Here is a 52,235-nt window from a genome sequence, read left to right as displayed (position 1 = left end):
TCATTAATCCTCTTAATACCAAGTTTGGCATGTTTTGAATGGCAGCAGCTAAAGCATCGAGTTGATCTGGCAATACACCTGATTTATTAACATCGTTATCAATGTTGACCTGAATACAAACATTTAATTTTTTGTGAGCGCTGCGCTGGTCATTAAGGCGTTGAGCTATTTTTAATCGGTCAACTGTGTGCATCCAATCAAAGTTTTCGGCCACTAAACGTGTTTTATTTGATTGCAAAGGGCCAATGAAATGCCAATCGATATCGGGTAAATATTTCAGTGCTTGTACCTTCTCTACGCCTTCTTGTACATAGTTTTCACCAAACAAACGTTGTCCAGCTTCATACGCTTGAACAATATCAGATACTGGTTTGGTTTTACTTACGGCTAGCAATCTCACCGAATTTAAAGGACGATTAGCTTCTAATGTAGATTGCTTAATCGTTGCAAGTGCGCTTTTGAGTCGTTCTGCTATTGTTTCCATATTGCATCAAGAATATACGGAGAATTTTGCGTGGATATTACCGAACTTTTGGCCTTTAGTGTACAAAATAAAGCCTCAGATTTACATCTTTCTGCTGGTTTACCCCCTATCATTCGTGTTGATGGTGAAATGCGAAAGCTAAATATACCCGCCTTAGAACACAAAGAAGTGCACAGTTTGATTTTTGAAATAATGAATGACAAACAGCGCAAAGAGTATGAAGAGAACTTAGAAACGGATTTTTCATTCGAAGTAAAAGATCTGTCTCGTTTTAGGGTAAACGCTTTTGTACAAAACCGAGGCGCGGCTGCGGTACTAAGAACCATCCCCAGTGACATTTTGAGTCTAGATGATTTAGGTGCACCGCAAATTTTCAAAGATATTATTAATCAACCTACAGGTATTGTATTGGTTACAGGGGCGACAGGCTCAGGTAAAAGTACTACCTTAGCGGCCATGATAGATCACATTAACAGCACAAAACGTGAACATATATTAACCATTGAAGATCCTATTGAATTTGTGCATCAAAATAAGCTCTGTGTGTTAAACCAAAGGGAAGTACATAGAGACACCCACAGTTTTAACAATGCTTTACGCTCTGCATTACGTGAAGATCCCGATATTATTCTGGTGGGTGAATTACGTGATTTAGAGACTATCCGTTTAGCGATATCAGCTGCAGAAACAGGCCATTTAGTGTTTGGTACTTTGCATACTAACTCTGCGCCTAAAACCATCGATAGATTAATTGATGTGTTCCCTGCTGCAGAAAAATCAATGATACGCTCCATGTTATCTGAATCTTTACGTGCCGTTATTTCCCAAACCTTATTGAAGAAAAATGGTGGGGGCCGAGTAGCTGCACACGAAATTATGTTGGGTATTCCCGCAATTCGAAATTTGATTCGTGAAGATAAAGTGCCGCAAATGTACTCTGTTATTCAAACAGGGCAGCAACATGGTATGCAGACTATGGATCAGTGTTTACAAAAGTTGGTGGCTGAAGGATTAATTTCCCCTCAAGATGCAGCAGCTAAGTCAATCGATAAAAAGCCATCTACAGGATTTTAAGGAGTAATTAATGGAACTTGGACCTTATTTAGAAGCCATGGAAGATGCTGGTGCATCTGATTTATTTGTAACTGTAGGTTTTCCCGTCAGTGCAAAAGTAAATGGCCAAATGACACCCATTGGTGACAGCTGTTTAACAGAAGAAGACGCTTTAGAATTAGTGCATGACGCTATGAACGACAAGCAAAAGAAAGAGTTTGAACAAACCAAAGAATGTAATTTTGCAATAGCTCGAGAGGATGTTGGCAGGTTCCGTTGTAGTGCGTTTTGGCAACGTGATATGGCTGGCATGGTAGTGAGGCGTATTGTCACGCAAATTCCACAAGTGGCAGAGCTAGGTTTACCTGAAATTCTCAAAGACGTGATCATGTCAAAACGAGGGCTTTTGTTATTTGTAGGTGCCACTGGTACTGGTAAATCTACGTCATTGGCAGCTTTAATGGGCCATAGAAATCAAAACTCTAAGGGGCATATTCTGACTATCGAAGACCCTATCGAATTTGTCCACGAACATGGAAATTGTGTGGTGACGCAAAGAGAAGTCGGAATTGATACTCAATCTTTTGATGACGCCTTAAAAAGCTCATTACGCCAGGCTCCCGATGTTATCTTGATTGGTGAGATCAGATCCATGGAAACCATGGAATATGCCATGTCGTTTGCTGACACTGGTCATTTATGTGTGGCAACCTTACACGCCAATAACGCTAACCAGGCTATCGAACGTATTATGCATTTGGCGCCGCCAGATCAACATGAAAAGTTACGTTTTGATTTGAGTTTAAATATGCGTGCTATCGTGGCACAACAATTAGTCCCCACACCTGATGGTAAAGGACGCGTGGCGGCAATTGAAATCTTACTCAATTCGCCCTTAGTGACTGATTTAATCCAGCGCAATGAAATTGGTGGTTTGAAAGAAGCCATGAGAAAAGGCAAGGAAATGGGCATGCAAAGCTTTGATATGGCTCTATATGACTTGTATCGTGCGGGGAGAATCACCCTAGATCATGCAATTCATCATGCTGATTCGCCGAATGACCTAAGGTTAATGATTAAGCTAGATTCGGATGAAGGTAACGCTTTGGGATCTCTATCTAATGTTTCTATTGATATGGATTAACGTGTCAGATGGAAAAAGTGTTTGATGATTTAGATCGGTTTAAGGTATTTCAAATAAAGCAGTTGCTTGAAGAAAAGGGCATTGATTGTTTTATCAAAAATGAATTTGCCATTGGTGCTATGGGGGAGCTGTCTCCATTAGACGCTGCTCCTGAAGTCTGGATATATGACGCAGATTGGTTACCTAAAGCAAATGTGTTCATTAAAGAGTTTTTAGCTCAACCAGTTGATTGCTCAGATTGGCAATGTTTGCAATGTAATGAGTCAAATGCAGCTAATTTTGAAGTTTGCTGGAAATGTGAGTCTGATAAGGCCTAAATAACAAAATTGCCTCATGAGTAATGAAACTTGATACCTATGCGAGATAAAATATAGTTTGTTAATAGTAGGCACTCTTACTTTGATTCGTTAAACTAGCGCTTAAATATGAAATTAAATGACTCGATTAGGGTCTTATCTTTAGTTAGATGAATTTAGGAAGTTTATGAACAAAGTAAAAATAGTATCGATTGCATTAATCGGTATGTTTCTGTTAACCGCATTTGTTGTATCAATCGACCGAAACATTGGTAGAGCAGTAGCTGCCGAATCCGTCAATACACAATCTGCGACCCCAAAATCGTTAACTAAATCAGTTGACTCTTCGTCAAAGGTTTCTGGCGCAGAGGATTACACCGCAGTAAAAAATAAAATTAGTCGTACTCTGCAACTTGAAGTGATGTCTGTCACCCCCGCGCCAATCGACGGTTTATTGCAGGTGATGACTGAAAGAGGTTTGTTTTATACTAGTTTAGACGGTGGTTATTTTGTTCAAGGTCGTATCTATAATTTAGATGAAGGTATGCGCAATGAAACGGAAGAGGCACTGACTGGAGCGCGATTAGCAGGTTTAGAAAGCTTTAAAGAGAGTGTAATTGAATATAAAGCTGATAACGAAAAATATGTTGTGAATGTATTTACAGACATAACGTGTGGTTATTGCCGTAAGTTTCACAATGAAATGCAAGATTACAATGATTTAGGCATAACGGTTCGTTATTTAGCCTTTCCTCGTGCAGGTCTAGGTGCAAAATCATTTTACGATATGGTTTCTGTTTGGTGTGCTGACAATCCAAATAAAGCAATGGATGATGCCAAAGGGGGGACAGAAGTCGCTTCAAAAACATGTAACTCTAAAATACCTGAGCAATATTCTTTTGCTCAACAAATGGGTGTAAACAGTACGCCTAATATTGTGCTTCCTAATGGCGCTTTGATTAAGGGCTACCAGCCTGCGGCTCAATTAGAGCAAGCGTTAAAAGAAATTATGTAATCAACTCCGTCCGCTAGTGATAAATCTAGCGGACTTTCCCCTTCCAACGGAACCTATTTATGCCAGCTGTGCAAATTAGTCGCAGAACTCACAAAAGTACTGAGCACCTTCCTGACTCATTGCATCCAAAGCTCAAACAAATTTATGCCGACCGTGGTATCGAAAATGCCGACCAATTAGCGCGAAGTGCTAATGCTTTATTACATTACGATAAGTTACAAGGTGTCGACCGGGCTGTTGAGTTGTTAGCTCAAGCCATAATGCAGAATCAAAAAATTGTCATTATTGGAGACTTTGATGCAGATGGTGCTACGAGTACAGCGCTAAGTATTTTGTCTTTACGCGCGATGGGCGTGAAAGACTGCGATTATTTGGTGCCGAATCGATTTGATTTTGGTTACGGATTAAGCCCTGAAATTGTAGAGGTCGCCGGTGAACAAAATGCACAGGTGTTGGTAACCGTCGATAATGGAATAAGTTGCATAGCCGGGGTAGAAAAAGCTAAATCCTTAGGTATGACTGTCATTATTACCGATCATCACCTAGCAGCAGAAACCTTGCCTAAAGCAGATGCTATCGTTAATCCTAATCAGCCCGGTTGCGACTTTTTGTCAAAAAATCTAGCTGGGGTTGGTGTGGCGTTTTATGTCTTGTTGGCATTGCGAGCAAAACTAAAGAATATAGGTTGGTTTGAGAAACAACAGATAAACGTTCCTAACTTAGCTGACTTCTTAGACTTAGTAGCCCTCGGCACAGTGGCTGATGTGGTGCCACTGGATGAAAATAATCGAATTTTAGTGCACCAGGGATTACAACGGATCCGCAGTGATAAATGCCGACCTGGTATCCAAGCCATGTTAGAAGTTGCGGGGCGCGATAAAAGTCGCTTAGTGGCTTCAGACTTGGGTTTTGTTGTTGGACCAAGATTAAATGCAGCGGGCCGTTTAGATGATATGGCGATGGGCATAGAGTGTTTGTTAACTGACCAAGCTAGTCGAGCCCGACAAATAGCGGTGCAACTTGATGGATTGAATCAAGAGCGGCGAGAAATTGAAAGCTCTATGCAACAAGAGGCAGTGAAGGCTCTTGAATCATTAAACATCGAGTCGAGTAAACTACCTTTTGGTTTGGTTTTATATCAAGCGGATTATCATCAAGGGGTAATAGGCATTTTAGCAGGGCGTATAAAAGATAAATATTACAGGCCTACTATTGCCTTTGCTCATCAAGACGACGATACCCTCAAAGGTTCTGCACGTTCTATCCCTGGTTTACATATTCGCGATTTACTTGAAGAGTTGAATAATCGATACCCAGATATTATTGGTAAATTTGGGGGGCATGCTATGGCGGCTGGTTTAAGTTTACCCGCTAAAAACTTGGCGGCGTTTGAACAAACATTTAATCAAATAGCACAGGAATACCTTAAAGATAAACCTTTAGCCGGTGAATTAATTACCGATGGTGAATTACAAACCGCTGACTTTTCTTTAGCATTTGCCCAAACGCTAAAAAATGCTGGGCCATGGGGACAAGGTTTTCCTGAGCCTCAATTTGATGGTGAGTTTGAGTTGGTCGATCAGAAGTTAGTGGGTAGCAAACATCTCAAAATGGTACTTAAACACGCTAGCGGTTTACTCATTGATGGCATTGCATTTAATGTGGATTTACAAGTTTGGCCAAACTTAGACTGTAAGTGGGTTAATCTGGCTTATAAACTGGACATAAATGAGTTTAGAGGGAGAACTAGTTTACAACTCATGGTGGAAGGAATTGTTGCGCATTAGCACAGCTCTGTGCAGAATTTCCTCTCTTGAAAGGAAAAAGATAGTTATATTTATTAAGTGCTTAGGTATTAATATTTATGTAATCAGTGATAAGTGCTAAACTAGTCTTTTTTAGGTAACTGGTAACTTAGCGATTATGGCAAAAAAGTCCGACGTCGAGAAACTTTTAGACAAACACGACAACCTTACTCATTCAGAAGATATGAAGGTGGCCTCTCACGTCCAGCGTAAAGACGACGATTGGTTCGCAAATACTTTGATGATAGAAGGTGTAGAAGTTCCATTTAAATTTCGCCGTCGCAAAGAGTACAAAAACCTTACCGGTTCATTAGTAAATTTAACTTATTATCCTATCACTGAAGAAGTTGCAGGCATGGAATTCGAAGCCATGAAAGTTGTACGGATAAAGGTTAGTTGATTTTAGTATTTTAATATCGGGTTGAACTAGTTGGCTTCAGAGCAAGTAAATGGTTTTTTGTTGCATAGACGTGAATACCGTGAGACTAGCTACTTAGCAGATTTTTTTACTTTAGAATTAGGTAAAGTGAGTGCCGTAATAAAAGGTGTTCGCGGTAGTAAAAGTGATAAAAAAAGCTTACTGCAATCTTTTCAACCTCTGTTACTACATATTTCTGGCAAACATGAGTTGCGAAACTTAAATCAGCTAGAAGCATCGGCAAGTATGTTGCGATTAACTGGTCATCAATTATTCTCAGCTATGTACCTCAACGAATTGTTGAATCGTTTATTGCCCAAAGAAGTACCCCATCCAGAAATATATGCCTTGTACCAAGAAAGCCTCATATCTTTACAAAGTACACAACTTATTGAACCGTGTTTACGCCAGTTTGAAACCAGTTTACTAAATGATTTAGGTTATGGTTTTGATATGCAAATGACTTACGATACGGGTGAGTATGTAGAACAAGATTTAGAATATTGTTTGGTGTTAGAGCAAGGAATTAAACAAGTACATAATCCAACTGAAACGGCCTATCGCTTTAGTGGCAAAGCTTTGTTACAAATGAATGAACACAATTGGACCCCAGCCAGTTTGCAATGTGCCAAAAGAATAAACAGAATGGCACTTAGCCATTTATTAGGACGAAAGCCGTTAAAAAGCCGGGAGCTTTTTCAACAAACTTGGTCCAAAAATGTCAACCGATCTAAGGATTGAAATGAAAGATGTATTACTCGGTGTGAATATTGATCACATTGCTACTCTAAGAAATGCTCGTGGTACTCAATACCCAGATCCAGTGCATGCCGCTGAAATTGCTGAAAGAGCCGGAGCAGACGGCATCACGATTCATTTACGTGAAGATAGACGACACATAAATGATCGTGATGTAGAAGTCCTTAAACAGACCATTCAAACTCGCATGAATCTGGAAATGGCTGTGACCGATGAAATGTTAGCTATTGCTGAAAAAACACAACCTGAATATTGTTGCTTAGTACCAGAAAAACGCGAAGAACTGACTACCGAAGGTGGGCTAGATGTTGCTAGCAACTTACCACGTATGACGGCTGCCTGTAGTCGACTAGCTAAAGCTGGCATTTTGGTTTCTTTGTTTATTGATGCTGACAAAAAACAAATTGATGCGGCGGTTGAAGCCGGGGCACCTTACATTGAGATACATACGGGGCAGTATGCAGAAGCTACCAATGCTATTAGCCAACAAAATGAATTGGCCATCTTAGTTGAAGGTATTCGTTACGCTCATAGTAAAGGCTTAAAGGTTAACGCAGGGCACGGTTTGCATTACCATAATGTGAAACCAATTGCGGCCATACCCGAATTGTATGAGTTAAATATTGGTCATGCCATCATTGCCAGAGCCGCATTTGACGGATTAGCTAAAGCGGTGAGTGATATGCGTGCTTTAATGTTAGAAGCTCGGGCTTAAAAATGATTGCCGGATTGGGAACGGATATAGTTGAAATTTCACGAATTGAAAAGCTTCTAGCTAACTCTCACCGTCTTGCTGAACGAATACTAACAACAGCAGAGTTAACCGTGTTTAAACAACATAAGTTTAAAGCTCGGTATTTGGCGAAACGTTTTGCGGCAAAAGAAGCTGCCGCTAAAGCCCTCGGCACGGGGATTGCTAATGGTGTTAGCTTTCAAGATATTGAAGTTGAAAACTTGTCCAGTGGGCAGCCTATCTTAAAGTTATCCGGCAAGTTTGCTCAAATATGTGAGCAAACCAGCATAAATCGGAGTTTTATATCTATTTCAGATGAACAACATTATGCAACAGCAACGGTGATTTTAGAGGTAGTTTGAGGTTATTTTGTTCGAAATGGTGCACTGTTATAGTGCTTAGTATGCGTAAATTAGTCGCAAGTATATCGTCACCAGCGTGATCCCTTTTATTATTGGCATATCAATTTTTATGTTTTGAAGGGTTATTTTTCAAACATTAGTAAGTATTAGGATAGTGTTAGATGGTTTCTATTCGTAAAGTGCATGACAAACAACGACCACCGTTTGATGAATGGTTGGCACAGTTGAATTTGCCCGACGCGACTAAACAAAAATTACGTGATGTGTCTGATACGCCAGAAATCTTGCTGATAGGGCAGGAAATGGTAGAAATACTACACGAATTGCACATGGATGATGAAACCTTACAAGCTGCTTTAGTCTACCCGTACTGCGAAGTTCATCAACTCAATGAAAAGCAAATTCAAGAGCAATTTGGCGAGGGTATTCAAAAGTTGATTATTGGTATACGTCGTATGGATGCCATTAAATCTTTGCATACACGAGCTAATAACGGCAAAAAGAACAGTGAAGCACAAATAGATAATGTGCGTAGAATGTTATTGGCAATGGTAGAAGACGTGCGAGCGGTAGTATTAAAACTAGCTGAACGAATTTGTAGCTTACAAAAAGTCAAAAATGAAGATGAAGAAACACGAGTTTTAGTGGCTCGTGAATGCGCCACTATATATGCCCCTTTGGCTAATCGTTTAGGCATTGGTCAGTTAAAATGGGAACTAGAAGACCATTCTTTTCGTTATTTGCATCCTATAACTTACAAAAAAATTGCCAAGTTATTAGATGAAAAACGCACCGCTCGAGAGTCGTACATTGAAGACTTTGTAACGGAGCTTCAAGGTGCTTTAGATAAACAAAATATCAAAGCCAAGGTATACGGGCGACCAAAACACATCTATAGCATCTGGAAAAAGATGCAGAATAAACATTTGGATTTTGATCAGCTCTACGATATTCGAGCCGTGCGAATTATTGCAGAACGTTTGCAAGACTGTTATGCCGCATTAGGCGTAGTGCACTCGCACTGGAAACACATTCCCAAAGAGTTTGATGATTATATTGCCACACCTAAGCCTAATGGATATCAATCTATTCATACCATTTGTTTGGGCAAACAAGGCAAAACCATTGAGATTCAAATTCGGACCAAACAAATGCACGATGATGCAGAACTAGGTGTAGCCGCTCATTGGCGATATAAAGAAGGTACTACACAAAGTCGTTCTGGTTATGAAGAGCGTATTAATTGGTTACGTAAAATCTTATTGTGGCAAGAAGAAGTTTCAGACAGCGGCGATATAGTAGAAGAGTTACGCAGCCAAGTATTTGATGATCGAGTTTACGTATTTACTCCTACTGGTGATGTAGTCGATTTACCTCTTGGCTCTACACCGTTAGATTTTGCTTATTATATCCACAGTAATGTCGGTCATAGATGTAATGGTGCAAAAGTAGGAGGGCGAATTGTACCTTTTACTTATCAACTACAAACCGGCGATCAAGTTGAAATCTTAACAGGGAAAAAATCAAACCCTAGTCGAGATTGGATGCACCAAGGGTTAGGATATGTTTACTCTTCTCGTGCGCGAGCCAAAATTCAAACTTACTTTAAGAAACAAGACAAAGATAAAAACTTATTGGCTGGTAAAGAAATACTCGATCGTGAGTTGTTTAAATTACACATAGATATAAAAGAAGCTAGCGAAGCTGTTGAACGTTTTAACATGCAAAGCTTAGATGATTTATATGCTGCCATTGGTGGTGGCGACATACGTATCATGCAAGTGGTACATTTTTTACAACAAAAACATGCACCAGAGCCAGAATCAGAACTCGATCCAAGAATTAAACCTCGCAAACCACAATCAGCTAAGTTAAAAAAAGACAGTATAGTGGTGGAAGGTGTCGGCAATTTAATGAACCAAATTGCGGGTTGTTGTCAGCCAATTCCAGGTGAAGAAATTATTGGTTATATTACCCAAGGTCGTGGGGTTAGTGTCCATAGAGAAGATTGTGAGCAACTCAATCACTTGTTAGATAGTCACCCAGAGCGGCAAATAGACGTTAATTGGGCTAGTGGTTTAGAAGCCGCTTTTCAAACCAAGTTACAGGTGTTAAGTACTGACAGAGCGGGCGTGCTGCGAGATGTAACCACGGTTTTGGCTAATGAAAAAGCCAGCTTACTCGGGGTAAACAGTAGCAGTGACATTCGCCAAAACACGGCCAAAATAGAACTCACACTTGAAGTGAAAAACCTAGCAAGTCTGTCTAAAACCATTTCTCGTATTCAGCAAGTAAAAGGTGTGTTAGACGTGTTTAAGGTAGATAAATAAGTGGCTGATTCTGATAATAAGCATCCAAAACTGCAAAATTTGCTCAATATTATGGAACAATTACGTGATCCTGTTGCAGGCTGTCCTTGGGATAACAAACAAACGTTTGAGTCTATTATTCCCCATACTATCGAAGAAACCTACGAAGTAGCGGATGCTATTTTGAATGGTGATGTGCTAGACATTAAGGATGAGTTAGGTGACTTACTATTCCAAATCGTATTTTATGCTCAACTGGCAAAAGAGCAAGGGGATTTTGAATTTGAAGATGTGGCAGAGGTTATTAGTGAAAAACTTGTTCGTCGCCATCCTCATGTTTTTTCTCATCAAAAAAGCACATCCAATGAATTATTGTCTGAACAATGGGAAGCTATAAAAACACAGGAGCGAGAAGCTCAAGGTAAAGCTAATGATTTAAGTGTTTTAGCCAATATACCAGCTGGATTAACACCGCTAATCCGAGCTAATAAATTACAAAAAAAATGTGCAAAAGTGGGGTTTGATTGGCCTGAATTACCTCCTGTAGTTGACAAAGTATATGAAGAAATCGATGAAGTGTTGGCAGAGCTAAATGTTCAAGAGGTGGACCAACAAGCCGTAGAAGAAGAAATTGGTGACTTGTTATTTGCCGTCGTCAATTTGTCTCGACACGCTAACGTTAATCCTGAAGTGGCTTTAATGAAAGCCAATAATAAATTTGAAAAACGTTTTAGGCAGGTAGAAAAATTGATGGCAGAACAGGGCTCGGATGTGAGCAAAGCAAGTTTGCAACAAATGGAAACTGCTTGGGTTAATGTTAAAGACAACGAATAAATTGAAACACTTTAAGTAAAAAACACTATATCAATAGGCAATGTACATGTATATTGCCTATTGATTAACGTATGTTGATACCTGAAACGGTGAACTCGGGTATTTTATGAGAAAAAATTTCACCAATAATTAAGAGTAACAAAAATGAGTAAAGGTACAGTTAAGTGGTTCAATGCTGATAAAGGTTTCGGATTCATCACTCCAGAAGACGGCGGCAAAGATTTGTTTGTTCACCATTCTGAAATTCAAGCAGGTGGCGGATACGCTTCTTTGAACGACGGTCAAGCTGTTGAGTTTGAAGTAGGCCAAGGCCAAAAAGGTCCTTGTGCAAATAAAGTCGTTCCACTTTAGACTTTAATTCAAAATTTAAAAAAGCAGCGAATGAGTTAATCATTCGCTGCTTTTTTATTTGTAATGAAAATAAATTTGAAAAACAGAATTTATTTTCATTACAAATAAACTTTTTCTAAATATGACTCGACTTATTAGTTATTAAGGTAAATCGATGAACTCATAGATGAAAAAAATAATACCTCTGTTAGGCTTTTTGTTAATCACTCTTACTGTCACTGGCATGGCAAGTCAAATGGAAAGTGTGGCTAAAGGTTATCAATTTAAACTCATTAAGAATGGCAATGTATTAGGCTCTATGCCAATGACGACTGAGCAAAAAGAGCTATATCTTGCTTGGCAGAGTCAGCAGTTAACCGGTGAAAATGAGCCTACACGTAAATTAAAGCGTCTTTTCATGGCAACGATCCAAGATAATTTGAATGATCTAGACGTTGAGCAAGTTCAAATTTTGACACCTTGTTCCCGTGTTAAAACCATTCAAGTTGCTAATCTTTTTTCTAGACAGTTTCCCGTGTATTGAAATATAAATATTAATAAAAAAACACCAGCAAATGCTGGTGTTTTTTATTGTCGTTTTATTTTCTAATTACTACTAATTGGTATTAGATTTTCTTCGATAACAATAAACACCACTCATTAGAAGAAGTAACCAAAACAAATTTCCGCCACCAGACGAGTTATTCACTGGCGGCGTAGTAGATGGCTGAGTCGGTGTTGGTTCCGGTGTAGGCGTAGGTGTCGTCACTACATCTGCTACAAAAGTAACGTTGCGCACAAAGCCTTTATCTTCACCTTCTACAGCTGCAGGATCTTTAGAATATCGCCAGCTAACTGTGTGAAATCCATCACCTAGCAAGAGGTTGTTGTTTGTATCTACATAAGCATCTACTTCAACTTCTCCACTAATAAAATCAATGAGTTCTCCATCCACATATAACTCTAATACATCAAAAGGATCTTCTGGATCATCTGTGTTTTCCTCTGATGACACGCCCCAATCGAATGACAGGGTACCAGCACCATCAACTAACGCTAATAGAATACTTTCTTGCCTGTGGTTGATTTGTCCACTTTCTACGCCACTAACTAGATTGTTAGTCCAAGGTAAATCACCTCCAGAGAACCAAGATACTTTGTCATTACTTGGGCCTGCAACGCCGGCTAAAGCATCTGCAGACGCGACAGCCATTCCTAACAGTCTACTGTAACTAGTTGATACATTAACGTCGGAGGAGGAGATTATTACCTTGGCCGTGTGTTCACCAGCATTTTGTGCCTGGTAATTAACCGTTAGTAGGCATGTGTCATTCGCTGCTAGGGTACTACAGTTGCTCGCATCTAGCGTAAACTCACTGTCACCTTCAATACTAAAGGTCACGGTAGTTGATTGATTAGAATTATTTGCCACACGTAACTCTGTGGTGTTAGTAATATCAGTAGGAACCACACCAAAGTTTTGTAATTGCTCAATGGCGATGCCAGTCGATATGGTATCTAACCACTCAGTAAATTCAGCTACGCGAGTATAAACACCTGGATAGTTTGGGTCTGCGCAACCAATTCCAAAACTGACTATGCCGACTTGTTGAATTCCTGTATTTGTATCAATGACGAGCGGGCCACCACTGTCACCCTGACAAGACCCTTTTTCTAAAGTGCTAGTGGCACAAAGCATCGCGTCGGTAATCGATCCTATACTTTGTTTACACTCATCATTGGAAAGCAAAGTTAAATCAACCTTGTGTAAAACATCTGGGAAATTTGAAGTCTCTCCTTCACCGCCAATATAACCTGTACGGCCTCCCCATCCAGCAACGGTAGAGGTGCTGTTTGATGCGGCAAATTGTTCAGTTATTTCTTTAGTCGCTAATTGAACGGCTTGGCCATTTACTGTTTCATTCAGTTCAATTATCGCAATATCATTATTAATGGCATCTGCATCGTATTCGGGGTGGATAAATATATTAGCAATGCCTACTGCATTTTCAGCACCATCTGATAGATCGTATTCACCAATATTCATTTTAAACAATAAAGCAGTGGGTGAGTCGACACAATGAGCCGCAGTTAACACCCATTTATCACCTAAAAACGTTGCACCACAACTGGCGTCTTGTTGTAAAACGCTGGTGGCTGAAACCGATAAACTTACAGTTTCACCTACTTGAGAAAGCAAGCTTTCTCCATCATCTTGAGTGACCGCAACAAGAGGAATTGTACCCGAGAAGTCAGTACCTAAAGTGCCTGAAATAGTACCTTCTACGTTGTTATAGATAATGGCAGCAATGCCGCCAGCTGATTCACAATTTGCAGATTTTTCAGCGAAAGTATTGGTACCTCGTTCGATGAGGCAGACCTTATCTTCTACATTTTCACAGGTTTGTTGGCCGTCGCCACAGGAAACTAATTCAGCCGTGACTTCACCACTTTTACCCTCTGAGAAATGACGAGTTGAGTAGCTCGTTCCGTTTAGCTCTAAGCTAGTAGCAAAATCTTGGAATGTAAAAACAAAAGCCGTCATCCAAGGCCAGTTCTGTTCTGTGGCTACTTCACCACCCACAATTTTAGTACTAATTAAACTCGGGTCAGATTGAGTTGATACGTGTGGATTCACTTTTTCGGCATTAGCCTGACAAGAAAAAATACTAACAGTGGTAACAATTAAACTACTTAGTAGCGGTTTGGCTTTAATAAATTTAGTCATAAACTCCTCTTGCCGTACATAGGGATATCAATTAAAAAACATGTAGGCTTTGAATTAGCAAATCATACTATATAGAACATAGCAGACATTAAATTCTTTCAATCGTTCACGATGTTGAATTAACTGTCAATGTAATGTACGAATATATCAGCATTAATGATCAAAATTTTTTAAAACATTATTCAAGTCTTGGTTTTTAAAATCGATAACCTAAGTAATAGTGTAATGTGGAAATAGTTTTGCTCGAACCTAAAGTTGACTTTGATGTACTCAATGATGATGGACTTGATCCCGTCATTATTAACGATCGTGAACTGAACGGTGAAATTAACAAAGCATCAACTCAAGGGGCCAAATTTTCATTATTGCTGGCAATGCTGGAACAAAATCATTTACATCGTCCAGTATTACAAGAAGTCCCAGAGCCTGAGTTAAATATTGCTGATGCGGCTTTTTTACACCATTACCGTTCCTCTACTTTAAAAGCTGATGTTGAAAGCTGGGCATACATTAATTCCACGAGCCAAATGATAAATTCAGGTCACATTCAAGACGCACATCTTTGGTTAGCTATGCATCCCGAGCCATTATCTCAGCATAATGATCCGCTACATTTAAGCGAAGAAATATTGGCTAACTGTAGTTATCCAACACAGAATCGATTACAGCAAAATAAAGAAAAGATTCTAAAGGTGGATGAGACTGGGTTATATAACATTCTCCAAGAGATGGAAGTCACAGCAGCCTAGTGTCAATAAGGATTGAATTAATGCCCATTCTGGAAGCCATTAATTGTGGTCTTGCTTCCTAAAAATATATAAGTCAGCTAGGGAATCACGCTTAAACCAATTGATTCTAATTATGGGGGGGTAATGCTTATAAGTGATAATGGTTTTAATTAAGAAAACCTCAAATACTTATAACACCTAGGTAATTCAGATTGCGCGTAAGAACAACACTCTCGGCTTATTCAGGTCTCTGGAAAGCCAACCAAACCACTCTTTTAATTATTGATTTTTATACCATTAACGTAAAATTTCTATTCTTTATGGTTTTTTATATTGATATGTTGAAATTTAATTTATTCAGTATGGGTCTGTTGCCACTGAATCTAAAAGTTAAATGTTTTTGGTGTTAACTGTAATAAAAGGGAGCAGAATGAATAACCGTAAAAATCGTGGATTGAGTTTTGGTTTTTTATTTGGATTGTTAAGCTTATCAGGAACAAGTTGGGCGATGGAAAATCCAAAGGCGGTGCCTGACACTATTACAGCTGTTGTGGGACAACCGGTTCATATTTCAGTTCGAAATATACTCAGTAATGATACCGATATAGACAGCGATAGGTTATTTGTAGCGACTGTGGCCAATTGGCAAAATGGTGTGGCTGTTTGGCGTAAAGAACAAGGTGTTATTACTTTTACACCAACAGATAATAACGTATCCAGTGCACAATTCACCTACGGCGTGAGCGACCTTTCTAGTAACAGCCGTGAATGGAATCGTATGGATTGGGCAGACGTCACTATTTTATTTTCGCAACCAGATACTGTCACCCACGATGATCCCATTAGCAGCAATGACGTATTAGTCGTGGATTTTGGGGCGCCAATTATTATATCCGCTTCGGATTTACTTGCGAATGATTACGATCCTAATGGAGATGTTTTAACGGTTAATTATATTGATGATCCAGTAGGCGGGACTTTTAGCTCAATTGATACTGATAGAGGAGCATTTGAGTTTTTGCCAACACCAGGCTTGAATCAAGCTAGCTTTACTTATGGTGTTTCAGATCGTGCTGATACACATGATCCTGAACATATGGGGTATGGCACTGTAACCCTAAATAATAATGCAATTGTTGTAACCGAAGAGGGAGCCAAACCGGTGGCGGTCGCCGATCAAATTATTGCTACAAGTGGCTTATCAATTGATATTGAAGCAAGCCGCTTGTTAGCCAATGACACTGACGAAGATAGTAGTCAATTATACGTAGCAACAGTGTCTAATTGGGATAATGGTGAAGCAAAATGGAATAGAGACTCCGGAATAATAACCTTTACGCCGGCCGACGAATCTGTGACCACCGCTCAATTTACTTATGGAGTGAGTGACACTTCAAGTACTAGTAAAGACTGGAAACGAATGGACTGGGCACGAGTGACCATTTCTTTTAACGAACAAATATCAGAACCCATTGAAAACGGTGAAAATCCAAAAGCAAATGCAGATGTCATCTCGGCTACTGTTGGCCAACCTATAGAAATATTAGAAAGTGCTTTACTCATTAATGACGTAGATGTAGACAGCGAACAACTATTCATCGCAACGGTAAGCGATGAAGAGGGAGGCACGTTTGAATGGGTTAAAAGTTCTGGAGTGATCACATTCACGCCTACAGATAATAGTGTAACCTTCGCTGAATTCACCTATGGTGTCAGTGATGTCTCCAATGACAGTAAAGACTGGAATCGTATGGATTGGGCAAAAGTCACAATTAATTTTACCCAGTCCACAGGTGGGTCAAATAACATAATTCCAGTTGCTAGTGATGATGTTATAAATGGTTTAGCAGGCGAAACCTTAGTGATAAGCCCCGCACAATTAACTGCAAATGATGTCGATTCCGATAGCAATCAGCTTTATATTCCTAGTGTTAGCCAAGCGGTTGGTGGAAGCGTAAACATTAACGATGATGGTACGATTTCATTTACCCCTAGTTCCAGTGATATTACCTTTGGAGAGTTTCAATATCTGGTTTCCGATTTAGCCAATGATACTGGCTTAAACCGCACCAATAATGTTTCGGCTACTGTATCTTTACACTTATCACCGACGACTATATCTGTTGAACGGGCATCTAATTTAACCTGTTTGGCACCAGAGCCCATTATTGAGCCTGACTCAATTCGATGGGCCCCGGCATTTCCTTCTTTACCTACTTTGCCAGCACTTACTCTTAACCAAGGAACAGCCCAAGAGCAGCAAATACCGCGAACTATGATTGCTATGCTGCAACCCAAAAATGATAGTGATTTCTGGTTGTTAGCCACAGTGAGTGGACAAGTATATAAGTTTGATAATCACCCTCAAGCGAGTCAAACGGAATTGGTATTTGATTTATCAGATAAACTTAGGTTATTAGGCGAAATGGGGTTGTTGGGACTGGCTATTCATCCTAATTATCCAGCAGATAACAGAGTGTTTTTGTTTTTCAATGACAATCCAACCAATGACGAATGGGGTGGGAGATCGGTTATTGCGTCTTATGAAATGGATATCAATACTCAACAAATTGATAGGAACTCTGAGGTTGAAATTCTAACGGTACAACAATTTGGCAGAAACCATAAAGGCGGAGATCTAGCCTTTGATAGTGAAGGTTTACTTTATGCAACTTTGGGTGACGATGATAGAGGCATGCCAGCACAGCATGCCAACACGTTAAAAGGCAAGGTGATACGAATTAATATCGATAGTGTCCCTTACCAAATTCCTGAATCAAATCCATATTATGTTGAAGGTGGTGCTTTATGTTCAGCAGGCACAGGTACTAACCAAGGTGTTACTCATTGCCCAGAAATATTTGCCTCGGGTTTGCGTAATCCATGGCGTTTTAGTATTGATCAGCAAAATGACGATGTTTGGGTTGGTGATGTAGGACAGGTGACGCGAGAAGAGGTTAACAGAGTAATAGCAGGCGGCAATTATGGCTGGCCTTATGTTGAAGGTTCAGTCACCACAGACGAGTGTGCAGGCGCAAATTGTCAAGTGTCTGACTACGATTTACCAGTGGCTGAGTTTGGTCGCCAACAAGGTTCAGTGGTTATTGGTGGATATGTATATCGTGGCACTCAGTCACCTTCGTTATTCGGTCAGTATGTGTATGCAAATGCTAGTGGCGGTAACTTATGGGCCATTTCTGCACAAGACACATCGGTCGCTAATCAACCTTCGCCAGCAATTGCTAATAGCATTCGTTTGTACGCGATGGCGCAAGGTAATGATGGTGAAGTTTATGGACTGAAACTAAACCCAGAAGGTGCTGCTGGGGATGTTATCTACAAGTTAAGTGGCAGTGGTGGTACAACGACTAATATGCCAGCTAATCTGAGTGAAACAGGCTGCTTTTACCCTGTGACTAAACAATCACCTGCTGGAGTATTCGAATACGAAGTGAATGCCCCTCTTTGGACTGATGGTGAAAACAAGCGTAGGGCGTTTGCTATTCCAGATAATACCCAAATTGATGTATTAAATGACGGCGATTATCAGTTCCCCCAAGGCAGTGTGTTAGTTAAACACTTCTTATTCGGTGAGCGTTATTTAGAAACACGATTACTGATCAATAATAGCTTGGGATGGGAAGGTTATAGTTATGAATGGAATGAGCAGCAAACAGAAGCGGTTTTATTAGAAACGGGCAAAGAAGTCGATGTTGAAGGGGTTATGCATACTTTCCCAAGTCGCAGCCAATGTGGTGATTGCCATTCTTCTGCTGCAAACATCAGTTTAGGGGTAGAGCATGCTCAATTAAATTACCATGACCCGATATTAGATAGTAATGTAATTGACTACTTGTCTAACTATGATTATTTCTCTGAGCCGCAAAGTTCCACTGAGCAACAAGCATTAGTGAATTTGAATGATGAAAATGCAACTGTGGAAGACAAGGCTCGTAGTTACCTTCATAGCAATTGTTCAGGCTGCCATCGACCAGGTGCTGCCTTTGGTGATATTGACTTGAGATATTCTACGGCTTTTGCAGATACGAATTTATGTAATGTTTTACCGAGTCGAGGAACACTTGGCGTTGAAGGAGCACGAAGGATCGCTGCCGGTGAACCAGAGTTGTCTGTGTTGTTATTGCGCATGCAAACTTTAGATAAGCAACAAAGGATGCCTCCACTGGCTACCTCTGTGGTGGACACTAACGCTGTCGAAGTGATGAGTGAATGGATCTCTTCAATGTCAGGGTGTAATTAAACCCCTACCTATATGGTAACTATTAATTAAAAAGCGATGAAAACATTTCATCGCTTTTTAATATATTAATAACCACAAAATATTTAAGTGTATCTCTGGTGTCTTTTCATACACTTTGCTATATTCCCGCTCCAATTTGTTGCTCTGGGATTACGCCCCAATTTTCGCAAGGTAGAATTATGTCTAAATATGTAGTGTGCGCGTTGTATAAGTTCGTTTCTTTGGAAGACTTCAAAGATATTCGTCAACCTCTTCTCCAGTTCATGGAATCTGAAAATATCAAAGGAACCTTACTGCTGGCAAAAGAAGGCATAAATGGAACCGTATCTGGTACCCGAAAATCCATAGATGCTTTATTAGCTCGCTTAAATGCCGACCAACGTCTAAATCCTATTTCTTTCAAAGAGTCTTTAGATGAAAATCAGCCATTTCATCGCACTAAAGTGAAATTGAAAAAAGAAATCGTGACATTAGGTGTGGAAGGCATAGACCCGTTAAAAACAGTAGGGACGTATGTAAAACCTAAAGATTGGAATGCACTTATTTCTGATCCAGAAGTATTTGTTGTGGATACTCGTAATGATTACGAAATTGAAATCGGTACTTTTAAACATGCGGTTAATCCAAAAACAGATTCATTCAGAGAATTTCCTGAGTATGTTAAAGAAAATATGGATCCTGCCAAACATAAAAAGGTCGCTATGTTCTGTACCGGCGGAATTCGTTGTGAAAAATCTACCGCTTATATGAAAGAACAAGGTTTTGATGAGGTGTTCCACCTTGAAGGCGGTATTTTACAATACTTAGAAGATGTGCCAAAAGACGACACCCTTTGGGAAGGTGATTGTTTTGTTTTTGATAACCGTGTTGCCGTTAATCATGATTTAGAAAAAAGCATTTACGACCAATGTTACGCCTGTCGATTACCTATTACTGAAGAAGACAAACAAAGTGAACAGTTTGAATCCGGTGTCAGTTGCCCTAAATGTTATGGCTCTCATAGTGATGAACAAATTGCACGTTTCAAAGAAAGAGAAAAGCAGGTTAACTTGGCTCGCGAGCGTAACGAAGAACATTTAGGTTTAGAAGCTCGCAAAGCGATTAAATTAAGGCGCCAACAAAAAGGCGCACAGCGCAGAGCCCAAAGAACAGCGCTGGGTAAATCTAACGGTTAGCAACTTATCCATTTGATTTTATAATATCAATGGACACTGACTCCCAAGAAGGAGTAGACTTAACTCATTGAAACAAAAGTTGAAAAAACTATGACAGATAAACAATTAACAACAGAACAGGTTGCCGAAGCTCGTAAAGAGTTTGATTTCTTTGATGCAGATGGTAATGGCGAAATTGGGCTAACCGAATTTATCGAGTTGTTAACTGTATTGTCGCCAAAAACCAAAGCCAGCCACGTTGAAGAAGGTTTTGGCTTGATTGATAAAAACCATGACGGCTCAATTGACTTTGAAGAGTTTTTAGTTTGGTGGCAACAATCTTGGTGGGAATATTAAAACCAATTAAGCTCCATTTTTCTTATATACGAAAAAGCCCAAATAGAAATATTTGGGCTTTTTGTTTTTTAATCTAAAAAAACAAACAATGAAACTTTTTTGCGTTTTTCACGTACTTGTTTAAACAATATTTTTTATTAGGAAAATAATAAATGACAGACACAAGTTATACACCACCTAAAATATGGACTTGGGACGCAGCTAGCGGCGGACAATTTGCTAATATTAATCGCCCTATCTCAGGGGCTACCCAAGAAAAACCATTACCCAGAGGGGATCACCCGTTTCAACTTTACTCCCTAGCGACACCAAATGGCGTAAAAGTCACTGTGATGTTAGAAGAACTTTTAGAACTAGGTATTCAAGAAGCGGAATACGATGCCTATTTGGTTAATATTGGAGAAGGTGATCAATTCACCTCTGGCTTTGTAGACGTTAATCCCAATTCGAAAATCCCCGCACTGGTAGACAAGTCCGGTGAGATTGATGTCAATATTTTTGAGTCAGCCTCAATATTACTTCACCTGGCTGAGAAGTTTGGTTACTTTTTGCCAAAAGAAGGGGCATCTAGAACTAAAACATTTAATTGGTTATTTTGGGCCCAAGGTTCAGCACCTTTTTTAGGTGGAGGTTTCGGCCATTTTTACAATTATGCGCCAGAAAAATTTGAATATCCCATTAACCGATATGCTATGGAAGTGAAACGTCAGTTAGATGTGCTAGATAAACAATTAGCAGTCAATACATATATTTCAGGTGACGAGTATACCATTGCAGATATGGCTATTTGGGCTTGGTATGGTGCTTTGGTATTGGGCAAGCTATATGAAGCCGCTGAGTTTTTACAAGTAGGTAGTTATACCAATCTAGTGCGCTGGGCTGAAAAAATAGCAGAGCGTCCAGCCGTCATTCGTGGTCTTAAGGTCAATCGTTCATGGGGTGAGCCGTCTGAGCAATTACGTGAACGTCATAATGCAGAAGATTTCGAAACTAAAACCCAGGATAAAATTTAGTTTTTATCCTAAGTAATACCCATTCTATTAAATTACTGCACTTTAAGAGTGCAGTTGAACATGTTTGATGCTCTTTTCTGAGCTTAACCCAATACTTAGAACTTAGTATCCCTTAAAAATTAAGGGATACTGTTTTGGCGTAAACCTTGCTTTAGTAAATATGAATCAAGGTCAATGAAGACTTAAAAGAAAAGATTCAACGGATAATGGCGTCCATACACTCACTTGAGCTTCAGGTGCGTGCATGGACGCTTTTTTTGTTTTTAAAACGTCAATAACACATAAACACGCAAAAAGAGGTGCTGTAATGTCCTATTTAGAACCGAGTGAGTTTGCCAAAAAAATGGTAGACGCAGGTGAACAGAAAATATTTATGTCCACCAAAGATACATTAATAAGAGCTTTTATGGCTGGTGCCATACTTGCGTTAGCAGCATTTTTTGCCATCACAGTAATCACTAAAACAGGTAGCCCGATATTAGGAGCGATTCTATTCCCTGTTGGATTCATCATGTTGTACTTGATGAAGTACGATCTATTAACAGGTGTGTTTACCTTAGTACCGCTAGCGGTTATCGATAAACGTCCAGGCTGTACCGTGAAAGGCATGTTACGTAACTGGGGCTTAGTGTTTGTTGGTAACTTTGCTGGGGCCTTAACCACAGCATTTTTTGCTTCGTTTATTTTGACTTATGGTTATCAAATAGATGGTGGGGCAGTAGCTGAAAAAGTAGCGACAATTGGTGAGTCTCGTACTTTAGGTTATAAAGAACAAGGTTTTGGTGGTTGGATGACTATCTTTATCCGCGGAATGTTATGTAACTGGATGGTATCTATGGGTGTTGTCGGTGCAATGATTTCAACCTCTGCAGGCGCTAAAATAGCGGCCATGTGGATGCCAATCATGCTGTTCTTCTTCATGGTTTTCGAACACTCAATCGTTAACATGTTCTTATTCCCGTTCTCAATGATTATGGGTGGTGATTTCCACGTATCGGATTATTTCCTTTGGAACGAAATCCCAACTGCACTAGGTAACTTGGCTGGTGGTTTCTTGTTAGTCGCTTTACCAATTTATTACACACACGTACGTGAAAGTAAAAAGCGTAGTGCTTAATCTTCGCTAACTCTGTTTGCTGGCAGCCTAGCTAAATAGTTATAGGAGATGCCAGCAAACTTTTTTGTTTATTTAAGTTTAATCGACCTAATTCAATTACTTTGGGGACAAACAATGAATCGTAATGAAGTAACCGAACTAATCATTCTGCAAAAACAACTTAAAAGCCTAACTTGGCCACAACTAGCTGAGGCAGTAGGTCAAAGTAAAGAATGGACAACCGCTGCTTTATTAGGCCAAATGACTTTAACAGAAAAGCAAGCCTCTACTGTCGGTGAGTTATTAGATTTACCTGAAGCTGCTGTCGCCCAGTTACAAGTTGTTCCTTATAAAGGTTCACTGCCAACAGCGGTACCAACTGATCCATTGATTTATCGTTTCTATGAATTGATTAATGTTTATGGCAGTACTTTTAAAGCGTTAATTCATGAAGAATTTGGTGATGGCATCATGAGTGCAATAGACTTTGACATGGACTTAAGCCGAAAAGAAGATCCAAAAGGTGATAGAGTTAAAATTACTATGACAGGTAAGTTTTTACCCTATAAAAGTTACTAGGTTTTAGTGACAGCCCCGTTTTTTTATAAGGAACTTACATTATGCCTAATCAATTAGCTGTTTCGGTTGGGCAATATTCTGATAAAGGCCGAAAGGCTGAGAATCAGGATTTTCAAGGTGTGACGGTTCCTAAAGAGCCACAATTATCTACCAAAGGGATTGTGGCTGCTATTGCTGATGGCATTAGTAGTAGTCAAGTCAGTCATATTGCTAGTGAAGCCTCCGTGCGAAGTATACTAGACGATTATTACTGTACTTCGGAAACATGGTCAGTTAAAAAATCAGCTATGCAGGTGCTCGCTGCAAATAATTCTTGGTTACATTCTCAAACCCAAAAAACTGAAGCCAGATACAACAAAGATAAAGGGTATGTGTGTACTTTAAGTGCACTTATTATCAAATCAAACACCGCTTATACCTTTCATTTAGGCGATAGCCGCATCTATCACTTTCGGGCTAAGCTAGGAGAAGTATTAACGAATGATCACCGTACATGGGTGTCTAGTGAAAAAAGTTACCTAAGCAGAGCAATGGGTATCTTTCCGCAGCTAGAACTTGATCATGATTCTATGACGGTGGAAAAAGGTGATATTTTCATTTTGGCTACTGATGGCGTCTATGAACACCTAGAAAAAGAAATGATGTATGCCTTTGTACAGGAAGATATGGATGACCTGGATGCAGCGGCAGAGAAAATGGCAAAACATGCCTACGGCCGTGGAAGTTCAGATAACCTAAGTGCGCAAATTATTAGAATCGATGACTTACCGAGTGTCGATGCTGACGAGCGGATGAAACAACTCACTCAACTTGCTTTTCCTCCGGTGCTGGATGTTCGCAAAGAGTGTGATGGCTTTAAAATCTTAAGGGTGTTGTACTCAAGTAGTCGCAGCCATGTTTACCTAGCTGAAAATTTAAACAGTGAATCTGATGTACCTGTGGTGATCAAAGCTCCATCCATTGATTTAAAAGAAGATCCGGCTCACCTTGAGCGGTTTTTAATGGAAGAGTGGATTGCTAAACGAATAAATAGTGCCCATGTGTTAAAGCCTGTTGAAGTGGGTCGTGAACGCCAGTTTTTGTTTACCGCTTTTGAGTATGTTGAAGGGCAAACTCTGACTCAGTGGATGATTGATAACCCTAAACCAAGTTTACAAAGTGTGCGGGAAATTGTTGAACAAATTGCCAAAGGTTTGATGGCCTTCCATCGTTTGGAAATGTTACATCAGGATTTACGTCCCGAAAACATCATGATTGAAAAATCTGGTGTGGTAAAAATTATTGATTTTGGCTCAACTAAAGTGGCGGGTGTCATGGAAATGACCCAGTCAATTGAACATCAAAATATGTTAGGCACAGTTCAGTACGCTGCTCCTGAATACTTTTTGGGTGAGGCTGGCACACCTAGATCAGATTTGTTCTCTTTGGCGGTAATTACTTACCAAATGCTTACTGGAAAACTCCCCTATGGGATTAAAGTGGCAGCCGCCAGAACTCAGTCTGCACAAGGTAAACTCAGGTATCAAACTGCTTTACATGATGAGCGCGAAATTCCAGCATGGGTGGACGATACCTTGAAACACGCCCTTCATCCTAATCCATTTAAACGCTGCCAAGAGTTATCTGAATTCATTTACGACCTTCGCCAACCTAGTAAAAGCTTTCTTAGTAAAACTAAGCCGCCACTTCTTGAACGAGACCCCGTGGTATTCTGGCAGGCAATTAGTGCAATACTGTTGGTGGTCGTGGCGCTGTTGTTAAGTCGTTAATCAATAAGTTAATTGATAGTTTTTACGCCTTGTTCGGTGCCTATCAATACTAGATCCGCTCCACGGTGAGCAAAAAGCCCGTTAGTGACTACGCCAACAATGGCATTTAATTGTCGTTCTAACTCCACTGGATTCATAATCTTAAGGTTGTGTACGTCTAAAATAACATTGCCATTATCTGTCACTACACCTTGACGATATTCTGGGTCTCCACCAAGTTTCACTATTTCACGCGCCACATAAGAACGTGCCATTGGAATAACTTCTACTGGCAGCGGAAATTCGCCTAATACCGGCACTTGTTTGGTGTCATCAATAATACATACAAACTTACTGGCTACTGCGGCAATGATCTTTTCTCGGGTCAATGCTGCTCCACCACCTTTGATCATGTGTTTATGCTCAGTGATTTCATCAGCACCGTCAATGTACACGTCTAATTTTCCAACAGAATTTAAATCAAATACTTCGATACCAAGTGCTTTTAGGCGTTGAGTTGAATCTTCAGAACTGGAAATGGCACCTGCTATATCGTATTTAATATCCTCTAGTGCATTTATGAAATGTACTACAGTTGAACCCGTGCCAACACCCACAATACTGCCGTGTTCTACATATTTAATAGCGGCTTGTGCGGCGGATTTTTTCTTATCGTCTTGAGTCATTGGAATAAAACTGATGCATTAAAAATGAATGGGGCTAGTGTAATGCCTAGTTTGTTATAACCCAAATGTTAATTGCTTGTTTTAGTTAATTTGGAAATATTGTTCAGGTGTGACGATCCCATTTAGTGGGATATCCCATCCATCAACTGGCAGCTCTTTAGCTTCTTGGCAAGCATGCGCTAGGCCAATGAGTTGGATGTTTAATTTTTGCGCTGTGATTGGCGCTAAACTTCGGTCATAGTAACCACCACCCATACCTAGTCTATTGCCATTTTTATCAAACGCCACAAGCGGTGTGAATATGAGGTCTATATCTTGAAGTTCGATTGTATTTTTGTGATTGATAATGGGTTCTTCAATACCATAAATGTTTTGAGTCATAGGGCTTAAGGCATGGTATTTTACAAACACTAAGTGACCAGGTTTATTTGGGTTTAATACTGGTAAAACAACTTGAATATTCTGTTGCCAACAATGTTCAATAATCACTTTAGGATCGAGTTCGCCATCATTCGCTAAATAACACGCAACAGTGTTCACTTCGGCTAACTTTGTTGCGCGTAAACAAACTTGCAAAGACGTCAGTGCTGATTGGTTTTGTTGTTGCTCTGGCACTTGATTTCTTTGCTTACGAAAATACTGTCGTAATACTTGTCGTTCGCTTCGCTGCTCAGACGTTGTTGGATCTATCTTCACAGCGGCTCCTAAATTACAACTTATAAGTATCGATATAGAACTGAGTCAACCGCTCATTATCGACTTTGGTAGCAACATTAATGGTTTGAGCATTTAACCAGTCAGGACTTGCCGTGGTATTTGGCAATGCAACAGATGTTTGACCAATATTCAGTGGGTCTGTCGAAACCCTAGCATGCCCTGTTTGTAATTCGAATAGACTGGGATCTAATAAATGAGCGATAGGCATAGCATCATGGAAAAAACAGACTTGTTCTTCCCTGTGTTGGGAATAAAACTCCATGTAAAATTGTGAAGAGTCGTGTACAAAACCACCTAACTTAGGGTTAACTTGTTTCAGCGTTGTCAAAAATTCTGGTGTAAATGGGCAAGAATTAGTCACATCTAATCCAAACATATTTAACTCCCAGTCAGCATCAAATACGATTTCTGCTGCGAAGGCATCATTCCAAATATTGGCTTCAGCAACAGGTGTGACGTTACCACGTACGAATGCAGCTCCGCCCATTATAGATACTGCTTTAATTAGCTTTGGCAATTCAGGCTCTAATCTTAAGGCTAAGGCTAAGTTGCCTAATGGACCAATAGCGACAATAGTGATTTCACCTGGATATTTTCTTGCCATATCCACTATAAATTGAGCTGAACTGCGTGGATCTAATTCTCCTTTTGCTGGTGGGAAGTTAATGTTGCCAAATCCATCATCACCGTGAACAAAATGCGCATATTTTGATTCGGGTCCAACCCAAGGTCTGGCGACACCTTTGCATACAGGAATATCTTTACCTGCTAAGTCACACAAAGTGATGGCGTTTTTGGCAGACATCTCTACTGGCACATTGCCATAAACTGTCGTCAGGCCAAGCACTTCTATATCTGGTCTTTGGAATGCAAAAAAAATGGCCATAGCATCATCGATACCAGGATCCGTGTCCAAAATAATTTTGTGTTTCATAATCTAAATCCTTGAGTGATTCTTGAAAATATGGAGCATAAAAAGCTCAATTAACTCTGTTTGGCTAAAAAGCGATCGACTTCTTGGTCGGTTGGGATCGATTGTGCGGCACCTTCTTTAGTGACCGCTAATGCTGACGCTGCGCAAGCTTTTATCAATGCTGTTTTAGCATCGCTATGTCCGCTGTAAGCTGACAAAAAGTAACCAATAAACGTGTCCCCGGCTGCAGTGGTGTCTACGGCATCAACTTCAAAAGCAGGCACGTCTATGGTTTTATCTTGTTTTAACATTCGCACACCAGCCTTGCCCATAGTGATTAACACTTCGCAATTTGGCCAATGTTGCCTAAAGTAAGATTCTGTTTCGTCTAATGTTTTCTGACCAGAAATTTCTTCAGCTTCAACTTCGTTGACGATCAACAAGTTAATACATTCATGAGGCAGAGCTTTTACTGCTTCTGTCATAGGTGCCGGATTGAACGCTACATTAAGACCTTTAGCTTTTGCTTGGGTTAAGACTTCTTCCACGTTACTGGTTTCATTTTGAGTCAGTATCCAGTCTGATGGTTTAGCGCCATCTAAAGCATGCATGATGTCTTTGGCAGTAATTTCTTGGTTGGCGCCTCCGAACAATACAATCGCGTTCTCAGCTGAGGGAGTGACCTGAATAATGGCATGTCCAGAAGGCGATTCTGTGCATTGTAAATATTTGCAGTCAATTCCGTCTCGTATTAAGCGTTGTTTAAAACTCACGTCATGTTCATTAATTTTACCAACATGAAACACGTCTGCCCCAGCTTTCGCAAGAGCTATAGATTGATTCGCACCTTTGCCGCCTAATAATCGTTGGTAGTCATTTGACGCGAGAGTTTCACCTGGTTGTACAAAATGTTCGACTTGATAAACGTGGTCGATATTGACTGAACCAATATTAATGATGGCCATTTTTCTCGCCTTAATTTTATTAAAATATTTTATGTCTCTTAGTTTAGCTGAATACTTGGAGGTATAAAACAGACCATTTGGTCAATTTTATAAGTTGTGTGTATTTTTTAAGTTTTACACTGGGATCAAAGCGCATTCAAGGTATCTAAATTTGAATGTGAGTAAAAACATAATTTAAAGGGTAGGGTTACCACCTAGGTTAATTATTAAAGCATAAGTAAAAAGTAATAATTATTTATAAAACCAAAGTTATTGTTGGTTGTTAACAACCTGTAGTGTTATGTTAACAGTATATTTCTGTTAGGTGAAATTAAAGCCATGTATAAAAGCTTTTAAATTAGATGCTTTTAGGTGATTGAAAATGCCACTTAAGGTGGCGATGATAAACTTGGGGTTAAAATGAAAAAGCAATTATTACTATCTACGTTGATTTCTCTAGGTTGTTTTTCAGCATTTGCTGGTGAAAATGAAGTATTTCCATATGATTTGCCCAAACAAAAACCCAGTCAGCCATTAAGTACAGCGGTAGCCCGTAATTATGATAATTACCTATCACCTAAACAAGAGTTAAATGAGCTGTATTCCTTATTCAAATATACTGAATTAAAAGGCTTCGACTATAACGGAGGAGACGGCACTATTTCTCGTCGTGATCCATCCAAAGTTATTAAAGAAAATGGCAAATATTATATTTGGTATACCAAGCGACATACCCAAGAAAAACCAGTTGGTTTAAGTAACGCCCATAAAGCCACCGATAAGATCCCATCAGCAGATTGGGATTTGGCAGATGTTTGGTATGCGACCTCAAAAGACGGTTTTACTTGGCAAGAACAGGGTGTAGCGGTTCCTCGTCCTCCTAAGCCAACAATTGGTTGGCGTTCAGTTGCCACGCCAGACATACTAAAATTTAAGGGTAAGTATTATCTTTATTATCAGGGGTTTAGTGAACCCAGTGGGTTAACCGATAATGACTGTCCAGTGATTATGTCTGTAGCCGATTCTCCTGATGGACCTTGGATAGCCACCAATAAAATTGTAGTACCCAATGGTAAAAAAGGTGAGTGGGACCAAAATGCCGTACATGATCCTCACCCTATCGTGCATGATGGGAAAATTTATCTTTATTACAAGTCAGATTTCGATCGCATTCGTGGCAGCAAAGACAGGCCTCATGCTTCACGTATGCAAGGTCTAGCTATAGCTGAAAACCCGCTAGGGCCATTCAAAAAACATCCTCTTAATCCCGTCTTAAACTCTGGTCATGAAACCTCTTTGTTTCCGTTTAAAGAAGGGGTTGCTGCCTTGGTTATTCGTGATGGTAACGAACGTAGCACTATTCAATATGCTAAAGATTGGGTGAATTTTGAGATAGCATCTGTGGTTGAACTTATGCCCAATGCGGCAGGTTTTTATGCCCCAGATGTGTTTACTGATACTAAATATGGTCGCGGTGTGACCTGGGGGATCTCTCATTTTACCCAGCCTAGTGGTTGGGAAAACAACCACTCTATTTTAACCCGCTTTGATACAGATTTGAGTTTGGATCTGCATGATCCAGAGATGAAGAAACACAACAACAAGTATTCGCCAGAGCTGCATTATTCGTTTGGATTATCCGCTAAACAGAAACAACGTATCGCCGAGCAAAACAAGTGATCTATTTGAATCAAGCTAGTGATTAGACATCAAGTGAGTATTTGTAATCAAGGTGGCTGTTTGTATTCAAGCTGAGGGTAGTGTTTGAAAAATTCACATAACGTGTCATGTAGTAAAAAGTCTAATAAAAAGTGTAAAAAATAAATGTAAAAAGGTGTTTTGATGGTGGATAAGGGCTTAAAGCCTGTACTTTCTGTGAGTAAGCTTAGTAAAGCGTTCGCAGGAAAAACGGTGGTAAAAGAGGTGACATTTGACTTGTACCCAGGAGAGATTTTAGCCTTGGTGGGAGAAAATGGCGCGGGTAAATCAACCACTAAAAATATGCTTTGTGGTTTATTACAACCTACCTTGGGACAAATCTTTGTTGAAGGTGAAGAAGTCGAACAGATCCAAGGACAAGCTCAGGGGATTTCTGCGGTGCATCAGGAACTGAGTTTATTTCCAAGTTTAACTGTGGCAGAAAACCTGTGTATCAACGATTTACCCGGTCATGCATTAAATGTGGACTGGCGAGAAACAGCAAATTTGGCCAAAAAACAACTGGCTTTTCTAGGGGTAGAAATTGACATCTTAACCAATGTTGAGTCTCTAGGGGCTGGCAAACAACAGATAGTTGAAATAGCCAAAGCGTCAATGCACGCCAACAAAGTGTTAATTTTGGATGAACCTACAACTTCGTTGACAGCCCCCGAGCGAGAAAAATTGTTTTCTATTATGCGCACTTTAAAAGAACAAGGTGTGGCGATGATTTTTATTTCCCACTTTATGGACGAAGTGTATGCCATGGCAGATAAGTTTGTGGCTTTACGTGACGGCACTCAAGTGGGTACTGGTTATTTAGAAGATGTGCCGCGTCATGAATTAGAAGCCTTGATGGTAGGACGTGAAATCGGCCAGTCAGCCTTTGAATTAGAAGCCCCCTCCAGCAAATCGGTATTGCGGATTGATAAGTTAAGTTCCCATCGATTCGATCAGGTTTCTTTGTCGGTAGCCAATGGAGAAATTCTAGGCATCGCCGGTTTGATGGGCTCAGGCAGAACTGAATTGGTTGAGTCTATTTTTGGCATCCGAGATGCCGAGGGAGATATCTTCATAAACGATGAATGTGTATCGCCTGTGTCCGTTTCTAAAATGAAAAAAGCCGGCATGGTTTACGTGACGGAAGACAGACGTACCAATGGTATGTTCTCTGGGCGTTCGGTAAAAGAAAATGCTTCAGCTTCAGGCTTGTCATACTTTGTAAAACAGTGGCTTAAAGGTTTTGGTTTTGGTGGTGAACGTAATGCTGCAGCTAATTTTGTTGAAGACATGAATGTCTCTACTCCCAGTATTGATGCCCCAGTCAGGCAATTAAGTGGAGGTAATCAACAAAAAGTATTGCTTGGCCGCTGGTTAGCCACAAAACCCAAAATATGTATTTTAGACGAACCCACTAAAGGCGTGGATATTGGCGCTAAGTTCGAAATTCATAAGAAGATTGTGGCCCTAGCGCAAGCCGGCGTGGCTGTGATTGTGGTGTCGTCTGATCTACAAGAGTTATTAGATGTATCCCACAGGATCATGGTGATGCGCACTGGGCATATGGTGGGTGAATTTGATAGAACAAACTTTGATCCTGTGAAAATTATTGCTTTGGCTGCCAGTTCCGCTCATGAACAAAGTCAAAAAGAGGCAAGCCAAAATGCCTAAGGTTAAAATGAAAAAAGTTAAAGTTTTTGAACAAAATTGGTCGGCAATTGCCTTAGCCACGGTTGCTTTATGTATCTTTATGTCCGTTGCTTCCCCTGCGTTTATGTCATTTACCAATATGCAGTCAGTGTTAGTGCAAGCCAGTGTAACCGCAATCATGGCCGTAGGTATGACCTACATTATTATCGGCGGTGGTATTGATATTTCTGTCGGCGCTATTTTGTTTTTCATCTCATCGGTTTTTGCTGAGCTGGTGGTCTCTACAGGCAGTTATCCGCTGGCTTTCTTTGTATCCATGAGTGCTGGGATTTTATTAGGGGCACTGAATGGATTTTTGTCGATTAAATTTAAAGTTACGCCACTAATAACAACGTTAGCCACCTATACCATTTATCGAGGCATGGCTATCCATTTAACCGAGGCTAAAAACATCCCCGTGCCGCGGGAATTAGGGTATCTCGGAAACGGCAGTTTATTTGGGATCCCAGTGCCCATACTGCTGATGGTTTTAGTCACAATAGTGGGTGTGTATTTAATTAAAAAGACACGTTTTGGTTTATATCTAAGAGCCGTAGGCAGTTCTGAAGAATCGGCTCATGAATCAGGTTTGCCGATTATGCGTGTGACCATTCTGGCTTATTTAATTGGCGGTATTACCGCTGCTTTGGCCGGTTTGATCTTGATTGCTCGAGTGGGTGGTTTGCAGTCAGATTTGGGTATTGGTCTTGAGTTCACAGTGATTGCGGCGGTGATTTTAGGTGGCACTAAACTGTCTGGTGGTTCCGGTACAGTAGTGGGGAGCGTGATAGGCGCGATATTTTTAGTGTTGATAGACAATGGTTTGAACATGCTCAATGCATCTCCTTATGTCTACGATACGGTGCGGGGCATAGTGTTATTGATTGCGGTAATTGTTGACCGATTATCTGAAGTGAGAAAGTCACGTGAGTTAATCAAAAGTAGTGCGCTCAGTATACGTAACCTGAACTCAGGGTAAGCCGAGTTTCTTGATAACGCTCTTTTTGTGCCTAGCGGCGTTGGATTGTTTAGAGCCTCGAATAAATTATATTTTGAAAACCTTTTAAGGGAAAAGTGATGAAGTTAATAAAAAGAATAAGTGGGTTAGGATCTGTTATTGCAGTGTGTTTGTGTGCTTGTCTGTCGGGCTCCGCCTGGGCTGAAAAAATTCGTATAGGCTTAGCCGTCGATCAACTGTTTGAAAGTCGTGTTGCAGAAAATGATGCGATTAAAGCCGCAGCGGCAAAACTTGGCTTTGAAATCATAGAAGTGGTTGCTGATGGTGATGCGCAAACTCAGAATGCACAAATTCAGTCTTTGGTGGTACAACGTGTAGATGCCATTTTAGTTTGTGCAGTTGATCAAAATACAATAGAACGAGCATTAATGCGTGCTAAGCGAGCCAGAATACCTGTCATTGCATACGATAGAGCCTTGCCAGAAAGCCGTGTAGTGTCTGCTTTTGTCGGGCCAGACTCAAGTTCAGATGGCCTTGATGCCGGGAAATACATGGTAGAAAAGTTGCGAGGGACGAGTGGTAAAGTGCAAGTATTGGAGTTGTTAGGTGCGTTAAATGATCAAAATGGCATTGATCGTAGTAAAGGATTCAAGCAGGCATTTAAAGCCTTACCTAATGTTGAAATTATTTCTGTGCCTACCGATTGGGATTCTGCTAAAGCGTTAGCCGCCACAGAAAATGCTTTTCAGGCTAATCCAAATATCAAAGGTATTTTTGCTGCCACAGATACACAAATTCCTGCCATTGAAACGGTACTTTCTAATATAGGTAAGCACAAAAAAGTAGCCGAAGACGGACATATTATTGTGACTGGAGTGAACGGTAGTAATGATGGCTACGAGGCGACTGTAAGTGGCTTTGCTGACGGGATTGTGGTGATGGATTTAAATGGTATTGGTAAAAAAGCTATCGACTTAGCTGCCGCTTTGATACGTGGTGAATCGGTTGAAAAACATAATGTGGTGCCTGGTACGTTTTATTCTAATCAAAACATAGTGCAGCACAAAGCCAACATCTGGGGTGCGAAATAGCCTGTTATGAAGCAAAGAGTGAAATAGACATGTCGTCTTATTTGAAGTTTGTCAAAAACTATCCATCATTGCCGATTATCGCCGTATTGTTGGTGTTGTTTTCGTCGCTGTCACCCTACTTTTTTACTGCCGGTAATGCAGAGTCAATAATGTTGGCCAATACGGTTATTTTAATTGCAGCGGTTGGCATGACCTTAGTTTTTTTAACCGGCGGAATAGATCTTTCAATTGCTACAGTGATCAGTGTTACCGCCGTTGTAGGTGGTGTGGTTATGGCATCTACCGGTAGTGTGTTCTTGGGCACCTGTGCGGCACTGACTGTTGGTTTATTATTCGGTTTGTTAAACGGTATTTGTATTGGTTACTTTGGGTTAAATCCCTTTATTACCACTATGGGGACAGCGTTAATTGCCAGAGGAATTGCTTTTACCCTGTCAGAAGGCATTGCAGTAAAAGGCACACCAGACGCACTACTAGATTTTGGCTTTGAATTAATTTGGGGTATTCCGAGTATTACTATCGTGGCTATTTTGGTGGTAGTGATAAGTGCTTTGGCAATGTCACAGACTACCTGGGGCAGACAAGTCATGCTGTTTGGCAGTAATCGAGAAGCAGCACGTTATTGTGGTATCAATACTCGGTTAATTGAGATGAGTGTGTATGTTATATCCGGATTACTGGCGGGTATCGCTGGCATGATGAGTATCGCTAATTTGGGTAATGCTTTACCTGGCGTGGGAGATACTTTGTTATTACTGATTATAGGTGGTGTTGTGTTAGGTGGCACTCATATGAATGGTGGCGAAGGTTCTATTTTCAGAACTGTACTTGGTGTGGCGATTTTGGCCATCCTCACCAGCGGCCTCAATTTAATGGGCATACCTTTTTATGATCAGTTGATAGTACAAGGGGTATTAATCTTTATCGGCTATTGCCTAGCCATGAAGTTAAGTAACTCGAATTCTCGTTAAGTAACCTGAGTACTGGATAAGCCGACTCTCTCGATAACGCTCTCTTTGCGCCTATCTGCGTTGAATTGTCTAGCAATAACACGTTATTACGTACGACAATCCGCCTTGCTATGCACGAAAAATTTCGTCACCGAGTAAGAATTTAGCTGAAGGAATTTGGTATAGTATCGGTAAGTTATTGAATTGTAGTGTTAAATTAAATTTGGTCGATACTTCTTATTCAGTACTCAGGTTAAGTAGAACTTAACTTAGACTAAACGGGCTAATTCTATTCATTAGCCCAATTAAACAGAAAGGTTTTAGTGACCTGGCTGTTTACCGAATAGGCTATTAAGCAAAGATGTTGCTGAGTTTATTCAGAAATCCACGCTTTTCAACATAAGGGGCTGTGTTGGTCAAAAATACTCTGGCAGAAATAGTTGCACCGTGACCCCATGGCCACCAAGCTACCATTACAGTTGGATGTTTTTCAATCGCACCTGATAAAAGTTGTTGTTGTTTAATTAATTTCCCAAAAGATCCTGCGTAATGTTTTATTTCAGGTGGGGCTTTCTTAATACTTTTAGCATCCCAGCTATTAGGCAATAAGCCTTTTAAAGAGAACATGACTTGGTCTTTTTTATCTACAGAAAATTCAGCCAGCATTACTTTGTGAAAATCGTCGTACTTCCATTTAACCAATGGAGACAAGGCTTCTAAAATTTCTTTTCCATGTAATTGTAAATGCTCTTCTTGACTCATTTTTCTGACATTAATCCTTTGATAAGTGTTGGGTGCCTCCCAAAATGCCGCTGTCTAGTGTTCGCCCGTGAACCGAAAGTTCAGGGCGGAAGTATCATCACTACCTTAGGCTTCTCGATACTAGCCGAGCTTGCACAATAGTAGTGGAATCAACTTCCTAGGTAAAAAGCATCGGCCAGGGACATTACTAAACTGGCTAACATTCCAGGAGACTTTGCTAAATATTTAATATTTGAGCCAGTTAATCGACTTGAATACTAAATTTCGGGCATTATAAACGTTTACTAGCAAGATATACTAGCGTTAATAAGTAGTAGCATATATACCATTGGTTTAAATCTTATGTTTCTGAGGCTAACAATAGTGAGTCATATTTGCTTGAGCATTGGTATCAAAGGGTGACAATGTTAGCATTAGATTTATAGAACCAATGGGTCCAATTAGACTAATAGAATGAGAGAGTATAAGTGAGTACATCAAGTAACCTTTTTGACACCCTTACAGCGGTATTAGAGCGTAACGATATTTTGACCAGCGCCGCTGAAATACAGGGCATGTTTTGTGGGATGTTAGGCGGCGGCATGCCATTGGAGTGTCGCGATTGGTTAGAACCATTATCAGACTTTATTAACCAAGGAGAAGTGTTTAATCAAGAAGTGCAAAAAGCATTTAATGATTTATACGATAATACTTGTCAGCAATTAGTCGAAAGTGACTTTTCGTTAATACTATGTATGCCGGAGGACTCTGCTCCAATTAATGAACGAGGCCAAGCCTTATTAAATTGGGTACAAGGTTTCTTGTTAGGTTTTGGTTTACACCAAGCTGACTTAACTGGTTGTTCTGCAGATGTAAAAGAAGCCCTTGAGGACTTCTCTGAAATTGCTCGTATGGATGATGAAATGAGCGAAGACGAAGAATCAGAACAAGCCTTATTCGAAGTCATGGAATATGTGCGTATGACTGCTATGTTATGTTTCAACGAATTAGGTAAGTCACCAGAACAAGAACAAAGTGAGCCGAAAACGGTTCACTAAGTGATTTCTATTTTTTCTCTCACATTATTGCCATTGAGTAGTCCAAACCTATATGTCTAATACAGAATTTAGCTCTCGCAGAAATCAATTGTTGCAGTCAATGCAGGCCAATAGTATCTGTTTAATACCCGCTGCCGATTTGGTCACTAGAAGTCGTGACACCGAATATTCATTTCGACAAGACAGTTATTTCCAATACCTGTGTGGATTTCCCGAACCTCAGGCTTGGCTAGTTTTGTCTAATCGTGCTGATTTTCCTAATGGCTTATCGGTGTTATTTTGTTTGAATAAAGACCCTGTAGCTGAAATTTGGCATGGCCGCAGATATGGCCCCAAACAAGCTAAACAAGACTTTCAGATGGACATGACCTATGTGTTAGATGATCTTGAAGAAAAGTTAATTGAGCTGATAGACGGACATGACAATTTATATTTTGCTCAAGGCCATAACAGCGCAGCTGACGAGATTGTCTTCTCAATTATGCAATCACTGCGTCAAGCGCCAAAACAAAGTAAGTTAGCACCGAATAACACGCTAGATGTGCGTAGTATGTTAGACGAAATGCGTCTTATTAAATCTGATGCAGAAATCAATATTATGCGTCAAGCCGCAAATATTTCAGTTGATGCACATAAACGTGCCATGCAATTTTCTAAAGCTGGGATAAATGAATATCATTTGGAAGCTGAAATTCATCATGAGTTTGCTATGCAAGGTGCTAAAAATCCAGCTTATGGCACAATCGTGGGCGGGGGAAATAACGCTTGTATTTTGCACTATACAGAAAATAATCAAGTTCTTAATGCTGGCGAATTGGTGTTAATTGACGCAGGTTGCGAGTTACAAGGTTACGCAGCTGATATTACCCGTACATTCCCAGTATCAGGCCAGTTTAGTGAAGCTCAAGCTGCTCTTTATCAATTAGTGTTAGATGCTCAACTGGCTGCATTTGAATGGATAAAACCTGAAAACACAATTAAACAAGCTACAGATGTTGCTGTAAAAACCATCACCCAAGGCTTGCTCGATTTAGGCATATTGCAAGGTAAATTAGAAGAAAATATAGAACAACAAACCTATCGCCAATATTTTATGCATGGATTGGGACATTGGTTAGGATTAGATGTGCATGATGTAGGGATATATAAAATTGAAGGGCAAGACCGGCCACTCAAAGCCGGTATGGTATTAACCATTGAGCCTGGAATTTATATTTCGCCAGAGGCCAATGTCGAGGAAAAGTGGAAAGGCATTGGTATTCGAATCGAAGACAATTTGGTGGTGACCAAAAGCGGTTATGAAAATCTAACCCATGGCGCGCCTAAAACTATTTCTCACATTGAAACGTTAATGCAAACCACTCTCAAGGATAGTTAATGCAAGCTTATGATCTAGTGGTAGTTGGTGCCGGAATCGTTGGGCTAACTCAGGCGTTAGCATTAAAAAATAGTGGTCTATCTGTGGCGATAATTGACGCTAATAGCAGTAATGGTATTCCTAGTGGTGAGCCTGATTTAAGAGTCAGTGCCTTAACCCTAGCCACACAAACCGTGTTAGAAAAAGTCGGTGCTTGGCAACATTTAAACCCTGAGCGTATGAGCCGTTATTCCGATATGTTGGTATGGGATCAAGATAGTTTTGCAAAAATAGAGTTTAATGCCCAGCAAGTAGATGCCCAGCAATTAGGTTATGTCATTGAAAATCAGCACATACGCCATGCTTTGTGGTTAGAGGCTGAAAAATCTTCCTTTATTCAAATACTGGCACCGAAAAAAATTCAAAAGTTAATGTTTGGACAACAAGAATGTTTTATTCATTTAGATGACGACACTCATCTAACTGCTCGGTTGGTGATTGGCGCTGATGGGGCTAATTCAATTGTCAAACAACAGGCTAATCTTGCTCAAACGTTTTGGGATTATGATCAAAATGCCATAGTGGCCACCATTAAAACCCAAGAGCCTCATCAACATATTGCTAGGCAAGTTTTTACTACCCATGGGCCGTTAGCTTTTCTACCTTTATGGGATGACCATTTGTGCTCAATTGTTTGGTCACAAGATGAACCTAAAGCAGCCAGTTTAATGGCGTTGGACAAAGCTGAATTTGAAAAACAGTTAACCGCTAACTTTGATGCGAAATTAGGTTTATGTGAATTGGTCAGTGAACCACAATCTTACCCGTTAAAAATGCGATACACACGTCAATGGGTGGATGATAGAGTCGCTCTGATAGGTGATGCTGCCCATACTATTCACCCATTAGCAGGGCAGGGAGCAAACTTAGGCATTTTGGACGCAGCAGCATTAGCGGAGCAAATATTAACATTGATTGCTCAAGATAAAGACTTTGGGGCCGCTAAAAACTTACGGCCTTACGAACGCTGGCGTAAAACCGAAGCCGCCAAAATGGTCGCAACCATGGAAGCTTTCAAACGACTCTTTTCTGGGCAACAACCGTTTAAAAAACTGATTAGAGATGTTGGATTAAATACAATCAATAAGTTACCTAATACAAAACACGCTATAATCAAACAAGCCATGGGCTTGGAAGGCGAGTTACCAAATTTGGCTAAGGCTTAATTATCAACTTTATACAAGGCAACAAAGTATGAAAAAAATGCTCATAGCGATGTTCGTATTGGGGCTGTTTTCAGGATGCAGTGTTAACTATGCTTTGTCAGACCAAGAACCGAATAATCATGCAGCCGATTATAAAGCAAATAACACCACAGATGTGGACCCTAAACTTAGCCCAGAACAAAAGGCGATAATTGCAAAAGAACGTCAAGAGTTTGATAAAATTCAAAGAATAAAATGCCAAGATGCGAAATTAGACCTAGTAGAAGCTGAGGCAGATAAAAACAGAGGTCAAATCAATCAAGTGTTAAAAAGAATGCAGAAATATTGTAACCCCTAATATGACACCCGCTATAAATTTGCTTAAAAAGCAAAAAATCCCTTTTAAAGTCCACGATTATGAGCATGATGAAAATCATCAATCCTATGGTCTCGAAGCAGCCGAGAAACTATCTGTACCTGTAGAGCAGGTGTTTAAAACCCTAGTGGTTAAATTAGATACAGGAAAGTTAGCCGTGGCTGTTTTGCCCGTTGATAAAATGTTGAGCATGAAGTTAATAGCTAAAGCCTTGGGTGCTAAAAAGGCCGAGATGGCAGATAAGTTAGCAGTACAACGTTCAACGGGTTATGTGCTGGGTGGGGTGAGTCCTATCGGTCAAAAGAAACCTTTAAAAACCGTAATTGATGATTCGGCAAAACTTCATCAAACACTATTTATCAGTGCAGGTAAACGTGGGTTAGAAATTGAATTGAGTAGTCAGGACTTAGCTAGCGTAACTAAAGGTATTTTTGCAGGGATAAGCACCTAGTCTTGCCGGTTCCGGCAGCCAATTCCAGAGTGGCAAGATATTCGAGATGAAGTTTTAAATACTCTTGGCATTTCAGAAGAAGATTACATTGATTTAAGAGACGACTTTTCTGACTTGTTAGTTTAAGCCACAAAGATAGGGGCGTTTTAGCTTAATTCGTTGCTAAATAGAGCCCATATTAAAATCTAAGCGTGCTATTTCAGCACGCTATTTTACAAGAGCACAAGATTACAATTGAGCCTTAGCGTAATAACTAGCTTATTAATTGTGCAGAATATCCACAATGCGATTGATTGTGATTTCCGATAGATTCCATTCGTAACCATTAAAATCTGTGGTATTGATAAATTGTACAACCACCGTATCTATGTCTTTATGGTATTCAGCAAGGCTTTGATAACCGGGTACTAAGCCCCCATGTTCGTATACATAAATAGAAGAGTAGATTTCTTGCTCACCTTCAGCAAATACAGAACCATCGTTTAATGCTCGTAAAAACGTACCAACATCTTCCGCTGTGGCTAACATGCCATGTTCTTGGTCTTTGAAGTCTTTATCTATGCCAACGTAATAACCACTCATCACGTCTTTTAAATTCACTTCAGCCAGTGAAAAAAATGTATTGTTTAACCCAAGAGGGACAAGTATTTGTTCTTTGATGTATTGCTCTCGACTATAACCAACGACTTTTTCGATGACCTGACCGAGTAACAAATAATTGGTATTAGAGTACTCGTAACCCTGGTCTGGGGCAAAACTGGCGGGCAAATCTAGCGCAAAGTCTAAGGATTTAGTTTTGTTTTTTTCTTCGTCTTGCCAAAAGGCTGGATTATTTGTGAAATTAGGAATACCACTACGGTGTTGTACCATTAACTTCAAAGTTATGTTTTCAGCGTTTTCAATTCTGCCCACTAGCTCAGGAAAATAATCACTAAGAGGATCATTCAATGACAGTTGTTCGCTCTTGGCTAATTTGGTGATGGCCACTGCTACGTATAGTTTGTCGATGCTAGCAATTTTGAATAGTGAATGAGGGTCTGCCGGTGTTTTGTCTTTCTTATTGTCGAAGCCAGCGGAATAAAACTCTGGCGGTTTACCCCCTTGGTCCACATAAACAATCATGCCATTAAACCCATGACCAATAGCTTCATCAAGTTGAGCTTGCACTGTATTAGGTAATGGTAATATCCAGGCTTTAACTAAAATCCAAGGTACAAAGAATAAGGAAATAGCAGTACCACCAAGTAACAACAGTCTAAAAATAATTGTTAGATGATTCTTTGACATAATGATTAATCCACTGAATGTTAACTAATACCAATCTCATTAAATAACTGCACACTCAGAACGATCCAGCGGTTTTTGAACAAGGCGTCGGTGTGCAGGAATGGTTACTCCCTTTCGATCACCGAGAACGAAGTGCAAGAACCGCTGGGACGTTCCCATGGGCGAGTTTTAAAAGCACATACTCTTCGTTGCTCGAATTTAAAAAGAGCACCACTATTCTTGCATTCAAGCGCCTTGATTATGCGCTTTTAAATTCTCGCTGAGTGCACAGTTATTTAACGAGATTGGTATAATACCAATAATGTGAATAGTTGTATCAAATCAACTGGAATTTTGCCACTAATAGAAAATATCTAATCAGTTAGTCGGTATTAAAAAAGGCGTGAACTATGTCAAATAGGTCACGCCTTGTTTTTACTGTAAACCGGATTTAGAGGGCTTGGTACATAGCGGTTAAATCCATTTCATCTTCTAAATCAGCTTGCAGTTTAAGTAACTCAGCAAACAAAGTACTGACCTTTGATTTATATTCTACATTGGTAGCTAAGTTATTCACTTCGTCTGGGTCGGCTTTTAAGTCAAACAATTTAATGGTGTTAGCTTTTGGGTAAACCAGCAGTTTAAAGCCGTCTTTTTTGACCATACGTTGACTATCGACGTAAGCGCCATAAATAGAATCATAATGGCTCTGTTTCGTTTTACCTTTGGCTAAGTCGATAATTGAATTAAAGAAAACATAGTCAGGTTTTTCTGCTCCGGCTAATTCTAAACTGGTTGCCATGGCGTCTTGTAGGTAGATATTTGCATCAACAGTTTGCCCACCTTCAATACCTGGACCCCAGATAATGAAAGGAGCTCGTATGCTTTCTTCATACATGGTTTGTTTACCGAACAAACCACGTTCTCCTACTGCTAACCCGTGATCGGCTGTGTAAATCACATAGGTATTGTCCATTTTTCCACTGTCTTTTAGTGCCGCTAAAATATCACCAACTTGGGTGTCCAAATGACTAATTAGTGCGTAATACTCTTTTAAGTGCACGCGAGTAGCATACGGCGTACGAGGGAAAGGTGCTAACGCCGCATCACGTAAGCTAGGTCCGTTACCAATAAAGTCTTTTTCTGGGTAATTCTCAGCCCAATTAGACGGTAAAGGTAAAGACTCGAGATCATATAAATCTTGATAAGCCTTAGGTGCTTGTCGAGGATCATGCGGTGCATTAAATGCGACGTACATAAAAAATGGGTTATCACTTGTTTTGGCTTGTTCGATAAAACCGACTGCATCGTCTTTTAACACTTCGCTCCAGTGTTTTCCGCCTTGATAAAAGCCTCCAAAATTAGTGTCGGTAGGTGACCAAGAGTTATCGGTTTCACTTTTAGGGCGGTTATAACCCACTGGCATGAAGTCATCAATAGATTTGTAATCTGTTTTTCCAGCGACAAAATCAGCGTAAGTTTTTTCCATTGTGGCATGATCCCACGCATCGTCTGGCATACCTGGGCGAACATGTTTTGTGGTTTGAAATATGCGATCTGCCTTGGCTGATACATGCCATTTACCGGCCATGTAAGTTTCATAACCTTGTTTTTCAAGCAATTTAGACCAAGTCGTATCTAGCTGTTCTCCTTTAGCAAATACACCATATAATTTATGAGCCTGCCAAACTGAGCGACCAGAGTTAATCATAGCGCGCGATGCCATACATACAGCACCGTTCCAAGCGCCCATATTGTGGGCGTTGCTAAAATTCACGCCTTGGTTGGCCAGTTTATCTAGATTCGGTGTTTTAATTTGAGCATTACCATATGCACCTAAGGTTTTAGGCGATTGGTCATCAGCAAAAATAAACAAGATATTCGGCTTTTTAACAGAAGAAGCGGTTGTCGCCTTGGCCTCTGTTTTAGCTGAAACCTTGTCCTTTTCGCCAGAACACCCCATCAGAGACAAAGTGCTCATTACCATCAAAGGGATGAGTACTGAAATACGCGTTTTTATCAACATTTTATACCTTATTTCCGTGTCTAGATTAACCCATAAATGCCAAGTGTTACTTGGCGTTTATGATGATTGGATTATTACTAAGTTGGTCTGAATATGCGCGTATATTAATTGCGCCAGACTCACCTTTTTTACTTTTTATAATTAACATAGCTTTACCGTTAAACGCTCGGCGGTAGTCAGCCTTAAATGGCGCGACTGTTGCTGAGTTACCATTACCTACCGCCTCAATTTTACCAGCGCCTTCAACGAAGAAACGAATATGATTGTCTGCAGTTGGGCAGATGTTACCGTCTTTATCTTTTACTAATACGGTAACATAAGACAAGTCTTGGCCGTCAGCATCGATAACTGTGCGATCGGCAACCAGCTCAACTTGTGCCGGCAAACCAGCTGTTTTTACGATTTCTTCTGCGACTTTTTTACCTTGGGTGTAAGCTACTACTTTAATTTCGCCAGGTTGGTATTTCACATCCCAACGTAAGCGATAAGCAGATTGGTAGTTTTCTCGTTTTTCTTTATCCCAGCGTAAAAAGTTGACAGGTAAGTCGGCTTTATCGACCCCTTTGGTTTTAAGCCCCATAGATTTACCGTTCACAAACAATTCAACTTGCTCGGCGTTGGTGTAGGCCATCACCGGAATAACTTCACCTATTTTATTTTCCCAATTCCAGTGCGGTAAGACGTGGACCATAGGTTTAGTTGTCCATTGACTTTGATACATAAAATATCTGTCTTTCGGGAATCCGACTAAATCAACAGCGCCAAAAGATGAACTACGAACAGGCCAATCAGCATTCCAGTATCCATCTCCACTGTGATCTTTACCTCCATAGGGAGTTGGTTCACCTAAATAATCAAAACCTGTCCACATGTATTCCCCCATAACAGCAGGCGTTTTAGCTAGGTATTCAAATTCAATTTCTGGTGGATATGCCCAAGGGGGACCAATAATGTCGTAACTTGTGACATGTCGTGAATCATGGGTTTTATATTTATCGATGGGGAAGTGATAAATACCACGAGTACTGGTGATAGAGGAGGTTTCACTGGCGACTAGCGGCCAAGTTGGATGATCTTTATGACGTTGTGCATAGCTTAATGGTTTGTAGTTTAAGCCAGGAATATCAACAGCATCAGCCAAGCCATTTTTTATGGCCCCTGGAGGGTTATTAAAACCGGCACTCACCATGCGGCTAGGATCGGCTTTTTTGGCTATTTTAGTTAACATTGCTGCCACTTCTCCGCCGCTTTTTTCACGCTGCTCCATGATTTCGTTGCCGATACTCCACATAAAAACAGAGGGATTGTTACGGTATTGAATGATCATGTCGGTTAAATCACGTTCATGCCACTCATCAAAGAAAACTTGATAACCATTGTGCACCGATTGTTTTTGAATGCCCCATACATCAAAGGATTCAACTTGCAGTAAAATTCCCATTTCATCTGCTAATTCAACCATTTCAGGAGATGGCGGGTTATGTGAAGTTCGGACCGAGTTCACGCCCATGGATTGCATGATTTCTAGTTTACGTTGAATCGCACGGCGATTAGCAATAGCACCAATTGGTCCATTGTCGTGATGTAAACACACACCGTTAATTTGAACACGGCGCCAATTTAACCAAAAACCATCGTCTGGTTTAAATTCTAAGTGACGCACACCCAGTGGTGTGGTGTGTTGATCAACCACTTTTCCATTGCGTACTATGCTAGAAATAACTTTATATTGATGTGGGTTTTCTGTATCCCAAAGAATTGGATTTTCAATCGAGAAAGACTGATTAACGGTTTTAGTACCTTTAGTTAATCTACCTAATTTTTTAGAAGCCTTTAAAACAACGGTACCGTCAGCCGCAATAATTTGGGTTTGTAATACTGTTTTGGCTTTTGCACCAAAATTATTGATTTTGGTTTCTAAGGCAACAGTGGCTTTTTCGCGAGTGACTTCAGGCGTGGTGACGTATGTGCCCCATTTTGCCACGTGCACTGCATCATTAAATTCTATCCAAGTATGACGATATAAACCTGCACCTGGGTACCAACGAGTGGACAAGTCTTTAGGTGATAACGACACGGCAATGACGTTTTCTTTATCGCCATAATTAAGGTGAGGCGTTAAATCGTAATTGACTGCGGTATAACCAAATGGACGGCGGCCTAAAAATTCACCATTAATATAAACATGAGCATCGTACATAGCGCCATCAAAGGTCACAGAGACAAACTTACCTTTATCTGATTTTGCTATGTTAAAAGATTTTCGATACCAACCATCACCATGAAAAGGTAAACCACCGTTCCGGGCATTGTATTTTTCATTGAATGGCCCTTCAATTGCCCAGTCGTGAGGTAAGGTCACTCTTTTCCAAGCGCTATCATCAAAATTAGTTTTTTCAGCCCCAACTTGCTTACCTTTAGTAAACAACCAGTTGTCATTAAAGGTTTGTTTTAGTCCAAGCTTGTCGCCCTGATATTGCGTACTAGCTGTTGCAGTAGAAATCAGTAATGATGATAGGCAATAGATCATAAACAAAGCAAAAGTACTGCTTCTTGAAATTCGGAAATTATTCATAAAGATAAATTCTCATAGTTACAAATTGCATTTATATATGATTTATAATTGTCGTATATGATAGAAACGTTACAGTTAATAGCAAGCCATATAACAATTTAATGACATTTGGTTCTAATACTTTGTTTGAATCAGCTGCTCTGAATATTACTAATTGCAATTATTACACATAATAATATATATTTAACGTATTATTTTGTTTGGTAATCACCTTAGTTCTCGTTTAGTTTGACTCTCAAGTTATGGTGGTTACTATGGTTTATCTATGACTTCCTTGCTGTCCGCATTTAGTACCTATGCTTGAATTATTTGGTTATTCCCTTTCTTATCAAATGTTATGTTTTGTATTTCTAGTCGCCTTTTTTGTTGGTATGGCTAAAACCGGTGTTCATGGTATTTCAATGTTAGCCGTACCTGTCTTAGCCGTTATATTTGGCGGGAAAGCATCCGCTGGTTTAATGTTACCTATGCTGGTGATTGCTGATTTGTTTGCCGTTAAGTATTACCACAGGCATGCAAACTGGAACTATCTATTTAAGCTCTTGCCGTCAGCAATCATTGGTGTGTTACTCGGTACCTGGTTAGGTAACCTAGTTGATGATCAAATTTTCAGAGTCATCATGAGCGTTATTATTTTTGTTAGTCTAGCTATCATGTTATGGATGGAAAGAGCTGATAAAAAAGCAATTCCCGATTTTTTGTGGTTTGCTGTGTTAATGGGGTTGCTGGGTGGAATAAGCACTATGATAGGTAACTTAGCTGGCCCTATTATGGGATTGTATCTTTTGAGTATGCGCTTACCTAAAAATGAATATATTGGCACCGCAGCCTGGTTTTTCTTAATTATTAACGTGTTTAAAGTGCCTTTCCACATTTATAGTTGGGAAAGTATTGATATGAACTCATTCTCTCTAAACTTAGTGAGTTTACCCTTTATTGCAATTGGCGCATTGTGCGGTATTTTTATAGTTAAACGGATCCCTGATAAACAATACCGCTGGTTTGTTATTGGTATGACAGCAGTAGCTGCAATATTAATGAATATCTAATTCAGTCCGATATAAAGACAGTAGATAAGCTGAGCTTTTTCACACAATAAAGAACACCATGAACAAAGGTAATTGATATGGTAAAACCCAATAAAGTCACAACTAATGAAGAAGTAAAATTTTCTGATAGTGAAGAATTAGTTTCTGTTACTGATGTGAGGGGAGTAATTAAATACGCCAATGAAAATTTTTGCAAAATAGCAGGTTACTCCAACGAGGAACTGGTGGGTAAAAATCACAATATAGTGCGCCACCCTGATATGCCTAAAGCTGCATTTTCTGACCTTTGGGAAAAATTAAAAGTGAAGCAAGCTTGGCGGGGAGCGGTGAAGAATCGTTGTAAGGACGGCAAATATTATTGGGTTGATGCTTTTGTTACTCCTTTATATGAAAACGGCGAATTAACGGGTTACCAATCAGTTCGACGCACGTTAAAACCTGAGTATCGTAGTCGAGCAGAAAAGCTTTATGCAAACGTTAATGCTGGTAAGTCAGTTACTTCGATATTTGAAAATGGACAATTTAGTAATATTATTTTTGCGATAATAGGCTTAGGTTTAGCAAGCGCTTCACTTCTTTTTCCTTGGTTAACATTTTTACTGGTTGTTTTACCGTTTTTAGTGTTTAAAAGTGAACTTTTTACTCTACGTAATTATGTGAGTGCTGAAAAACAAAGTTACGACAGTGTGTCGCGTTATGTTTTCTCAGAGTCTGGGCCGAAAAGCACAGTCGACTTTATGAAAAAAATGTTAGAAGGGCGCGTTAGAACAGTCATTGGCCGTGTCATTGATAGCACTTTTGCATTGAAGACGGGTGGTGAATTATTGAGAAATATCGCCCATGAAGCTAAAGAAGGGGTTGAGAAAGAAACAAACGAATTACATCAAGTATCTGTCGCTGTAGAGCAGATGGTGGCGACGAATGCCGAAGTTGCCAATAACACTGCTGCCACTTCAACTAAAGTTGATGCGGTTCATAAAGATTGTAAACGTGCCACTGACTCAATGAGTCAAACTATGACTAAGGTGTCTAACCTTGCAACAGAAGTCTCTGCCTCAGCTGAAACGGCAAGCACTTTAGCTTCCGAAGCTGAAAAAATTGATGGCATTATGCAAGAAATTCAAGGTATTGCTGATCAAACAAACTTATTAGCACTTAACGCGGCGATTGAAGCTGCTAGAGCGGGAGAACATGGAAGGGGCTTTTCTGTGGTGGCAGATGAGGTACGTGCATTATCTAGTCGCACTCATTCCGCAACTGAACAAATACAGTCTTCTGTGGGAGAGATTCAAAGCACCTTAACAGCTTGGTCACAAACCTTATTACAAGGTAAAGATGCGGCGGAAGAGTGTGTTGCCGATACTGAAAATACTAAGTCTATCGTGAACGAAGTGTATCAAGTGGTAGCGGAAATATCAGATTTGGCGACACAAATCTCAGTGGCTTCTGAGCAACAAATTGCGGTTTCTAAAGAAATTAGTCGAAACATCACTAACGTCAACGAGTTTTCACAAGAGAACTTACGACAAGCCGAGTTAGTGGAACAAGAAGCCATTAATATTGAACAAAGGGCTAAATCGCTAAACGATTTAGGCAAAACCTTCGGCTGAGTAATCTATCTTTTTCGCCACTATTTAGTGGCGATACCTTTATTTTTTAATATTTGGGCTTTGTTTGCCCAAGTCTGCTTACGATCAAACAACTCACCATATTCAGCATATTCATTGTAATCTAGTGTTTCTTTTTGCCAATGATTTACTTGTTGGTCATATAACTGGCGCATTTCTTTTAATGCAGTGGCTGCTGAAGAATATTTAACGATATTATTGAGTTCGTAAGGGTCGTTTTGTAAATCATATAACTCTTCTGTTGGTACTAAGTTTTGTTGTTCATCTTGGTAGTACCAATAGATATATTTATATCGCTCATTTAATACCGTTAAATTTCGAGTGGCTTCTGGCCCCCATACTTGAATATGTGGCAAGCTGTTACGTATTGAGCCGGTATGGTCATCCAGTATGGGTAATAGACTAACACCATCCCATTTTGCTGGTTTGTCTACTTGAGCTAGATCTAAAATAGTCGCACTGATATCGACACCACCAGTTAAGGCTTTAGTTGTGCGCATTTTTCCACTCTTAGCATGACGTGGGTCATAAATAATGAGTGGTACCCTAGCGCCTTCTTCGTAGGGTAATACTTTGCTACCTAATCCATGTGATCCATTAAAATAACCATTATCAGATGCAAATATAATGACAGTGTTATCGGCAATGTTTTGATTGTCTAACTCATCTAATATCATACCGATAGACTGATCTATGCCATAAATTAGCTGATGGTATTTTCTCAAAGCCTTTTGATAACTTTCTTCTTCTGAATAACCCCATTCTTCGAACCTAGGGTATTGTCTACCGAGTTGAGAATGTTTAGAGAAATGTTTACCAGCTTCACGACCATAGTTAGGCAGCTTTCTAAAATTAGTATTTTTATAAATATGGTCGAATTTTCTATCTGGTGTTACCGGTCTATGCGGGGCTTTATAAAAGACACTCATGGCAAAAGGCTGCTGACTTTTTACTGAGTCTTGAATGAAATCAATACTTGCTGCGCCATAGGCCAAACTGCTATGGGGATACTCTTTTGCGTATTTAGCTATTGATGTATTTTGCGCTGTTTTATAGTGAGTTTGTCCTGGGCCGCCCGCCCAAAAATCAAAGTCGTATTGGGCTATTTTACCTTCTACTTCATTTAGTGGTTCAACTTGCATATTCGATACAGGAAATCCAAATTTTCCCGCAAAGCCAATTTTGTAACCCGAATCTTTGAGCAATAACGGATAAGATTGTTGCCAGATAGATTCCGCCATAGGACCATGGGTAAAGTTAGTACCATTTTTATATTCGTACATGCCAGACATCACGCTAGCTCGGCTAGCCATACAGATTGATGTGGTATTGTAATGTCGACTGAACACCACACCATTATTAGCTAATTTGTCTATGTTTGGGGTATTGGCGTCAGGGTTACCAAAGGCTCTAATCGTATCGTAGGCTTGGTCATCTGTGAAAAAGAAAATAATATTAGGCCTTGCCGAAGTCTGCTTATTTTCTAGAGACCTTGTAGCTTGTTGAGACAAATGATGGCAACTAGTTAAAAGAATCCCACTTATTAACACTGTTAAACATGTCGTAATTTTATTCATTGCCATCCTATTTTTAGCTCTGCCATTGGTTATTAGGTTAATGTTGTTTAAATACTAAATCTAATGTTTAAATGTAAATTTAATGTAAGTCAGCTAGAATGCTGCCTAGTTTTACATCAAGCTTGTATATTAATTGTCGTTTACTAGCCAATTGGTTCAAAAATGTTGAAGATAAATATGAATTTTAAAAAACTCACCTTTAGTTGTTTAGCTGTTTTAGGTCTTAATGCCTGTAATCAAACCACCCCGGTTGCAGAGGTTCAACAAAAACCTAATGTGGTCATATTTTACGTAGATGATTTGGGATACGGTGATTTAGGTGTGTACGGCGCTAAAGGTGTGGAAACTCCTAATGTTGATGCATTAGCGAATAACGGCATTCGTTTTACTGATGCTCATACTTCAGCTGCTACCTGCACTCCCTCGAGATATTCGTTACTCGCAGGTGAACATGCTTTTCGTAAAAATGCTCGTATATTGAAAGGCGACGCTCCTTTATTAATTGGTACACAGCAACCGACCTTACCAAAAATGTTAAAAAAAGCCGGATATGAAACTGCCGTGGTAGGTAAGTGGCATTTGGGGTTGGGCAATGGTCAAGTGGATTGGAACCAAGCCATTAAACCTGGCCCACTAGAAATTGGTTTTGATTACAGCTTTTTGTTACCGGCCACTGGAGACAGAGTACCAACGGTATATATGGAAAATCATCATGTATTGAATTTATCTAAAGATGATCCATTAAAAGTGAATTACAAAAAGAAAATAGGCAATCGTCCAACCGGTAACGAAAATCCAGAAATGGTACGCCAAGTGCCTTCAGATGATGGGCATAGTAAAACCATTATCAATGGCATTAGCCGAATGGGTTGGATGCAAGGTGGCAAAAGTGCTGAGTGGGTAGACGAAGATTTTTATCAGGTGTTTACTAACAAGGCTAACGACTTTATTGCCCGTAATAAAACCAATCCTTTCTTTTTGTTTTTCTCTTTTCATGACATTCACGTACCACGTTTGCCAAACAAAATGTTTCAAGGCAAAAGTGAAATGGGATTAAGAGGTGATGCCATTGTGCAAATGGATTGGATCACTGGGCAAGTTGTCGAACAATTAAAAAAACAAGGCGTGTTAGACAATACCATTATTATTTTCACCAGCGACAATGGTGCTGTGTTGTCTGACGGGTATGAAGACAGAGGCAGAGAATTAGTCGGTGAACATAAAGAAAATGGTATATTCCGCGGTGGAAAATACAGTGCTTTTGAAGCCGGCACACGTGTTCCTACTATTTTACATTTTCCGAATAAAGTAAAACCGGGTGTCAGTGATGCGCTGATGAGTCAAATTGATGTGTATGCTTCTTTAGCACACTATTTAGATATTAAATTAGCTCCAGATGAAGCGATAGACAGTGAAGTACATACCTCAGCTTGGTTGAATGCCAATGACAAAGGGCGCACAGAGTTGGCCGAAGAGTCCGCCACCTTAAGTTTGCGTGATGGGCAATGGAAATATATTCGCCCTATGACAAATGGTGAAAAAAGAGCGGAATATACGTGGCAACGTAAACGTATAGAAACGGGAACATCAAGCCAAGCACAACTCTATAATTTAGCCAATGATCCAAGTGAGCAAGTCGATCTGGCAAGTCAACACCCCGCCCGTGTTGCAGAAATGGAAGCCAAACTGGTTGCTTTAGAAGGTAAAACAACACGATAATTTGGAGTTTTAGTTCAGTGTTCTGAACACTTGCCGCTCATGATCTGTGACCTTGATCGTGAGCGCAGAACTGACAAAGACTAAATGTTAATGTAAGCGTGAGTGCCTTCGATATTGTCGAGCCCCCACTTTTCAAGCTGTTTAAGGAGGGGGGTTAAATCTTTGCCTCTATCGGTCAACCTATATTCGTAACGAGGTGGATGTGTTTGATAGAGTGCTTTAGCGACAAGTTCTTTATCCACTAACAGCTTTAATCTGCTTGCTAAAATATTTGTTCGAATTCCCTCTGGTGACGATTCAAGTTCGCCATATCGACGTTTATCAGCCATCAAATCGCGAATAATCAATAAAGTCC

The 52,235-nt window shown here is 40.0% G+C and carries 46 protein-coding genes and 1 other RNA gene; 34 read left to right on the top strand and 13 right to left on the bottom strand.

Annotation, left to right across the window (positions count from 1 at the left end):
* Positions 1 to 484: YggS family pyridoxal phosphate-dependent enzyme (locus ACSHXM_RS06045; RefSeq protein ID WP_435687841.1), on the bottom strand; the 484-nt coding region annotated here is incomplete at its 3' end.
* 30 nt (positions 485 to 514) lie between these two features.
* On the opposite strand from ACSHXM_RS06045, the gene ACSHXM_RS06040 reads away from it, so the two are divergent.
* From ACSHXM_RS06040 to ACSHXM_RS05980, 13 genes are all read left to right on the top strand, one after another.
* Positions 515 to 1,558: a type IV pilus twitching motility protein PilT gene (locus ACSHXM_RS06040; RefSeq protein WP_435687840.1), complete on the top strand. Its 1,044-nt coding sequence runs from the start codon at positions 515 to 517 to the stop codon at positions 1,556 to 1,558.
* Between the two features lie 10 nt (positions 1,559 to 1,568).
* On the top strand, positions 1,569 to 2,681 hold the full coding sequence (locus ACSHXM_RS06035; RefSeq protein WP_435687839.1) for a PilT/PilU family type 4a pilus ATPase: 1,113 nt from the start codon (positions 1,569 to 1,571) through the stop codon (positions 2,679 to 2,681).
* A gap of 8 nt (positions 2,682 to 2,689) precedes the next feature.
* Complete coding sequence (locus ACSHXM_RS06030; RefSeq protein WP_435687838.1) at positions 2,690 to 2,998, top strand: DUF2007 domain-containing protein; 309 nt, start codon at positions 2,690 to 2,692, stop codon at positions 2,996 to 2,998.
* Between the two features lie 166 nt (positions 2,999 to 3,164).
* Entirely contained in the window at positions 3,165 to 3,992 is an 828-nt protein-coding gene (gene dsbC, locus ACSHXM_RS06025; RefSeq protein WP_435687837.1) for a bifunctional protein-disulfide isomerase/oxidoreductase DsbC, read from the top strand.
* A 68-nt stretch (positions 3,993 to 4,060) separates the two neighbouring features.
* Entirely contained in the window at positions 4,061 to 5,779 is a 1,719-nt protein-coding gene (gene recJ / locus ACSHXM_RS06020) for a single-stranded-DNA-specific exonuclease RecJ (RefSeq protein WP_435687843.1), read from the top strand.
* 136 nt (positions 5,780 to 5,915) lie between these two features.
* Positions 5,916 to 6,197: a hypothetical protein gene (locus ACSHXM_RS06015; protein WP_435687836.1), complete on the top strand. Its 282-nt coding sequence runs from the start codon at positions 5,916 to 5,918 to the stop codon at positions 6,195 to 6,197.
* A 30-nt stretch (positions 6,198 to 6,227) separates the two neighbouring features.
* A complete protein-coding gene (recO, locus tag ACSHXM_RS06010) occupies positions 6,228 to 6,956 on the top strand; it encodes a DNA repair protein RecO (protein ID WP_435687835.1) in 729 nt (242 codons plus the stop codon).
* A gap of 1 nt (position 6,957) precedes the next feature.
* A complete protein-coding gene (gene pdxJ, locus ACSHXM_RS06005) occupies positions 6,958 to 7,689 on the top strand; it encodes a pyridoxine 5'-phosphate synthase (protein WP_435687842.1) in 732 nt (243 codons plus the stop codon).
* Positions 7,690 to 7,691: 2 nt separating this feature from the next.
* Entirely contained in the window at positions 7,692 to 8,069 is a 378-nt protein-coding gene (gene acpS / locus ACSHXM_RS06000) for a holo-ACP synthase (protein ID WP_435687834.1), read from the top strand.
* Positions 8,070 to 8,230: 161 nt separating this feature from the next.
* Positions 8,231 to 10,399, top strand: a complete 2,169-nt coding sequence (gene relA, locus ACSHXM_RS05995) for a GTP diphosphokinase (protein WP_435687833.1) — start codon at positions 8,231 to 8,233, stop codon at positions 10,397 to 10,399.
* Positions 10,400 to 11,212, top strand: a complete 813-nt coding sequence (gene mazG, locus ACSHXM_RS05990; RefSeq protein WP_435687832.1) for a nucleoside triphosphate pyrophosphohydrolase — start codon at positions 10,400 to 10,402, stop codon at positions 11,210 to 11,212. It abuts the gene before it with no gap.
* 144 nt (positions 11,213 to 11,356) lie between these two features.
* Positions 11,357 to 11,563 (top strand): cold-shock protein, encoded by a 207-nt coding sequence (locus tag ACSHXM_RS05985; protein WP_435687831.1) that lies wholly within the window; start codon positions 11,357 to 11,359, stop codon positions 11,561 to 11,563.
* Positions 11,564 to 11,729: 166 nt separating this feature from the next.
* Positions 11,730 to 12,086: a hypothetical protein gene (locus ACSHXM_RS05980; RefSeq protein WP_435687830.1), complete on the top strand. Its 357-nt coding sequence runs from the start codon at positions 11,730 to 11,732 to the stop codon at positions 12,084 to 12,086.
* Positions 12,087 to 12,158: 72 nt separating this feature from the next.
* Here the strand turns inward: ACSHXM_RS05980 and ACSHXM_RS05975 are convergent, their stop codons facing one another.
* Positions 12,159 to 14,270 (bottom strand): trypsin-like serine protease, encoded by a 2,112-nt coding sequence (locus ACSHXM_RS05975; protein ID WP_435687829.1) that lies wholly within the window; start codon positions 14,268 to 14,270, stop codon positions 12,159 to 12,161.
* Positions 14,271 to 14,509: 239 nt separating this feature from the next.
* On the opposite strand from ACSHXM_RS05975, the gene ACSHXM_RS05970 reads away from it, so the two are divergent.
* From ACSHXM_RS05970 to ACSHXM_RS05935, 8 genes are all read left to right on the top strand, one after another.
* Entirely contained in the window at positions 14,510 to 15,019 is a 510-nt protein-coding gene (locus tag ACSHXM_RS05970; RefSeq protein ID WP_435687828.1) for a VC2046/SO_2500 family protein, read from the top strand.
* Between the two features lie 409 nt (positions 15,020 to 15,428).
* On the top strand, positions 15,429 to 19,259 hold the full coding sequence (locus ACSHXM_RS05965; RefSeq protein ID WP_435687827.1) for a cadherin-like domain-containing protein: 3,831 nt from the start codon (positions 15,429 to 15,431) through the stop codon (positions 19,257 to 19,259).
* A 179-nt stretch (positions 19,260 to 19,438) separates the two neighbouring features.
* Positions 19,439 to 20,434, top strand: a complete 996-nt coding sequence (locus ACSHXM_RS05960; RefSeq protein ID WP_435687826.1) for a rhodanese-related sulfurtransferase — start codon at positions 19,439 to 19,441, stop codon at positions 20,432 to 20,434.
* Between the two features lie 90 nt (positions 20,435 to 20,524).
* Complete coding sequence (locus tag ACSHXM_RS05955; protein WP_435687825.1) at positions 20,525 to 20,770, top strand: EF-hand domain-containing protein; 246 nt, start codon at positions 20,525 to 20,527, stop codon at positions 20,768 to 20,770.
* Between the two features lie 152 nt (positions 20,771 to 20,922).
* The gene (gene yghU, locus ACSHXM_RS05950) at positions 20,923 to 21,783 is read left to right on the top strand and encodes a glutathione-dependent disulfide-bond oxidoreductase (protein WP_435687824.1); all 861 of its coding nucleotides are present in this window, start codon (positions 20,923 to 20,925) and stop codon (positions 21,781 to 21,783) included.
* Positions 21,784 to 22,090: 307 nt separating this feature from the next.
* Complete coding sequence (locus tag ACSHXM_RS05945) at positions 22,091 to 22,900, top strand: formate/nitrite transporter family protein (RefSeq protein WP_435687823.1); 810 nt, start codon at positions 22,091 to 22,093, stop codon at positions 22,898 to 22,900.
* Between the two features lie 114 nt (positions 22,901 to 23,014).
* Entirely contained in the window at positions 23,015 to 23,458 is a 444-nt protein-coding gene (cynS, locus tag ACSHXM_RS05940) for a cyanase (protein ID WP_435687822.1), read from the top strand.
* 41 nt (positions 23,459 to 23,499) lie between these two features.
* Positions 23,500 to 25,227 carry a protein kinase domain-containing protein gene (locus ACSHXM_RS05935; RefSeq protein ID WP_435687821.1) on the top strand — a complete coding sequence of 576 codons (1,728 nt, stop codon included), beginning with the start codon at positions 23,500 to 23,502 and terminating at the stop codon, positions 25,225 to 25,227.
* A gap of 8 nt (positions 25,228 to 25,235) precedes the next feature.
* On the opposite strand, the gene rpiA is transcribed toward ACSHXM_RS05935, so the two are convergent.
* The 4 genes from rpiA to ACSHXM_RS05915 all read right to left on the bottom strand — a co-directional run bounded on the left by rpiA (position 25,236) and on the right by ACSHXM_RS05915 (position 28,487).
* Positions 25,236 to 25,892, bottom strand: a complete 657-nt coding sequence (rpiA, locus tag ACSHXM_RS05930) for a ribose-5-phosphate isomerase RpiA (RefSeq protein ID WP_435687820.1) — start codon at positions 25,890 to 25,892, stop codon at positions 25,236 to 25,238.
* A gap of 81 nt (positions 25,893 to 25,973) precedes the next feature.
* Complete coding sequence (locus ACSHXM_RS05925; RefSeq protein WP_435687819.1) at positions 25,974 to 26,588, bottom strand: 5-formyltetrahydrofolate cyclo-ligase; 615 nt, start codon at positions 26,586 to 26,588, stop codon at positions 25,974 to 25,976.
* Positions 26,589 to 26,601: 13 nt separating this feature from the next.
* Entirely contained in the window at positions 26,602 to 27,543 is a 942-nt protein-coding gene (locus ACSHXM_RS05920) for a nucleoside hydrolase (RefSeq protein ID WP_435687818.1), read from the bottom strand.
* Positions 27,544 to 27,593: 50 nt separating this feature from the next.
* A complete protein-coding gene (locus ACSHXM_RS05915; protein WP_435687817.1) occupies positions 27,594 to 28,487 on the bottom strand; it encodes a ribokinase in 894 nt (297 codons plus the stop codon).
* A gap of 399 nt (positions 28,488 to 28,886) precedes the next feature.
* Between ACSHXM_RS05915 and ACSHXM_RS05910 the strand changes: the two genes are divergently transcribed.
* From ACSHXM_RS05910 to ACSHXM_RS05890, 5 genes are all read left to right on the top strand, one after another.
* Entirely contained in the window at positions 28,887 to 30,146 is a 1,260-nt protein-coding gene (locus tag ACSHXM_RS05910) for a glycoside hydrolase family 117 protein (RefSeq protein ID WP_435687816.1), read from the top strand.
* Between the two features lie 162 nt (positions 30,147 to 30,308).
* Positions 30,309 to 31,835 (top strand): sugar ABC transporter ATP-binding protein, encoded by a 1,527-nt coding sequence (locus tag ACSHXM_RS05905; protein ID WP_435687815.1) that lies wholly within the window; start codon positions 30,309 to 30,311, stop codon positions 31,833 to 31,835.
* 7 nt (positions 31,836 to 31,842) lie between these two features.
* On the top strand, positions 31,843 to 32,832 hold the full coding sequence (locus ACSHXM_RS05900) for an ABC transporter permease (RefSeq protein WP_435687814.1): 990 nt from the start codon (positions 31,843 to 31,845) through the stop codon (positions 32,830 to 32,832).
* 98 nt (positions 32,833 to 32,930) lie between these two features.
* Complete coding sequence (locus tag ACSHXM_RS05895; RefSeq protein ID WP_435687813.1) at positions 32,931 to 33,902, top strand: sugar ABC transporter substrate-binding protein; 972 nt, start codon at positions 32,931 to 32,933, stop codon at positions 33,900 to 33,902.
* Positions 33,903 to 33,931: 29 nt separating this feature from the next.
* Entirely contained in the window at positions 33,932 to 34,873 is a 942-nt protein-coding gene (locus tag ACSHXM_RS05890; RefSeq protein WP_435687812.1) for an ABC transporter permease, read from the top strand.
* 330 nt (positions 34,874 to 35,203) lie between these two features.
* Here ACSHXM_RS05890 and ACSHXM_RS05885 read toward each other — a convergent pair whose 3' ends face one another.
* Together ACSHXM_RS05885 and ssrS are read right to left on the bottom strand one after the other, a co-directional pair.
* Positions 35,204 to 35,614: a hypothetical protein gene (locus ACSHXM_RS05885; RefSeq protein WP_435687811.1), complete on the bottom strand. Its 411-nt coding sequence runs from the start codon at positions 35,612 to 35,614 to the stop codon at positions 35,204 to 35,206.
* Positions 35,615 to 35,646: 32 nt separating this feature from the next.
* Positions 35,647 to 35,828, bottom strand: a non-coding RNA gene (ssrS, locus tag ACSHXM_RS05880) — 6S RNA.
* A gap of 253 nt (positions 35,829 to 36,081) precedes the next feature.
* On the opposite strand from ssrS, the gene ACSHXM_RS05875 reads away from it, so the two are divergent.
* Genes ACSHXM_RS05875 through ybaK form a run of 5 tightly spaced genes read left to right on the top strand, consistent with a single transcriptional unit; the run spans position 36,082 to position 40,040 of the window.
* Complete coding sequence (locus ACSHXM_RS05875; protein WP_435687810.1) at positions 36,082 to 36,651, top strand: UPF0149 family protein; 570 nt, start codon at positions 36,082 to 36,084, stop codon at positions 36,649 to 36,651.
* A 52-nt stretch (positions 36,652 to 36,703) separates the two neighbouring features.
* Positions 36,704 to 38,029: a Xaa-Pro aminopeptidase gene (gene pepP / locus ACSHXM_RS05870; RefSeq protein WP_435687809.1), complete on the top strand. Its 1,326-nt coding sequence runs from the start codon at positions 36,704 to 36,706 to the stop codon at positions 38,027 to 38,029.
* Positions 38,029 to 39,234, top strand: coding sequence for an FAD-dependent monooxygenase (locus tag ACSHXM_RS05865; RefSeq protein ID WP_435687808.1), 1,206 nt, complete (start codon positions 38,029 to 38,031; stop codon positions 39,232 to 39,234). The genes pepP and ACSHXM_RS05865 overlap by 1 nt, the downstream gene beginning before the upstream one ends.
* A 28-nt stretch (positions 39,235 to 39,262) precedes the next feature.
* On the top strand, positions 39,263 to 39,571 hold the full coding sequence (locus ACSHXM_RS05860) for a hypothetical protein (protein WP_435687807.1): 309 nt from the start codon (positions 39,263 to 39,265) through the stop codon (positions 39,569 to 39,571).
* Between the two features lies 1 nt (position 39,572).
* A complete protein-coding gene (ybaK, locus tag ACSHXM_RS05855) occupies positions 39,573 to 40,040 on the top strand; it encodes a Cys-tRNA(Pro) deacylase (RefSeq protein ID WP_435687806.1) in 468 nt (155 codons plus the stop codon).
* A gap of 261 nt (positions 40,041 to 40,301) precedes the next feature.
* Here the strand turns inward: ybaK and ACSHXM_RS05850 are convergent, their stop codons facing one another.
* From ACSHXM_RS05850 to ACSHXM_RS05840, 3 genes are all read right to left on the bottom strand, one after another.
* The gene (locus tag ACSHXM_RS05850; RefSeq protein ID WP_435687805.1) at positions 40,302 to 41,327 is read right to left on the bottom strand and encodes a serine hydrolase domain-containing protein; all 1,026 of its coding nucleotides are present in this window, start codon (positions 41,325 to 41,327) and stop codon (positions 40,302 to 40,304) included.
* Positions 41,328 to 41,757: 430 nt separating this feature from the next.
* Positions 41,758 to 43,332 carry a sulfatase-like hydrolase/transferase gene (locus ACSHXM_RS05845; protein WP_435687804.1) on the bottom strand — a complete coding sequence of 525 codons (1,575 nt, stop codon included), beginning with the start codon at positions 43,330 to 43,332 and terminating at the stop codon, positions 41,758 to 41,760.
* A gap of 46 nt (positions 43,333 to 43,378) precedes the next feature.
* Positions 43,379 to 45,907, bottom strand: a complete 2,529-nt coding sequence (locus ACSHXM_RS05840) for a glycoside hydrolase family 2 TIM barrel-domain containing protein (protein WP_435687803.1) — start codon at positions 45,905 to 45,907, stop codon at positions 43,379 to 43,381.
* Positions 45,908 to 46,203: 296 nt separating this feature from the next.
* Here ACSHXM_RS05840 and ACSHXM_RS05835 point away from each other — a divergent pair, with 296 nt between their 5' ends.
* Positions 46,204 to 46,956 (top strand): sulfite exporter TauE/SafE family protein, encoded by a 753-nt coding sequence (locus ACSHXM_RS05835; protein ID WP_435687802.1) that lies wholly within the window; start codon positions 46,204 to 46,206, stop codon positions 46,954 to 46,956.
* 77 nt (positions 46,957 to 47,033) lie between these two features.
* Positions 47,034 to 48,566, top strand: coding sequence for a methyl-accepting chemotaxis protein (locus ACSHXM_RS05830; RefSeq protein WP_435687801.1), 1,533 nt, complete (start codon positions 47,034 to 47,036; stop codon positions 48,564 to 48,566).
* Between the two features lie 20 nt (positions 48,567 to 48,586).
* Here the strand turns inward: ACSHXM_RS05830 and ACSHXM_RS05825 are convergent, their stop codons facing one another.
* The gene (locus tag ACSHXM_RS05825) at positions 48,587 to 50,161 is read right to left on the bottom strand and encodes a sulfatase family protein (protein WP_435687800.1); all 1,575 of its coding nucleotides are present in this window, start codon (positions 50,159 to 50,161) and stop codon (positions 48,587 to 48,589) included.
* A gap of 177 nt (positions 50,162 to 50,338) precedes the next feature.
* On the opposite strand from ACSHXM_RS05825, the gene ACSHXM_RS05820 reads away from it, so the two are divergent.
* On the top strand, positions 50,339 to 51,880 hold the full coding sequence (locus tag ACSHXM_RS05820) for a sulfatase family protein (protein WP_435687799.1): 1,542 nt from the start codon (positions 50,339 to 50,341) through the stop codon (positions 51,878 to 51,880).
* Between the two features lie 80 nt (positions 51,881 to 51,960).
* Here the strand turns inward: ACSHXM_RS05820 and ACSHXM_RS05815 are convergent.
* Positions 51,961 to 52,235: winged helix-turn-helix transcriptional regulator (locus ACSHXM_RS05815; protein ID WP_435687798.1), on the bottom strand; the 275-nt coding region annotated here is incomplete at its 5' end.

The sequence above is a fragment of the Paraglaciecola sp. genome, from assembly GCF_051252315.1.
Classification (GTDB): Bacteria; Pseudomonadota; Gammaproteobacteria; order Enterobacterales; family Alteromonadaceae; genus Paraglaciecola.
Note: the sequence above shows the minus strand (reverse complement) of the source record. Positions and strands in the feature narration are given on the sequence as shown.

Excerpts from the sequence above, each read along its gene's own strand:
- yghU (WP_435687824.1), top strand. The coding sequence starts at position 20,923 with ATGACAGACACAAGTTATACACCACCTAAAATATGGACTTGGGACGCA.
- ACSHXM_RS05865 (WP_435687808.1), top strand. The coding sequence starts at position 38,029 with ATGCAAGCTTATGATCTAGTGGTAGTTGGTGCCGGAATCGTTGGGCTA.
- ACSHXM_RS06015 (WP_435687836.1), top strand. The coding sequence starts at position 5,916 with ATGGCAAAAAAGTCCGACGTCGAGAAACTTTTAGACAAACACGACAAC.
- ACSHXM_RS05955 (WP_435687825.1), top strand. The coding sequence starts at position 20,525 with ATGACAGATAAACAATTAACAACAGAACAGGTTGCCGAAGCTCGTAAA.
- ACSHXM_RS05840 (WP_435687803.1), bottom strand. The coding sequence starts at position 45,907 with ATGAATAATTTCCGAATTTCAAGAAGCAGTACTTTTGCTTTGTTTATG.
- ACSHXM_RS05850 (WP_435687805.1), bottom strand. The coding sequence starts at position 41,327 with ATGTCAAAGAATCATCTAACAATTATTTTTAGACTGTTGTTACTTGGT.
- ACSHXM_RS06030 (WP_435687838.1), top strand. The coding sequence starts at position 2,690 with ATGGAAAAAGTGTTTGATGATTTAGATCGGTTTAAGGTATTTCAAATA.
- ACSHXM_RS05915 (WP_435687817.1), bottom strand. The coding sequence starts at position 28,487 with ATGGCCATCATTAATATTGGTTCAGTCAATATCGACCACGTTTATCAA.
- pdxJ (WP_435687842.1), top strand. The coding sequence starts at position 6,958 with ATGAAAGATGTATTACTCGGTGTGAATATTGATCACATTGCTACTCTA.
- dsbC (WP_435687837.1), top strand. The coding sequence starts at position 3,165 with ATGAACAAAGTAAAAATAGTATCGATTGCATTAATCGGTATGTTTCTG.
- ACSHXM_RS05905 (WP_435687815.1), top strand. The coding sequence starts at position 30,309 with ATGGTGGATAAGGGCTTAAAGCCTGTACTTTCTGTGAGTAAGCTTAGT.
- ACSHXM_RS05945 (WP_435687823.1), top strand. The coding sequence starts at position 22,091 with ATGTCCTATTTAGAACCGAGTGAGTTTGCCAAAAAAATGGTAGACGCA.
- pepP (WP_435687809.1), top strand. The coding sequence starts at position 36,704 with ATGTCTAATACAGAATTTAGCTCTCGCAGAAATCAATTGTTGCAGTCA.
- relA (WP_435687833.1), top strand. The coding sequence starts at position 8,231 with ATGGTTTCTATTCGTAAAGTGCATGACAAACAACGACCACCGTTTGAT.
- ACSHXM_RS05885 (WP_435687811.1), bottom strand. The coding sequence starts at position 35,614 with ATGAGTCAAGAAGAGCATTTACAATTACATGGAAAAGAAATTTTAGAA.
- ACSHXM_RS05860 (WP_435687807.1), top strand. The coding sequence starts at position 39,263 with ATGAAAAAAATGCTCATAGCGATGTTCGTATTGGGGCTGTTTTCAGGA.
- cynS (WP_435687822.1), top strand. The coding sequence starts at position 23,015 with ATGAATCGTAATGAAGTAACCGAACTAATCATTCTGCAAAAACAACTT.
- ACSHXM_RS05835 (WP_435687802.1), top strand. The coding sequence starts at position 46,204 with ATGCTTGAATTATTTGGTTATTCCCTTTCTTATCAAATGTTATGTTTT.
- ACSHXM_RS05890 (WP_435687812.1), top strand. The coding sequence starts at position 33,932 with ATGTCGTCTTATTTGAAGTTTGTCAAAAACTATCCATCATTGCCGATT.
- ACSHXM_RS05895 (WP_435687813.1), top strand. The coding sequence starts at position 32,931 with ATGAAGTTAATAAAAAGAATAAGTGGGTTAGGATCTGTTATTGCAGTG.
- acpS (WP_435687834.1), top strand. The coding sequence starts at position 7,692 with ATGATTGCCGGATTGGGAACGGATATAGTTGAAATTTCACGAATTGAA.
- ACSHXM_RS05980 (WP_435687830.1), top strand. The coding sequence starts at position 11,730 with ATGAAAAAAATAATACCTCTGTTAGGCTTTTTGTTAATCACTCTTACT.
- ACSHXM_RS05845 (WP_435687804.1), bottom strand. The coding sequence starts at position 43,332 with ATGTTGATAAAAACGCGTATTTCAGTACTCATCCCTTTGATGGTAATG.
- ACSHXM_RS05900 (WP_435687814.1), top strand. The coding sequence starts at position 31,843 with ATGAAAAAAGTTAAAGTTTTTGAACAAAATTGGTCGGCAATTGCCTTA.
- ACSHXM_RS05975 (WP_435687829.1), bottom strand. The coding sequence starts at position 14,270 with ATGACTAAATTTATTAAAGCCAAACCGCTACTAAGTAGTTTAATTGTT.
- ACSHXM_RS05910 (WP_435687816.1), top strand. The coding sequence starts at position 28,887 with ATGAAAAAGCAATTATTACTATCTACGTTGATTTCTCTAGGTTGTTTT.
- ACSHXM_RS05825 (WP_435687800.1), bottom strand. The coding sequence starts at position 50,161 with ATGAATAAAATTACGACATGTTTAACAGTGTTAATAAGTGGGATTCTT.
- ACSHXM_RS05965 (WP_435687827.1), top strand. The coding sequence starts at position 15,429 with ATGAATAACCGTAAAAATCGTGGATTGAGTTTTGGTTTTTTATTTGGA.
- rpiA (WP_435687820.1), bottom strand. The coding sequence starts at position 25,892 with ATGACTCAAGACGATAAGAAAAAATCCGCCGCACAAGCCGCTATTAAA.
- ACSHXM_RS06035 (WP_435687839.1), top strand. The coding sequence starts at position 1,569 with ATGGAACTTGGACCTTATTTAGAAGCCATGGAAGATGCTGGTGCATCT.
- ACSHXM_RS05935 (WP_435687821.1), top strand. The coding sequence starts at position 23,500 with ATGCCTAATCAATTAGCTGTTTCGGTTGGGCAATATTCTGATAAAGGC.
- ybaK (WP_435687806.1), top strand. The coding sequence starts at position 39,573 with ATGACACCCGCTATAAATTTGCTTAAAAAGCAAAAAATCCCTTTTAAA.
- ACSHXM_RS05960 (WP_435687826.1), top strand. The coding sequence starts at position 19,439 with ATGTCTAAATATGTAGTGTGCGCGTTGTATAAGTTCGTTTCTTTGGAA.
- ACSHXM_RS05920 (WP_435687818.1), bottom strand. The coding sequence starts at position 27,543 with ATGAAACACAAAATTATTTTGGACACGGATCCTGGTATCGATGATGCT.
- ACSHXM_RS05830 (WP_435687801.1), top strand. The coding sequence starts at position 47,034 with ATGGTAAAACCCAATAAAGTCACAACTAATGAAGAAGTAAAATTTTCT.
- ACSHXM_RS05820 (WP_435687799.1), top strand. The coding sequence starts at position 50,339 with ATGAATTTTAAAAAACTCACCTTTAGTTGTTTAGCTGTTTTAGGTCTT.
- ACSHXM_RS05985 (WP_435687831.1), top strand. The coding sequence starts at position 11,357 with ATGAGTAAAGGTACAGTTAAGTGGTTCAATGCTGATAAAGGTTTCGGA.